We start from the raw sequence: 57,671 nt of genomic DNA on the forward strand, positions 1-57,671 counted from the left end.
ATAATAAAAAACTATATAGAAAGACCGCATTTTGTATAAAAATATACCTTAAGTTGATGGATGTGTGGTGCTACCCCATGCCCATCAACTTAAGAATGTAGAACTCCCCAAAAAAATTATGAGTTTTTTGTTACAAGTTATCACAAAATTTCGTTTTTGGGTAGTTTTATTTTCTTAGCTTGATGGCGATGAGCGGTACCCCATAAAGGCCCCTGATACATAATTGATGTTCTGCCATTTGTAGAAAACAATCCACTTATACCATTTTAACAAGAAGAAATATCTCGTCCATGTTGTAATATTGGCTTACGTTAAGCTTGTGAAAAAAACATATTCATGTATAATACAATTGATGTATGATGCATTAGTTGTAGGAGGGTGACCTATTTGAAAAGAGAAGATGCCTTAAAACTAAGAACGGATATTAAGAAAATGATTATAATAACTGGGGTTTTTGAATCTCAAAATTTGCCCAATGGACCATTTGAAAAACCTTTACCAACTTCTCAAATGATGGCGTTAGAGGAACTAGAGGTGGAAAAATTAACTGTTTGGCAACTATCCAATAAACTTAGATTAGAGACTTCAACTGTAAGTAGATTGGTAGATAAGTTAGTAAAAAAGGGGCTTGTTTATCGTGAAGTAAATGAAAAAAATAGAAGAGAACTTTTTCTGCACCTCACAGAAAAAGGTCACATAACTGTTAATTGCTTAAGAGAGCAATCCATTACATTTTATCAAAGTATTCTCAATAATTTATCAGAATCAGAACAAAAAATAGTTGTGGATGGTTTTGAATTATTTATTGATTCTATTTCTAAGTCTTTTGATTAGAGTGAGGTAAGTCATAACATTTGGAGGATAAAATGAGTTTGCATTTTGAACGTCCTATTATTGAATTAAAAGAGAAATTTGATGAATTAAAGAAAATTATGAAAGAAAATAATGTAGATTTATCGTCAGAAATTCATGAATTAGAAAAACGTTTAAATAAAATGCAAGATAAAATTTATTCTAATATTACACCTTTTCAACGAGTTCAAATTGCAAGGCTACGTAACCGACCCACGACATTGGACTATATACCTTTATTGTTTACAAACTTTCTCGAACTTCATGGTGATCGATTATATGGTGATGATAAAGCAATGATAGGTGGTATTGCAAAATTTAAAGGAATGCCCGTTACGGTTATTGGTCATCAAAGAGGTAGAAATACAAAGGAAAGTATAGAAAGAAATTTTGGAATGGCACATCCAGAAGGTTATAGAAAAGCGCTAAGACTTATGAAACAAGCTGATAAATTTAATCGCCCTATTATTACATTTATTGATACAATAGGCGCCTATCCAGGGATAGGGTCTGAAGAACGTGGAATTTCTGAAGCGATAGCTCGAAATCTATTTGAAATGACTACACTTAAAGTGCCAATTGTTTGTATTGTAATTGGAGAGGCATCAAGTGGTGGAGCTCTTGGCATTAGTGTCGGTAACCATATCCATATGTTAGAGTATTCATGGTACTCGGTGATTTCGCCAGAAGGAGCAGCATCTATCCTATGGAAGGACGCTAAGTATGCTCCAGAAGCTGCTGAACATATGAAAATTTCAGCAAAAGATTTAAAACATTTAGGAATTATTGATGAAATCATTCCTGAAATTAAAGGTGGAGCACAAAATGATATAAAATCACAGGCAAAAATGATTGAATCTGTAATCGAATTATCTCTAAAAAAATTGATACTATTATCCTCAGAAGAGCTTATACAACAGCGGTATGAAAAGTATAGACAAATAAAGAATTATAAATGAAAATATTTAAAGTCCGTATTACATTTCGGAGGATTCTCGCGGAAAAATTTTAAATATTTTGTAAGTAACCTCTTAAACTGGGATATGCTGATACTATTACTCTACAAAAGATGTGTGATCGGTATGGAAAAGGAAAATTTGTTCAAATGGAAGCATTATCACATACCCATCAACTTAAGAAATTGATTGTTCCCCAAAACGAAAAAATGAGCTGAATTCTCATAAATAATTGTAAAAAGGTGAAAATTTCGTTATGAGGGGGATCACAAAAGCTTAGGTTGATGGCAATGGGGTACCGCCACATCGCTATCAAGCTAAACTTCTGAAATATCCCCAAAACGAAAATTTCATCCTTTCATAGTTGTCCATAGGATCTTAGGGTGATTTTCATTTTTGAGAAGAATACATTTCTCGAATTGATGGCAATTATGGAGGGGTAAAAATAATGTTACGATGTTTATAAAAAATATGCGAAGAAATATGTTAATAGATTTTTTAATAATATTCATATAAAATACTATTTTGACTTAGATTAAACTTTGTTTCAAACAAACATTAAAATTTATTTTAAAGAAAGGGAAATATGGTAGAAAATGAAAGCAAATATTAAAATTATTGAAAAGCTTAAAGAAGAATCTTGTACCTTCTACATTCACAAAGTAACATCTTTTATTCTAGATATGGTATCAACACTAGAGAATAGTTCTGATAACTATTTAATAGTTAATTCAACTCACAAAGGTGAACAAGAAAAAATTTCTTGCTCAACTGTTATTTATTTAGAATATCTTGAAAGGAAGATTTTTGTTTATACAAAAGAAAATATATTTGAGATAAAAAGTCCTTTATATAAATTACAATCTGAACTTCCAGATAATTTCACTAGAATTTCAAAAACTATAATTATCAATATTCATTTTTTAAACAAATTCTCCGCTAAAGCAAACGGAAATTTGGAAGCACTGCTTTCAAACAGAGAAAAAGTAATTGTATCAAGAAAATATGTTTCTTCATTAAAAAACAGCTAAAAAACCATTCCCGATAACCACTTATGTATTGATTTTTACCACTTATGTTTAAAAGCATTTCTTTATATCTCCTTTGATGTAAATATTAATAAAAACAAAGGAGGATATACAATGTATACTATGATTAAAGAAGTATTTATAAGAACTCCATTATGGGTATGGATATTATTATTCATTTTAATAAAAAGGGGTATTGCTATTTCTCAAGAAAGACCAATTAATTTATCTAAAATGTTCCTTGTTCCCATGATTTTTATGATATGGGGGTTAGATAAAATTATCACTAAATTTTCTTACTTAGGATATTGTTTAATAAGCTATACGATTTTCATTCTTCCAGGTATTATGATTGGATATTTGTTATATGTAAAATATCAAATTTTCTTCAAACAAGAGACGGTTACTTTCAGGAAGAAATGTTACCTTCCATTAATAATTATATTGATTAATTTCTTTGTAAAATATCTCTTAAATGTAACTTTAGGAATGTATGCATCATTTTATGATGATATTTCGTTTAATATAATTTATTCTGCCATAAGTGGACTATCTGTAGGTTTATTTTTTGGCGGAATATTCTACACATTTTATATACAATCAAAATTAAATAACCTTATCTTAAAATCATAAAAAAAGAAGGGAAAGACTTTATTGAAACTAAAAAAACGACTGTATACAGGTTTAGGAACTGGTTCATTTATATACATGATAGTTTTACTATCAAGAAACTATAACATATCTATTACACGAGCTGAGATAATAAGTGTTCTTATAATCTCAGCTTGTGCAGGCATTTTTACATTCATTTTTGATATTGAAAAAATCAGCTATTTGTTCGCCTTGGTAATCCATTTTTTCATGATGATTATAGTTGTCTTTCTTATATCTACATATAACCATTGGATAGAAATATTCCCAACTGCTGATTTTCTTGAAAGTATAGTTTTAATATATGTATTTTCTTGGTTAATATCATTTTTAAATACAAAAAAAGATGCTAAAGAATTAAATATGTTACTAAAAAATAAGAAAAACATTTAAAGTGTCCTTCTTATAAGAAGGATTATGGTAATTAATCAGGTCGCTTGTTTAACAAAAACAACCCTTTTTACGTATGTAAACTTTGGTTAGTTTACGTTGTCTTCCGTTTTCGAACCTCATGTCATCTACGTTTACAATAGGATAGCTACATGAAAATAAAAAATAAGTAAAAAAGTGGAGGATGATTTGTCTAAAAATATAGAATTTTTAACAAAAATTCATAAATATGTTATATAATGATGTTAACAAACTATATTTTAGGCATTACCCCCGATTGTGTAGAATAAATAATTTTTCGATGAGCTAAAGTATTTGGCTAAAAGAACTTGTAGCGGGGCCTTGCTACAAGTTCTTTTATTTTTTCAGTAAAGGAAAATAAGAAAAAAGAAGGGGACACGAGTATGATCGGAAACTTAAAGAAAGCAGCATTGAATTCGTTAGATGGGAAATGGGGGGTAGGTATAGGAGTATCAGCTTTATTCTATTTTGTACCAACCTTAAGTGCATCAGCAATCGCCTTTTTTATGTATTTAATATTTGTACTGTTTATCGGGATAATTGGTCCTGATGCATTATTTATTTATTCAATAGGTGGGCAACCACAAGTAGATCCGGTAGCACTTGCTGCACTTATTCTAAGTTATATTGGTTTATGGGGGGTATGTTTCCTAATTTACAGTGTCATTCAAGGTATCTTTAATTATGGATATTCTGTTTTTACTTTACACTTAGGGAAACAAGAAGAAGTTAAGGTAGACGATGTATTTTCAGGATTTAAAAAGAAGAATTTGTTTAAATCAATGAAGTTAGGTTTAATGCAAGCTATCTTTATTTTTTTATGGAGCCTATTATTTATTGTTCCAGGTATTATTAAATATTTTTCTTATTCCATGTCGTATTACATATTAGTTGAGAATCCTGATTATACAGCAAGTGAAGCATTGAGAGAAAGTAAAAGAATAATGAAAGGACAAAAGCTAAAGTTATTTGTTCTTTGGTTATCATTTATAGGTTGGTTTTTATTAGCAGCATTTATCGGAATGTTTACATTTAATCTATCATTTATTTTTATTTCTCCTTATTACAACACAACTGTCTCACATTTTTACTTAGATTTAGTTAAAAAGCAGGATATTGGAGAAGCGAAGGTAAGTATATAAATAGGAAAAAAGTATGTTTAAGGTGAAAAATATTCGTAGTTGAAAGTGGATATGTGTTTAAGCATATCCACTTTTTAATATTATATTAAAAGTCTTAAGCTACTGGTTATTGTGATTTGGATAAGGATACCGCAAACGTGTTGCAAGTTAGATGGAATAGGTGTAGCACTACATCACTTGTAAGCTACGGTTATAAAATCCTCCTGAACAAAGAATATCCCTTTACAATTACTTATGAGTATTTAGTTCAGCTTTATCAAGCATATACTTACCTACTGTTTGCTTTTTATATATTATAGTAAAGACAGAAATCGGTTATGGCTATAATTCTATATAGGCTTTTTCTCCACCTGGAATCTTGAATGTATTTACATCAAATTCTTTAATTATATATATCTTTATCGCTTCAAAATCCTTACCAAAAGCGAGAGATGGATTTTTTAAGAAATATATTATTTTTTCCTTGTCATAGATTCGGGCTGTAATTATTTCTTTGTCCGAGTGAAACGATAAATTGACTCCTTTGTAAAAATATTCGTAATATCCCTCTTCATCCTGCTCACTCTTATCTTCAAAAGGAACAGATTCAATATAATATATAGTGCTATTTACATTTATTGATTTCATATAGCGTTACTCCCTTTTCAAGAATATCCATAAGAAATTATATAGTCTCTGTGTATTATACCAAAAATAGGGAATCTACTTTTGGAATTGTAAATAATATATAGGATCAAATTAAAATCTTTATATTATTTTTCATATTAGGGGTCGCCATATGTGCCCATCACTTAAGAATTTAAACCCTCAAGATGAAAATTTTGTGTATTTTTTACAGAAAACAACTAATTTTTCATCTTGGGGGTATTTGCTTTTCTTATCTTGATGGCAATGGGGTCCCGCCAACAAGATAAGAATTTTGCACGCTAAGCAAAAATACAATAAGCTGTCCATATGGGCAGCTTATATACATAATTCTCGTTATTGGAAGTTATTCTATATTGTTCTTAAATAAACTTAATATTTGTTGAGCATCTGTATCCCTTATTATATAATGTTCGAGATTTTTTTGTTCTTCATTGTCTTGACGAGCAATTACAACTTTTTTATTCTCTAGCCAAATTAAATATGTTTCACTGGAACTATCTTGGTAATTTACATTCATTTGATAATCAATATTTGCTTTGGCCTCATCATCTAGCAAAAGAGGAATAACTCTTTCTCGATCCTTATCTATTCCTGCATGTTCCATAGATTTAATAATTTGATCAAACTCTAGATTTATAGCTGTTTTTTTATTTTTTACCTTAGTTGATATAAGCTCAATTTTCTTTATTTCCTTTCCTTGAAAGAAAATTTGTTTGCGATTTTCCTCTTGTTGTATTGAGGCAGTTTTTACTTTTGGTTGTTCAGTAGTAGATGTACTACCAGTGTTTGTCTCAGTCGAACAAGCGGATAAATATAGGAATAATGATAAGGTCAGAAATGATATATTTTTATTCATAAATTAACTCCTTTTTTTATGGATAATATTCTCTTTCGCCATGTAATAAACCTTTTTAAAGGGGAGAAGCTATCTACTCTTCGTATGAATACCTTATACACTTGAAGTTAACATAACGTCTCATTGTCGGTAGCAAGTTTTTCATAGAATCCTTGTTTTTACTAAATTTTTTGTCTCTATGTCTATCTATCACTTATACAAGATTTTATACATCATTGATATAGCGGAGATTCTAGGGATCTTCGCTATTCTTTTTCGCATAAAATCTTGTATAAAAAAGTAGTTAGACTAGTGTGTTTTACTCCAATTCATTTCAAAATATAATTGGAAATTCATCTTTAAATTAAAAAAAGAAGGGGTTACCTATATATATTAATAACTTCGAAATATTGTATAACAGATAATTTTTATTGTGCTAACGAATCAGGATAGTGTGGCGACCGACCAACTAAATAGTTGCTTCTCCTCAATTATTAGAAGGGAAGTTCTATCATTTCGCGAATTTATTAGACATAGATGAGTGCTATAATTTTCTATATTTACATAAAGAGGTGACTACGCATGAATCAAAGACCGTCAGAAGAAGAATACGCCGGGAACTCCGGTGAATATATCCGTTTGGTGCCGGACGGTAACATCATCAACATTCTGCTCGCCCAGGAAAAGCAAATGACTGAGCTCCTGGCATCGTTGACCGAAAGCCAGGCCGCATATCGGTATGCGGAAGGAAAATGGACGCTGAAAGAAGTCGTGGGCCACATTGCAGACGCGGAACGCGTCATGACCTACCGCCTGCTCCGGTTCGCAAGAGGGGACCAGACGCCTCTGACCGGTTTCGATCAGGAATTGTTCCTACCTCCTTTCGGAAGCTGGACAACCGCGCAATTGGCCGAAGACTACCGGGCCGTAAGGCAATCAACGATCACATTGCTGCGCGGGCTACCGGCTGAGGCATGGAATCGTAAGGGCACAGCCAACAACCTAAGCATTACGGCACGCGCCCTCGCGTACGGCATCGCAGGACACGAACTTCATCACATGGGAATCATCCGAAACCGGTACTTGAGTTAATCGTCGGCTGAGATCTTTGAAATGGAACAAACACCTCTCATACAATCTTAGATACCGTTCTTATTGGGGTCCCGCCCCACAACCATCAACTTAAGGATTTAGACTATTTTTGAGATTAAAAGCACGTTACTATTCTCTTATGTTAATGAGAAAGGGTGACGTGCTTTTTATGAATATGCACCAAAAACAAGAGTTATCTTTATTTGCCGAAGAGTTATATCGATTTTTCTCATTTGGGGGTATTTGTTTTTCTTAGATTGATGGTAATGGGGCACTACTTTATAATAATCAAATTAAAAGTTAAATAGTTATAGAGACTCCATTACTAGGAAATATTGTAACTATTAAGTTGTAAAAAGAACCGTAGTTTTTCATTTTTGAAAAGGAGATGGTCCTTTTTAGTTGTAGCAAAGATATAATGCGAGGAAGTTTTTTCTAAATCAAAAAAAATTGATGAATTAGTTGCATAAAGAACTAAACAGCATATATACTATAAACATCAAAAAAAGTTGATGAAGGGAAGTGAACTACAGTGGCACAAGATTTCCAGCTCTATGAGAAAAAGTTTAAAGCGTTGGCGGATCAGAAACGTTTAGAAATCATGTATGAGCTTTGCCAGCGGGGTCAGACGTGTGTATGTGATTTAACAGAAGTTTTTGAAATGACACAATCTAAGTTGTCCTATCATTTAAAGATTTTATTAGATGCAGGTTTAATTGTAAAAGAAACAAAGGGTACGTGGAGTTATTATGATTTAAATGATGCGGAAGTGAATAATTTATTATCAGAAGAATTGTGCTGTATCTTTAGAAAAACAGGCAAAGGTAGCTGCTGTTAAAATTTTGCGTTATTAATCAAAAAAAATTGATTAATGATATATAAAGAGGAGGAATAATGTATGAGATATGTTCACGTCGGTATAAACGTTACGAATTTAGAAAAGTCTATTGAATTTTATGAAAAGGTATTTGGTGTATCACCAGTTAAGGTGAAAACGGATTATGCAAAATTTTTATTAGAAAATCCAGGTCTTAATTTCACGCTGAACGTACGAGATGAAGTGAATGGAAATCAGGTAAATCACTTTGGTTTCCAAGTGGATACAACTGAAGAAATTACATTACATAAAGAACGATTAGAAAAAGAAGGTTTCTTTGCGCGTGATGAGATGGATACGACTTGTTGCTATGCAGTACAAGATAAGTTTTGGGTAACGGATCCCGATGGTAATGAGTGGGAGTTCTTTTATACAAAAGCAGATAGTGATGTTCACAAAATAGAAGATTCATCTTGTTGCACGACTTCAAATGAGGTAGCTAAAAATTCTTGTTGTTAATAGGAGATGGAAAATAAAATGAAACGTTTATCTTTTCTAGACCGATATTTAACACTATGGATCTTTCTAGCGATGGCTGTTGGGATTGGTTTAGGGTTTGTGTTTCCTAGTGTAGTAGATGGACTAAATACATTACAGGTTGGAACGACGTCTATTCCGCTGGCTGTTGGTTTAATTATAATGATGTATCCACCGTTAGCGAAAGTTCGCTATGAGGAAATGGGCCGAGTATTTAAAGATGTAAAAGTGTTAGTTCTATCTTTAGTACAAAATTGGATTATTGGTCCGGTACTTATGTTTGTTTTAGCAATTATTTTTCTTCCTGATAAACCAGAATACATGGTTGGTCTCATTATAATTGGGTTAGCACGTTGTATTGCAATGGTCATTGTTTGGAACGATCTTGCCGATGGAGATAAAGAGTATGCGGCAGGTTTAGTTGCTTTTAATTCGGTATTCCAAATGCTCTTTTTCTCAGTTTATGCATACGTATTTGTAACTGTAATTCCAGAATGGTTAGGGATTGAAGGTGCTATTGTCGATATTACAATGATAGAAGTAGCAAAATCAGTATTTATCTATTTAGGAATTCCTTTTATAGCAGGTATGTTAACACGCTTTGTACTCGTTAAGTTAAAAGGAAGACAGTGGTATGAAAAGGTGTTTATACCGAAAATTAGTCCACTTACATTACTTGCATTGCTATTTACGATCATCATTATGTTCTCTTTAAAAGGGGAGATGATTGTTAGCGTGCCACTAGATGTAGTAAGAATAGCGATTCCGTTATTAATCTATTTTATTGTAATGTTTTTTGTTTCTTTCTTTATGGGAAGAAAAATTGGTGCAAACTATCCGGTAACAACAACGCTAGCATTTACAGCAGGTAGTAATAACTTTGAATTAGCGATTGCTGTAGCAGTTGGTGTGTTTGGTATTCATTCAGGCGCAGCATTCGCAGCTGTTATCGGACCGTTAGTTGAAGTCCCTGTCATGATTGCACTTGTAAACGTCGCTTTTTGGTTTAAGCGTAAATATTTTAAAGATCAACCAGTATAATTTAAAAACAAAGGCGGAAAACAACATGGAAAATAAAAAGACAATCTATTTCTTATGTACAGGAAATTCATGCAGAAGCCAAATGGCAGAAGCGTGGGGCAAACAATATTTAGGAGATAAGTGGAATGTATATTCTGCAGGAATCGAAGCACATGGAGTAAATCCAAATGCATTTAAAGCAATGAACGAAGTAAATATCGACATAACAAATCAAACATCAGATATAATTGATGCAAACATTTTAAATAGTGCTGATTTAGTCGTTACGCTGTGTAGTCATGCGGATTCTGTTTGTCCATCTACTCCGCCGCATGTAAATCGTGTTCATTGGGGATTTGATGATCCAGCAGGAAAAGAGTGGTCCGAATTTCAACGTGTTCGTGATGAAATTGGTGAACGTATAAAGCGATTTTCTGAAACAGGGGAGTAAATAAAGGAAAGAGTCAATCTTCTATCTTATAGGGGAGTGACTCTTTTTTATTATGTATTTCATTTACTTATCGCATCGCTTTAAAACCACTCTTAGAAATAATACAGAATATTATGTGAAGATGGTAAAGTTTCATTTTATAATTTTTACTTTATTAAAAGTTGATTTGTTAGAAAGGATAATCATTTATTGATATAATGAATGGATGCGTGGCAGGGAATAGATAGAAAGATACTGCTAGTAATTTATACTTCAAATGTTGGGAGATTGGACAGAGTTATGGGGACAGAAAAAGAAATTAGTTCCGCTAAATTAATATGGAAGATGACGCGCCCGCATACATTAACGGCGACGTTTTCTCCTGTAATTTTAGGGACAGTGGCATCACTTTATGTTGCCAAAATTGATTGGCTTTTATTTATTGCGATGATGCTTGCATGTTTAGCGCTGCAAATAGCAACGAACTTATTTAATGAGTACTATGATTTCAAACGTGGATTAGATACCGCTGAATCCGTTGGCATCGGTGGCGGAATTGTCCGTCATGGATTGAAGCCAAAAAATGTGTTAACAGTTGCGCTTTTATTGTATGTCGTAGCAGCATTTATTGGCATTTATATTTGTATGAATAGCAGCTGGTGGTTAGTTGTCATTGGTTTAATTGGGATGGCAGTTGGCTATTTATATACAGGCGGTCCATTACCAATTGCGTACACTCCGTTTGGAGAATTAGTTTCTGGGTTGTTAATGGGGACATGTTTTGTAATCATTGCTTTCTTTATTCAAACGAATACTGTAACGATTGAAAGTGTATTGATTTCCATTCCAATTGGAATTTTAGTAGGTGCAATCAATATGTCAAATAACATCCGAGATATCGAAGAAGATATTAAAGGTGGAAGAAAGACATTAGTAATCCTCCTTGGGAGAGAAAAAGCTGTGGTAACACTAGCGGTAGCCTTTTTCATTGCGTATTTATGGATTGCCGTAATTGTATTAATGGGTTATATAAGCCCTTGGGCATTAGTTATGTTCCTAGGTTTGAGAAAGCCAATTTCTGCGATTCAAAGTTTCCAAAAAGGGGCAAAGGATCCTGGATATATGCGCATCGCAATGAAATCAACAGCGATGACAAATACGATTTTCGGCTTCTTGTTGTCAGCAGGATTATTAATTAGTTATTTGTTTTAAATAACTTAACCCCAATTTCTCGATTTTAGTATAGAGAAATTGGGGTTTTATTTTGAGTTTTTTACGTTATAAACTATTATCATTTGAAATGTATATACCAATAAATTGCAACTTCATCACTTGTCTTATCCAAACCTTTATAAACAAGAAAATCAAACCCACCAATTACAAATCCACATTTTTCATAAAATTTACATGCTGCGACATTATTATTTTGCGTTTCAAGCATGATACCTGGCATATTTCCTTTTTTTGCCCACTGCTTTGCTTGATCAACTAATCTTTTACCAACTCCGAGTGTACGATATTTTTTATCTACCGTTATATCTTCTATGTAAGCATAGTGGTTCCAATTCTTTTTCAATACCATTAATCCAATGATTTGGTTATGTAACAGTGCTATGTAAATGACTTGATTAGGTTTATTTATATATTCATTGTAAGCCAGTTCTTCATTATCATCTTGATTTTGTAAATAACTTTTTTCATAACTTGGAACGTCTTCTACTGTATATTCTATACGTTTATTTCCTTTGGAAAGAGAAAGAATTAACCGAGCATTCACTATAAAACTGTCATCAATCTCCGGGAGATTATCTAAATCATTTGTTTCTAACTCTCTAATTACAAGGTTCATCGGGGCACCTCCACATAATAATATTTCTTCTAGTTCTTCATTTGGTTCAAATGAATTCCAATTACAAAATTATAATAGAATTTCAATAGTACGGCTATCTTTGTATTTTATCTTTATACCAGTATGTTGTTATCTTGATATAAAAATATTGTTTAGAAAGAGTAGTATCTTTTATTTTGGGTGTATATCCAGTTTTCAAATTTAACTGTAGTAGAGAAACAAATATTTTTTTAAAGAGTGGATGCCATACGTTATTCTTTAACTAAATTCGACATTATCTGCATTTTATCTTCACCTTCCTCTATTAATCTATTTATTGTAAACATCAGCTGGAGTTAATGCTCAGCTGTATAAATAATGAATATAAAAATTAATAGGGAAAGGATCGAAAAATAATGAAAGAATCACAAAGTAAGAAAAAAACAAGTCGACTAACTAAGGTAATAATATCTCTAGGAGTTGTTTTAGCAACGACCTTTTTCACCTTCTTTTTAATTGGAAAATGGAACTCTATCCCAGCGAAGGGAATAGCTAACGAAAGTAGTAATCAAGTTAACACGCAACAACAAGAAAAGAAAAAAGAAACACCACCGGCAAAACAGAAAAGACCTGATGGAAAACCGGTAGGAAAGGTTGTTTATTTAACATTCGATGACGGTCCTAGCGAATTAACTGGGAAGTTTTTAGATGTACTAAAAGAGCAAAATGTTGCGTCGACATTTTTTATGCAAGGTAGCAATTTACAAAATACAGGTTTTCAGGAAAACGTAAAACGAGCGGTAAAAGAAGGACATTATATTGGTGCTCATAGTATGACACATAATAGTGATAAGCTATACAAAAAAGGACAATTTGTAACGGAGATGAAAGAAACGTTAGCTCTTATTCATAATATTACGGGTACAATTCCTAAACTAGTCCGTCCCCCATATGGATCTGCACCAGGATTAAAGGGCGAGGACATTCGTAACAAAATTGTAGAAGCAGGAATAAAAGTTTGGGATTGGACGATAGATTCAAATGATTGGAAATTAAAAGATAATCCCATTCAGATTATCGAAAATGTAAAGAAACAGACAACAGAAGAAGTTGAAGTTGTATTAATGCATGAAAAGGCGCAAACATTACAAGCTCTTCCTGAAATTATTAAATTTTATAAAGAGCAAGGGTATGAATTTGGGGTATATAATGACGAGGATCATTTTCGTCTAAACTTCCAAAAAGATCAACGTCTATAGTATAAACATAGTTATTTTAAAAAGGTGTTTTTATTACTAAATCAATAATTAAGCCAAAAGACGATTTCCTATACAATAAAGAAATCGTCTTTTTTTATAAAGTTGACTTTTGGATCAAAAAGGTTTATTCTACTTGTGCAAGTGAATACTTACATTCGGGTTTGGATAAAGATTATGTGAAAGTTGGATGAAACGTGAATGAAATGACAAATACATCAGAACGTATTATTGAGGCTTTTTTAGAATTATTCCGCACTCATGGCTATAAGGGAACGACGACACGCTCGATTTCGGAACTAGCGGGCGTAAACGAAGTAACGATCTTTCGGAATTTTGGAAGCAAAAAGAATATTATGGAAAAAGCTGTCGAATCTTTATCGCGTGATATGGAATTGAATAAATTAATGCCTGGAGAGATGACTTGGAATCTTGAAGATGACTTGCTATCTATTGCAGAAGGATATCTTGCATATATAGAAAAGTTAAAGGATTTAATTTTGATTAGTTTTCAGGAAGCTGAAATGTTCCCAGAGCTCAAAGAAAAAATTGCATTAATTCCTAAACAATTAAAAGATAATTTGGTTTCATATTTCATTGAGATGAGAGAAAAGGGAAAGCTTATTGAAACTGATATGGAAGCTCAGGCGATGAACTTTATTTGGATGAATTTCGGTTACTTTCTTTCTAACTCACGCTTTGGTGACAATTTATTTTCCAATTCAAAAGAGATTTTTTTAAAACATAGTGTCCAACTATTTTCTAGGGGGCTAACTCCCTAGGTCTTTTTTTGTACCTAATGCAAGTAAGTACTTGCTATAATAAAACAACAAGGAGTACGACAATGAAAACTTTAAAAAATTTCTTTAAATTCCCTCCAACATTCATTGGAATTGCAACAGCATTTGCCTTTCTGTTAATTTTCTTTTGTGTGTGGATGACTGCATACGATGGTGTTACGGATCGGGTAAACCAATTAAAAGTCGGATTAGTTAATGAAGATAATCAAATGGGAACCGATATTGAAAAAAGCTTGAAGGAAAATCTACCCTTTAAAGTTAAAAGCTATATCTCGGTAACGCACGCCCAAAAAGATATGGATAACAGGAACTTAGATATGGTTATTCAAATTCCTGCAAATTTCTCAAGCCTATTGAAAGAAAATAATACTACAGAGATTAACTATTTCATCAATCAAGCAAACTCATCTTTGGCAAAACAGATTATGGAAGGCGCGGCAAAGGATATTACGCAAACAGTTAATAAAAATGTATATGCGTATAAACAAAAGCTTATTTCATCTAACCTATCTAACGAATTAAGTACAGTGATGCCGTCAGAAGAATTGGTCCAAAAGTTATCAGAAAACATTACGAAAGCTATGAGTTCATTAAACATTGATTCTGTGCAATCATCTGTCGAAAAAACAAACAATACAGATGGCTTTGCAGCAACCATGATTCCATTTTTAATTGTTCTTGCTTCATGGGTTGGAGCGATGCTTATGAGTTTAAATCTTAATATTGTTGCAACAATATTAAAAAACACGCACGGAAAATGGTCTATATTTTTATCAAGACAAGTTATTAACATTGTCGTATCTGTTATTTTAGCTATTATCACGTTATTATTAATGACCTTATTTAATGTTAAATTGAATACAAGCTTGTTTGAAACATGGATATTCCAAACTCTTGTCTTTTTCTCTTTTTTAAGCGTAACGCAAATGTTTATCGTTCTATTTGGTCCTGCTGGTATGATGTTTAATATCATATCGCTGTCAGTACAATTAGTTACTTGTGGAGTAATTGTTCCAAAAGTGTTACTATCCAATTTTTACCAAATTGTCGGTTCTCTTTTCCCTGGAACTTATGTAGCTGACGGATATCAAACAATAATTTTTGGTGGGGGAAATCTATCACACGATATGAATATTCTTCTTTGCACTTCAATTATTACCATTCTTATAGCGGTGGGGAGAATTATGCTGCAAAGAGATAGTAAAAGTGAATTGATCAAACAAACTGCCAACAGATAAAAAGCTTATATTACATGTGAAGTGCACCCTGATTGCTAAACAAAGTCTAACAATCGAGGGGCACTTTTTTTAGTCAAATTCTCTTAGCGTACGAAATTCGCGTTTTTCTCCGTAGCGAAATAGGGCTCATATGCTCTAACCTCATTCTATTAGTAAATAGCCTGCAATCATTGTCCTCTGTACATGAAATAAATTTGGTTTGTAATATAATCTGAACTAAAATGAAGTCCGTTTTTTATCCACCACATAATGATTCCTACCAATGAAGCGGTTTTAATCTCAATGGCAACATAATCTTCGGGTAGCTCTGTCTCACTATTATTTCTGCGCGTTTCTACTAATTTCTTTATTAATAGAAATAATTGTTCCTCAAAATGATTCATATTAAATAAAACAGATAAATAATTTCGATGAATATATAAATAATCAAGCAATTGTGTTAGCTGTTGTTTTTCTGATAAATTGCTTACGTGTATTAAAGCGGTAATTTTATTAGAAAGTTCGTTTGAAATTTCATCAGTGAGTTGCATGAGTAAATCCTGAATATCTTGATAGTGTAAGTAAAATGTTGTCCGATTTAATCCAGCTTCGTTTGCAATTTTCTGGACTGTTAAATTTGAAATAGTGGATTCCTCTTGTAAAAGGGAATAGACGGCATTTTTAAACATTTCTCTTGAACGAAGTGTACGAGGATCCTCTTTTTTAGATGTAGACATTTTGAAACTCCTTTATAGATTTTTCTTTGACTTTCTCGACATAGCATATTTTCAATGTCGATTAATGAACATTTTTAACAAAATTGTTCATGGTCAGGAATATGTATCTTTGTTACTATGAATTTTATCGACACTGTGTCGATAATGCAACTATAGAAAAAGGGAGTTTACAAATGGAGAAGGGAATAACAGAAAAAAATAAGAAAATTTTATTACTTGTACTAATTGCTGGATGTTTTTTATCAACATTAAACCAGACGTTACTTAATGTGGCAATGAGTAACTTAATGGAAGTATTTGATGTTACAGCTACAACTGTACAATGGTTAGCAACAGGTTTTATGCTCGTAAACGGTGTTTTAGTGCCAATTACGGCATTTTTAATGAAACGTTTTACAACGAGGCAATTATTTATTAGCTCAATGATTTTTTTATTAATCGGAACATTACTATGTGCCGGTGCCATCAATTTTGGCATGTTATTAACAGGAAGAATGATTCAAGCAATTGGGGCAGGAATTATTATGCCGCTCATGATGACAGTTATTTTATATTTATATCCTAGTGAAAAGCGCGGGAGTGTTATGGGAACTATCGGCTTTGCTATGATTTTTGCGCCAGCCATTGCTCCAACGTTATCTGGTTTTATCATTGAATATGTATCATGGAGATGGTTATTTATTGGATTAGCTCCATTTGTATTCATCGTCATTATTCTTGCGCTAAAATATTTAATGAACGTTGCAGATACGACAAAAGCAAGATTGGATATTGTAAGTGTCATTTTATCAACGATTGGCTTTGGTTGTGTTTTATTTGGATTCAGTAGTGCAGGAAGTAAGGGATGGGATCACCCGATTGTTATTACGACAATTATTACCGGGGTACTTGTTACAACGCTATTTTGCTTACGTCAAATAAAGTCTAACGATCCATTATTAAATTTATCCGTATTTAAGTATAAAATTTTTACTCTTACATCAGTGATCAATGTACTTATCACGATGATTATGTATGCTGATTTAATTCTTTTACCGATTTACTTACAAAACGGAAGAGGCTTTACCGCATTTGAATCAGGTTTACTTCTATTACCTGGAGCGGTCATTAATGCATTCTTATCACCAATTACAGGTAAAATGTATGATAAATACGGAGCAAAACCACTCTTTATTACAGGGTTAGTATTTATCATTATTTCGATGTGGGGGGTAATTGATTTAACTGAATCCACAACGTATATGTATGTAATGGTGCGTACTATTCTTTTACGGATTGGGTTAAGTTTCATTTCAATGCCTTTAAATACAGCAGGACTAAATGCTTTACCTAGAGAATTAGGTTCACATGGTTCAGCCGTAAATAATACGGTTCGTCAATTAGCCGGTGCTATTGGAACAGCTGTTGTTATTACTATATATACAACTCAAGCAACTTCACACGCTTCAGAGTTATCTTTAGAAAATGGAAACATTACAGCTATTCAACTAGCTAAATTATCCTCTATTTTCGGCTCAAGTGATGCGTATCTATTCATGTTATTTTTATCTTTCGTAGCATTAATCTTTGCATGTTTCATGCCTAAAAAAGTGGCAACTCAAAAACTTGAAAGTAAGGCAAGTAATTAGAATCGTTTATAGAGTAGTTTAGAAAGTATATGATGGAAGAAAAGCAAGGGATCTAATAATTAAGGTCATTTGCTTTTCTTTTTGTTTATGAACTTAACTGTATTTTGTAAAGATATTAAAGGAGACATGAAAAAATCCACCTACAACAATTAAAAGATTGATTGACCGAAACAATATAAAAAGGACTCGTAAATTTATCCCACTTTAATGGGCAGTAAGACCCCTACCTCAAAATTCAGCGAAAGCAAAGAAGTTAGGTAGGGGAGGATCAACTGCCCATAAAAGTCCGATTGGTGAGGGCTGATAATCAGTGGGGGATGAAGAAAACCTCCACTGATTAAAGTTTCACTTTATAAGAGTTCTTTTTTGCAATCCCAATAAATTCTTCTCAATAATTGAAAATAAAATCAATCCGGATTATTATATTGTTATTGTAAATTTATTTTATTGAAGGAGGATACATAGATGAAAAGCTCAAAAGGCGCTATTGAATCAGAGATAAGCAAAGCAATTACTCACTGGGAAAAGGACTACCTAGGACGCGGGTCTATATCCGTTAAGACAGATATATTACGGGATATGATTATCGTAAATTTACAAGGTGTTTTAACGCCGGCTGAATATAGTGTTTGCGAAACAAAAGAAGGTATGCTAACGATAAAGAAGAATCGTTCGGAGCTAGTTGAATCTGGAATTGATGATCTGAAAGAGATTATACTAGAATTAACTGGAGAGAAAGTGAAAAGCTTTCATACGGATATAAGCTCCCGTACAGGCGAACGAGTAATGATTTTTAAATTGCTTCATAATCTTGAGGAGAAATTTTAAAAATACCTTAAGGTTAGTGGAAGGATTAAGAAACCTACAAGTTTTGCACTTTATTAACAGGCTAATAATTAAAAACTTGAAGTTATTTAGGTATAATAAATCTTAATTCTAATAACTCTTAAAAAACGGATAAAGAAATTGACAAACTGCTTAATATGGTTTATCTTATAATTGTTTTAAAAAATTGATAGATGCTCATTTTAACAGCTTGCTATAATTAAGGCTTTAGCATTTTTTTAATATGTAATATTGACTAAATGAAAAAGTTTCTTAATTAAAAGATAGCGTATAACATAAATTGATATATTGATTGCATAATCTAGGAGATCAGAAATATACATTTCTTTTTAACAGGAGTAATACATACATTATTATCCTCTATAAAATGGGAGCTCTTCAAAAAACTTTATTGAAGTTAGTTGAAGTGAAACCGACAATCTCCATAATTCAATGATGATATAAAATCATTGAATTATGGAAGTTGTCGGTTTTTTTTATGGGAAAAAACGATGCACTAAAAAGAGTGAATGAAAATTGAAATTTAAAAAACTATCGTAATTAAAAGGAATTTTTATAGGCTATTTTCGCTTAGAAGGGAGTATTTAACATGTTAATTTCGCTGAGTTCATCAACACTGTTAACTTTATTTTTTATGGCGCTTAGTGCTTCTTGGCTAAGTGGATTATTGTTTTTAAATGCAAGGATGCCTTTACGTTTTGTTCATATCCATATTGGTATCGCTGCTTTGCCTTCATTGGTTTCTTTACTCGCACTTGTTAATAACAATGGAGATAGAGTTGTGGGGCCTTGGCATCTAGATACTTTAGCTTGGTTAATGGCTTTCTTTGTTCTTACAATTGGTTTAATCATTCAGCGTTTCTCTGTACGTTATTTAATGGGAGATCGCTCATATCGAAAATACTTTGCACTTTTTACATTTACTACAGGTGTATCTTCGGTTGCATGGTTAAGTGATGATCTTCGCTTAATGATCATTTGTTGGGGAGCAACGCTTATAGGATTGGTTCTACTCATAGGACTAAATAAAGGGTGGAAAGTAGTTAGTGAAGCAACTAAAATCTCTGGCTATTTATTTACAATAAGTTGGATTGCGTTGCTATCAGCTATCATTTGGCTTTTTCAAGTAACTGGACAGTGGCAGTTAACGTCAGTTTTAACGAATGAAGATGTAGCGCTACATGGAACATTGGAGAGAACAGGAATTAACTTATTAATTATATTAGCTGTGATGATTCCAGCAGCACAATGGCCTTTTCAAAGATGGTTAATTGAGTCTGCTGTTGCTCCAACTCCTGTTTCTGCTATTATGCATGCGGGTTTAGTAAATGCTGGCGGTATCATGTTAACTAGATTTTCACCTCTTTTTCATGATGATATTGCACAAATAATTTTACTAATTTTCTCTAGTATTTCTGTCTTAATAGGTACAGGAATTAGTTTAGTCCAAGTTGATTATAAACGTCAGCTAGTAGGTTCAACTATTGCACAAATGGGATTTATGCTTATTCAATGTGCATTAGGCGCTTATTTAGCAGCTGTTATTCATTTAATTTTACATGGTTTGTTTAAAGCTACACTATTTTTACAAGCTGGTTCTTCAGTGCAACGTTTTGGGGTAGTGAATCAGTCTAATGAAAAGATGGCCAATTTATGGATTATAGTCGGGCGTGTTTTAGGATTATTTATAGCAATTACTTTCTGGTTTATGACTTCTGGAGAGGGGTATCAACTAGTTAGTGCGTTAATCTTAGGCTGGTCACTATACTTTTCATGGAAACAGCTTGTTGTTTTTGGAGAGGGAAGAATGGGACGAATTGCTGGCGTAATTGTTTTGATTGGATGTTCTCTCATTTACTTTACTGTTCATAATTCTCTTTATAAATGGTTGCATACTGATATTTATCAAAGTGTTCAACCTTCAGCTCCAGCCGTTATCTTTGTTATATGTATTTTACTATTTAGTAGTGTTATTAGTACTTTCGTTACTCGTCATCAATCTTCTACTTTATTCGCTGTACTTTATCTTTGGTTAGTTCGAGTAGGTGAGGCGAGACGAAAGTCAGTAGAAAGTCACCCAGGCTATCTGAAACATTATGTATCAAAGGGAGGTAATTCGTGATGAGCATATCGTCAATATTAAAGAAAGATACAAACATTGATATGCAAGAAAATAATATAAATGATTTAGTTGCATCTGCTAGCCGAGTTATTGCACCACTTTGGCCTATCTCTACGTTTGCAGCTCATCACCCTTGGATGGGACTTGAAAAGCAATCATTTGAACAAGTCGCAAATTGGTTAAAAGAAGCTCGTAATGTGGATATTTATCCTAGTGCCTCCATGATTCATTCGGCAAAAGCGAAAGGTGAGATTGAGGAATCATTTTTACAAAGTAGTTTGTCTCGTTGGCTGGATTCACAATCTTTTCATATTCCGCGAGACAAAGTAGAGCGATTTTGCCAAGCAGCTTTAAAGTTAGAAAAATTACCTTCTAGTCTATTATTATCGCCAGAAGTAAATAAATTGGCAGAAGAAATGAGTTATATAAATACAGCAAGTATGAAAGCCTCTGTTATGCAGCCAATAAGTTCGCTTATAGAGAATCAAAATGGTGAAAACCTATCTGATATTCTTAATTATCATATTATTAAATGGTGTAAATTATATCTTGATGACTCCGGATCAAGTTGGACGATGCCAAATCGAGAGAAAGGTTTTTATCGTGCATGGCACCACCTTATTAAATTTGATCCAGCGCTCAGTAAAAATGAGCGTAAAGTTTTAAAAGATTGGCCACAAGATGCCGAAGTAGCTTTAGCGAGAGCGTTATTTGAACTAGGAATTTCTGAATCTAACATACAAGCTTATCTTGAAGGGCACTTACTTTCTTTACCTGGGTGGGCAGGAATGATACGATGGCGCTCACAACAATCAATTCAGGAACAGCAACTTCTCATAGAATATTTAGCAGTTCGAATTTCTATGGAGCTGGCTATTGCAAAACCTTATTTACCTTTAAAAAATCAAAAGGTTGAGAAAAAATTTCCGATCGTCCCACTTATAGCTTCTTGGATCTATTGGGGGAATATTTCAACACGGGAATGGTTACAAATGCCTGCTGCTGAACAAAGTGAATTATTAGCATTCGCTTATCGTTTTGATGAAAATATTCGCAGGAAACTTTGGCTGGAAGCTTGGGAACAAACGCATGCAGAGCAATTAAGAGAGAAAATTGCTTCTAAACAACGTGTAACCAATGATAAAAAGCGTGTATTAGCTCAATTAGCATTTTGTATTGATGTACGTTCAGAACCGTTTCGTCGCCACCTTGAAAAATTAGGTCCGTTTGAAACATTTGGAATAGCTGGTTTCTTTGGATTACCAATTGCAACTAGTGAACTAGGTAGTAATAACAACCATCCTTCTTTGCCAGTTATACTCAAACCGAAACATCAAATAAAAGAGCTCACAAATGAAAATGAACTTAAATCTTATGAGCAGCGTAAGAGGGTAGGCAGTTCGGTACGTTATACATTTAAAACGATGAAACAGAACGTAATGACAAGTATGGCGCTACCTGAGTTAAGTGGTCCTTTACTTGGTCTACAGATGGTGACAAGAAGCTTTGTCCCAAGAGGAGTTGGTGGTTTCATTCGTAAACTTCGTAAAACTATGTTACAAAAACCTGATACAACATTCTCGCTTAATCATGTTCATGACACAAAGGGTGAGATACCTATCGGTTTTACGAAAGAAGAAAAAGTGAACTATGTGCGTCAAGCTTTGAAAATGGTGGGACTGACAGGGAAATTTGCTCCTTTAGTTGTAATGTGTGGACATAGTAGTCAAAGTACGAACAATCCTTATGCTGCAGCACTTGAGTGTGGTGCTTGTGGCGGAGCAGCAGGAGGATTCAATGCAAGAGTTTTTGCTACTTTATGTAATCTTCCAGAAGTGAGAGAGGCGTTGTTTGCTGAAGGTATTAAAATTCCTGAGGATACCATTTTTGCAGCAGCTGAACATAAAACAACAGTGGATGAATTGGAATGGATTTACGTCCCAGAACTTTCGGAAACTGCGCAAGAAGCATTTGATTGTATCAAGTCGATTATGCCAAATGTGAGCCAACATGCAAATAGAGAGCGTTTAACGCAATTACCAAATTTAAAAACGAAAATAAAAAATGCGAGTAAAGAGGCACATCGATTTGCAGAAGATTGGAGTGAAATACGTCCAGAATGGGGATTAGCTCGTAATGCATCTTTTATTATCGGGCAACGGGAATTAACTCAGGATTGTGACTTAGAAGGTAGGGCTTTCCTCCATAATTATGATTGGAAACAGGATGAAAGTGGCGATATATTAGCTAACATTATTGCAGGACCAGGAACAGTAGCTCAGTGGATAAATCTACAATATTACGCTTCAACTGTAGCTCCTCATTATTATGGTAGTGGAAATAAAACAACCCAAACCGTAACGGCGGGTCTTGGTGTTATGCAGGGAAATGCAAGTGATTTGTTGCCAGGCTTACCTTGGCAATCCGTTATGCAGTCAGATAGTGAGACGTATCATTCACCACTTCGTTTACTAATTGTAATTCAAGCACCTATTCAATATATAGAACGTTTACTAAATAATGATTTCACATTTCGAGAAAAAGTTCAAAATGGATGGGTTAGACTTGCAAGTGTTGATCCCGAGGGACGCTGGAAAAACTGGTAACAATTATTATTGTTACTAGCTTAAAAGTTTCATAAATACAATAATGAAGAAGGAGTGCTCCATATGAATTCAAAGAATAAAAAAGTTTTATTATTAACAGACATTGAACACGGAATAGAGCCTAGTATCCAACAAGTAACTAACATTCAACAAGAAAACATGTTGACTATACACAGCTATGATTCTGTAATTGTACATCCTTATGGAGATATAATGAGATCTATTATTATTGCTATTTATCAAGAAAATGTTAAAGAAATTTTTGTTGTCGGAATAGAGGATAAAGAAACTTCTTCAGTTAATCTACAAACTCAACGTGATTTCATAAAAGATAATATAGAATTAGACTATCTCTTTAAAAATTGCATGCCTGAATTTTTAAGTGGTAGCCTTGATGAATGGCTAAGTGGAAAAGAAAATGTTAGTGAAAATATTGAGAAGAGTATAGATATGATTTGTCATCATCCATTAGTGCCTTCTGATGTTAAAGTTCATGGTTTCATAATTGATAGAACGGGTGAAAAAGAAACGGTTGTTAAAATTTCTGCTAATAAAGTACTGAAACAAATGCATTTTTATGTGTAAGTTATCGATAGATAAGCAACTTTTATTTGGACTTGTGTCCTTTACAAAGAGCAAAAGAAATCTTCTATAAATGGGGATCTTTTGCTCTTTTTGTTTGAATTTTTAATGTGTTTTATAGGAGATATCTAATATGTACATAATAAAAATATATAACCTTTTGCATGAAATTTTAAGGACGGATTAGCAGGTGATAATAAAGTTAATCGTAAAATAGAAGTGTATATTGTGATTTATCCCGCATTAACGGGTAGCCCTATTGGTGAGGGCTGATTAAATTTTTACTTTATTTTAAGATTATTGCTAAACAGAATGGAGATTCTTTAATTATGAGAATAAAACAGTTAAAACCTAAAATGATATGGAAAAAAAGAATGTTGCTAACTCTTTTTATTGTTTTCGGATTGATTATTGCGGGGGGGATTTTCTGGAATGTTTCACCTATTCCGAAAGCGTTTCTCATAAAAAAAGCATTTGAAGGTGGAATGTTTGTTCAATCTAATAATTATAAAAACGCTCTAAAAGAGACACGAATTGTTAAAGATATCAATTATAATTCTAAATTTCCTGATGGTACATTAGACATTATTTATCCCAAAAATTTTATAGGGAAAACACCTGTTATTTTTTGGGTGCACGGGGGTGGATTTGTAGGTGGAGATAAATCAGACATTACTGGTTATGCAGTAGAATTAGCTGCTCGTGGTTATACAGTGATAAATATAAATTACGCTCTTGCTCCTAAAAGAAAGTATCCTACACCAGTACTACAACTTGGTGAGGCTTATGAATATATAAAAGCAAATGCAAAGAAATATAATGTAAAACTAGATGACCTATATTTTGCAGGAGATTCTGCGGGAGCGCAAATATCTGGACAATTTGTTACTATTCAAACATCTCCAGATTATGCGAAATTAACCGGAATTGACGCTATTGTTACTCCTTCTACAATTAAAGGTATACTGCTATTTTGCGGCCCGTATAATATGCCTGCATTAGCTAAAATGGAAACATCCAAAGAAGTGCAAGACTTTATGCGTACTACTGGCTGGGCTTACTTTGGGAAAAAGAAGTTTGAAACATTACCTGAAATGGAAATCGCCTCTATTTATAAACACGTTACAAAAGATTACCCACCAACGTTCATCACAGATGGAAATACTGCATCATTCGAAGATCAAGGTAAAGCATTAGCTTCTACTTTACAAAATAAAGGAGTATCTGTAGATACACTTTTCTTTGATAAAAATATCTCTGGCGAGTTAGCACATGAATTTCAATTTAAAATGAACACTCCAGCAGGTGAAGAAGCTTTTAACCAAGTTCTTAAATTTCTAAATGAAAATAAATAATATATATACTATTAACTTTTTATAAGCCTAGTTTAATACCATATATGGGTGAACAAAATATTGCATTAATAATCTAATGGTAGCAAAAATAAATTTGATAAGAAGTATATAGTAAGAATGATTTGGAAATACAGATGGGGATATAACTATTTTATTTAGGACGGTGCACTTTAAATGGATTTACAGAAAGGGAAATTATATTGGAACACAACTTTTTCTAATACACCTTCTTATCCTCGGTTGGAAGAAGATATAAAATGTGACGTACTAATAATAGGAGCAGGAAGTTCAGGTGCTCAATCAGCATATTATTTGAGTGAATCAGATTTAAATATTGTTGTCGTTGATAAAAGAAAGGTAGGACATGGAAGTAACCTTACAAATACAGCACTTATTCAATATTTAGGAGATAAGATGTTTTTTGAACTTGTAAATACATTTGGAGAAGAGTATGCAGTTAAGCATATGAAATTATGTGAACAAGCTATTAATGATATTGAATATGCTGATCAAAACTTGCCTTATTGCTCTGACTTTAAACGACGTGACAGTTTATATTATGCAAGCTATGAAGAGGATATAAAGAAATTAGAAAAAGAACTGTATTATTTACATAAGCATGATTTTAAAGCGACTTGGCTATCAGAGGAACAAATTGGACAGAGATATCCATTTAAAAAACGTGCAGCTATTTATACGTATAATGATGGTGAAATAAATCCTTATAAATTTACACATAGTTTATTAGAACAAGCTTCTAATAAAGGAGTTCAAATTTATGAAGATACAGAGATTGTTGGCAAAAAGTTAGAGAAAGAATGTGCTATCTTTTATACAAAGGGGGGCAATTCTATTACTGCCAATAAAGTAATTGTGGCTGCAGGATATGAAGGATTGGAATTTAAAAAGGAAAAGAACGCTACACTGATTAGCTCATATGCAGTTGTTACTAATCCTGTAGAAGATTTATCTTCTTGGTATAAACGTACTCTCATTTGGGAAACTGCGAGACCATATATTTATATGAGAACTACTGCAGATAACAGGATTATTATAGGTGGGCTAGATGAAGATACAAACATTGCTCAAGAAAGAGATTCAAAATTAATCCATAAAAAAGAGAAATTAGTAAATGAATTTAATAAGCTCTTTCCCAATATAACAGTTGAACCTGAATTTTATTTAAGTGCTTTTTATGGTGGTACTCATGATGGTTTACCTATAATTGGAATGTATGAAGAGTTTCCAAATTGTCACTTTATCTATGCGTATGGAGATAATGGATTAGTATATAGTATGGTACTTTCTAAAATTGTTCGAGATATAATTATTAAAGGTTCAAGTCCGGATTTGAATTTATATTTACAAACTAGACCAAAACTAAATGAGTAAGTTGCATGTATGCAAAATCAAGGTAGTTTAAAAAAGTAATAGTTTTTACGGTTTTAATTACTTTATATAGGAAGCAATTCTACAATTATAATCTCTCCAATATATTTGGGGGGATTTATTTTTTTTTTATGATTTATTGAAAAATAGTCTAATTAGACTATAATGAATATATAGTTTAATTAGACTATATATTTTATTGAGTGTGAAAAAAGGAGGAAAGAGGCATGGTTGCAAAAGAGAGCAACTTACGCTTAGTGATAGCTGGGTTAATGCTAGGCATTTTAATGGCTGCAATGGATAATACAATTGTTGCCACTTCAATTGGTACAATTGTCTCAGATTTGGGTGGATTGGATAAATTCATATGGGTTACTTCTGCTTATATGGTTGCAGTTATGGCGGGTATGCCTATTTTCGGGAAATTATCTGATATGTATGGTAGAAAGAGGTTTTATATTTTTGGTTTATTAATCTTCTTAATTGGTTCTGCATTATGTGGTACTGCGCAAAGTATTGTTCAGCTAAGTATTTATCGTGCAATTCAAGGTATAGGTGGGGGGGCACTGATGCCAATCGCCTTTACCATTGTATTTGATATTTTTCCTATTGAAAAAAGAGGGAAAATGACTGGATTATTAGGGGCCGTATTTGGTTCTTCAAGTGTATTAGGACCTTTATTAGGTGCGTATATAACAGAAAATATTAGTTGGCATTGGATTTTTTACGTCAATATTCCAATTGGTCTAATGTCATTAATTTTTATTTTAAAAGCTTATAAAGAAAATAATCCACCTACTAAGCAAAATATTGATTGGTGGGGGGCGATAACACTCGTCATAGCAGTAATTAGCTTAATGTTCGCTTTAGAATTGGGAGGAAAAGAATTTAAGTGGGATTCGATACAAATCATTGGGTTATTTGCATCGTTTATTGTATTTTTTGTTGGCTTCTTATTGGTAGAAAGAAAAGTGAAAGATCCGATAATATCATTTTGGATGTTTAAGCGTAAGGAGTTTGCAATATCACAAATTATTACGTTTTTCTATGGAGCAACATTTGTTATTTTAACAGTATTTATTCCTATTTTTGTTCAGGCTGTATATGGTGGAACAGCAACTAATGCTGGATTAATTTTAACCCCAATGATGTTAGGTTCTGTAGTAGGTAGTGCAATTGGTGGAATATTTCAAACGAAAATTAGTTACCGCAACTTGATGTTATTATCTATAATATCCTTTGGGATAGGTATGTATTTGTTAGGAACGATGGATCCGCAAACAAGCCGTGTACTTTTAACGATATACATGATTATAACGGGATTTGGAGTTGGATTTTCGTTCTCTTTGCTTCCCACAGTTTCTATTCATAATATGGAACCGAGATTCCGTGGTTCAGCTACTTCGACAAATTCATTCTTTCGTTCACTAGGTATGACAATTGGAGTAACGATTTTTGGCTCCATTCAAAATAGTACCTTTACAGCTAACTTAAAGGATGCTTTTAAGGGAATAGAACATGGTTCCAGCATGTTAAATAATCTAGGTGATCCAAGTGCAATATTTCGCTCAGATGTAAGATCCAGTATCCCTACGTTTATTCTTGAAAAAATTATAGCTGCTATGTCATCTTCAATTACTACTGTTTTTCTATTAGCTTTAATTCCAATTATCGTTTCGTTTATAGCAATATTATTTATGGGAAATTCCAAAGCTGGTACAAAGGATAATAAAGTGAATTTGAAGTCATAAATTTTATAAAACAAAAAGATTCTTTACTTATTTTTAGCTTATACTATTGGTATAGGTTATTAAGGAGTGGAGAGTTATGAATACAAAGCTTTTTATGCTGGGTCTTCTTATGGAGAAAAATAGGCATCCGTATGAAGTCCAGCAACTTTTAAAAAATAGTGAAATGAAATATTATATAAAAATTACTAAAGGCTCTTTATATTATACATTTGAGCAACTTGAAAAGAAGGGCTTTATAGAGGTTGTTGATATTATTCGTAATGAACAACGCCCTGAAAGGACTATTTACGGTATTACTAAAAGTGGTAAACAAGAATTTGAGCATTTATTATTAGAGCAAATGATAAAGAAAGAGGATATGCATCGTCCTATATATGAAGCGCTACTTTTTGCACAATATGGGGAGGAAGAATTAATTCTAGAACAGCTAAAAACTAAAATTTCTCAACTGACGTTATATCTTACTACCCTTCAAAAAGTATATGAAGAAAAGTGTGGAAAAGAGAGTGTAGCTAAGTTATATATATTATCTAGTGTCATTTTACATTTAAGAACAGAGTTAAAAGTTTTACAGAGTTTATATAACACCATAAAAAATGAAAAGATAGATAATATAGGAAATGATGTACTTAGAGAGATAGAAAATCAATGTTTATAGTGAAGAAGATTATAAAATAAAAAGGATGATTCTTATAGTATTTTAAAAATAACAGAAGTACTTGTTCTCATAAAGAATGAATTGTGCTTTAAGAATTAGAAGGGATAGCCATGCAAAATAAAATTATTGTTATGTTTCAAAAAGATTTTCGTTTATATGATAACCCAGCGCTATTTGAAGCTGTTCAGTCTGGTGAGGTTCTTCCGGTATATATACAAGATGAAACTTTTTCAATAGGAAGTGCGGCAAAGTGGTGGTTACACCATGCTGTAAAAGATGTAAAGAAGCAACTTGAGGCATTGGGCTCTACTTTAATAATTCGTAAAGGACGTACGGAGGAAGAAATACTTTCTCTCATAGAACAATTAGATATAACGGCTGTATATTGGAATATTTGTTATGATCCTGACAGATTACAATCTAATCAAAAAATGAAAATGATGTTAGAGGATAAAGGTATTATCTGTAAGGAATTTAATTCGCATTTATTATTAGAACCGTGGATTATAAAAAAGAAGGATAACACTGAATATAAGGTGTTTACGCCTTTTTACAATGCATTTCAAAAGCAGGTAATACCTAAACCTATTAGCAGAGTGCAGAGTATAAAGTGGGGAAACTCTTTACCAGCAAGCTTATCTGTTTCAGAATTACACTTGTTGCCGACTATACCGTGGACATCTCATATGGAAGCAATATGGGATCCGACAGAAGAAGGGGCATATAAAACATTCAAGAAATTTTTCTCTAGCAAATTAGCCTTTTATAGTGAAGGAAGAGATTTTCCAGATCAAAATGTCCATTCGATGTTGGCACCGTATCTTTCATTTGGTCAAATATCAGTAAAGCTAATGTTTCATTACTTAATAAATAAAAGTACCGAAAGACAATGTAGTCTTTTTGAAAAACAAGTTAATAGCTTTATACGTCAATTAATTTGGCGAGAGTTTTCTTATTATTTACTATATCATTATCCATTTACAGTATCTAAACCTCTTAATAAGAGCTTTGAAAATTTCCCGTGGGATAAGGAAGAGGAGTTATTAAGCGTATGGCAGAAGGGTGAAACTGGTTATCCGTTTATTGATGCGGGAATGCGGGAGCTTTGGCAAACAGGTTTTATGCATAATCGGGCAAGAATGGCTGTAGCCTCTTTTCTTGTAAAGCATTTGTTAATTCCATGGCAAGAAGGAGCAAAATGGTTTATGGATACACTACTAGATGCTGATATTGCAAATAATACAATGGGATGGCAATGGGTTGCTGGAAGTGGGGCAGATGCATCACCGTACTTTCGTATTTTTAACCCCATCACACAAGGAGAAAAGTTTGATAAAAATGGAGAGTATATAAGAAGATGGGTACCAGAATTAAGCGATATACCGAATAAATATATACATAAACCATGGGAAGCGCCTGCGCATATTTTACAAAAGGCCAATATAAAGCTTGGGGATACATATCCTTATCCGATTGTTGATCATAAGGCAGCACGAGAGAGAGCCCTTTGTGCATATAAAAGTATGAAAGAATTTGTATAAAATAGGTTAAACAATATGTATTTGGAATTTAAATATTAGAATTTTATCCATTACAAGGGCATACTAATCATATAAAGTTTCTATAATCTTCTAGTAAAAAGGAGAATGTTTATGAAAAAATCTAGTATTATAGTATTTTTACTAACATATGGTTTGTTTTATGTTTCTAGTGTTTTATTCCCTATTGATCGTACTTGGTATGATGCGTTAGAAAAGCCGTCTTGGACACCTCCTGGTATGACAATCGGAATGATATGGGCTGTATTATTTGGACTTATTGCATTATCAGTTGCAATTATTTACAACAACTATGGATTCAAGCCAAAAACATTTTGGTTTTTATTCCTTTTAAATTATATATTCAATCAAGCGTTCAGCTATTTTCAATTTAGCCAAAAGAATTTGTTTTTAGCAACAGTAGATTGTTTACTTGTCGCTATTACTACGTTACTTCTCATAGCGGTTTCTTCCAAATTATCTAAAGTATCGACATGGTTGCTAATACCATATTTTTTATGGTCTGCATTTGCTACATATTTATCTTGGACAATTTATAGTATAAATTAAAGACGGAACTAAAAACTTGAGCACAATAAAAATGCTCGAGTTTTTATGTGTGTTAATGATAATCCGAAATATGGAATATATACATCTTATGGAGGTCATCTTTGTGAAGAAATGGATAAAAATTACGCTGTACTCTTTACTAGCTATTTTAATTATAGGAAGTTTTACTTTTTTGACTTGGTCTCAGTTTACTTATAAACCGACGAAAGAGGCTTTGTCGTTAGTAGATGATAAAAAAGATGAAGATAATATCGTTTTTGGAGCGAAAGATGCGAAAGTAGGGGTTATTTTTTATCAAGGAGCTAAAGTAGAAGCTGAGGCTTATAGTTACTTAGGAGAAGCGCTTGCAAAAGATGGGCACTTTGTAGTAATGCCTAAGTTACCATTAAATTTAGCGATACTTGGAATAAATGAGGTAGACAGTGTAATTGAAAAGTATCCGGAAGTTCAAAAATGGTATGTTGCAGGGCATTCAATGGGAGGAGCTATGATTTCTAAGTATGCCTTCCAACATGAAGACAAGGTAGACGGGATTATTTTCTTAGGTTCGTATCCTGCAGATGACTTTTCTACAAAATCGATTCCGATGTTATCAATTTATGGGGAAGTAGATGCTTTAGCAACTGTAGAAAAAATAGAGAACAATAAAAAGTTCATGTCAAAGAATACAACTATGCACATGATAAAAGGGGGAAATCATGCTCATTTTGGCATGTATGGTGAGCAAAAAGGTGATAATGCGAGTTTAATTACGGCAAAAGCACAACGAGATGAAACAGTAAAAGTAATTGAACAATGGTTATTGGAACAATGATAACGAATTTAATAAATCTACCGAAAGAATTATCCAAACGGTAGATGGGAGAGAGAATAAAGAGCCAAATCGTATGAATTGGCTCTTTTATTTATTTGCTATCTCCAATTGTCCCCTTATTTTCTCCGGAATATCCTCTTTAGAAATAATATCGTAAGAATACACATATTTTCCTTTCACATGAATTTTTAAGTAAGTTTTTCTTATAAAATCATTAGGCGTGTTCGTTCCAACTGTATATTCTTTTTCATTACTTAATTCGTCAACAGCTTTTAGTGAGTACATAGCTTTTCCTTTATGATGATAATCTGGAACACCATATCCTTTCGCAACGGCATATACATTTTTTTCTTCAGCAATCGGATTAAATCTGTCTAAATCTCCACGTAATATGAAAGGTAGTAAGTATATAGGGAGGCCTATTCCTAGTATGCAAATTACAAATTTCTTCATGATTGTTTCTCCTTTTGTCTATTTACATTTTTGAGTATAGAAAAAAGTTCTTATGAATATAGAGGGAAATTCTTTAAGTTTTTCTTAATAAAGTTTAACTTTGTGAAAAAAACTAATTTGAGCATTAAGTTTACGAAATGAATAGCCAAATAACCTGTTTTCTTTATTTTTTGATGGTAGGTTATTAGGCTTTATATTGGTATGAGTGAATTAAGAAATAAGTGAGATTTAGGAAATAGAATGAATTTATCTTACAGTAATAAGAGAATTACCTAAATAAATGATAGTGAGAACAATTAAAGACAGCATCTAGTGGGGTGCTTTTTTCTTTTGAAACAGAGAATCTCATGGGTAGGTTACATGTAATTTCGTGCTGTGCTTCTAGGTCATTGGAAAATCCAACAATAAAAAAAGAGGGGGAAGGCGTTTTTTATTGAAGTTTGTTAATGATAGATTTTTAACTTGAGAGGGGGATCGTAAAATAGATTATTAATCTCTTTGGTAATTTTTATTTTCCTTATAGTTGGCATATTGTATTAGAAATTTTAAATTTTGAAGGGAGAATCAATAAGTATGGGTAAGAAAAGAAGAATAAGTAATAAGTTATTACTTATCAGTGCAATTTTTACAATAGCAATTCCCTCAGTCTCATATGCGGAGGAAGTAATTTCACCTGAAAAGTTTACGAGTTCTTCAAGTTTGTATGAGGGACGGAATACGGAAATTTTGAAAACAAATTTATATCCTAATACATATAATAATCCATTTAACCACCAATTTATTTCAAAATTAAAGGAAGTAAACACAAATATAAAAAAAATAGACAATAGTGATGATGAAAATCCTATTATATCTACTACTCTTTCATTTATTCGCCATATGAATAGTGAAGATTATAAATCTGCATTTGATTTAACCTCAAGGTCATTACAGAAAATAATATCCGAAGAATGGCTGAAGAGCTATTGGGAGGGACTCCCAGTTCAATTACAAGCAGGTTCTTTTATAGAAATTGGAGAGGTTACACAAAAAGAGACAAATCCTGTTCATACAAATGTGGAGATTCAATTAGTTTTTGAAAAAATGACTGTACCTTTACTAATTAAACTAGATCCATCTGGAAAAATAGACGATTTTCAACTCAGCATGTCGTTTAGTCCTGTTGCTGAGCGTCCGTCATATAGTAAGCCTGAATCATTTGTTGATAAAGAAGTAGTAGTTGGAAGTGGTGCATTTCCATTACCAGGAACATTGTCGGTTCCAAAAGGAAATGGTCCTTTTCCAGCGGTTATTCTTGTTCAAGGATCAGGAGCAACTGATCAGGATGAAACAGCGTTTGCTTTAAAACCGTTTCGCGATTTAGCTGAAGGTCTTGCATCGAAGGGAATTGCTGTCCTTCGCTATAATAAAAGAACTTATGAACATGGGTTGAAAACACAATTTAGTCCCTTTTATACAGTTGATAAAGAGACAACAGATGATGCTCTTCTTGTAACTCAATTTCTTAAAAATGAGCCTCTAATAAATAAAAATCAAATTTATATTTTGGGTCATAGTCAAGGTGGAATGATGCTTCCGAAAATGATTGAAAAAGACCAAAATAAAAATATTGCTGGAGCAATTGTAATGGGAGGGCCAGCTCGTACGATCCAAGACGTTGTTTTAGATCAATTTGAGTACCTTTTCTCTATTGGAGCAATGAACCAGGAGCAATATAAATTCTACAAATCGCAATTTGAATTATTAAATGATCCAAATTTCTCTGGTCAGAATCCTCCAAAAGATTTTTACTTAGGATCAGCAGTATTTTGGGATTCTATTCGGAAAATTAAAGCAGCAGAAATGTCAAAAGAACAAAAGACACCACTTCTTATTATTCAAGGAGAAAGAGACTATCAAGTTCAATCAAAAATCGAAATTCCTCTTTGGAAAGAACAATTAAAAGAACGAAATAACGTTGATTATCGACTATATCCAAAGTTAAATCATTTCTTTACAGAGGGCGATGGGGAAATAAGTAAGCCGGATGAATATTATAGTCCTGCTAATATACCTGAGTATGTTATAAATGATATTGCTGCTTGGGTGCAAGGCAGATCGCAATTAAATTAGCAACCATATGTTTTAATAAAGACTTTCTTTCTGTAATCAAAATAGAAATATTTTTATTAGGTTATATGTTTTTTTAGCACTCTTTGAAAAGGAGTGCTTTTTTATTTTTCTATGATTTCTATAAAACAATGTGCTTACCTTCCAAACAAATCGTTATTTGGAGCGCTTTTATCAAAGCAAAGTTCTTGTGACATTTCTTTGATATTAAAAACATGAATAACCTATTGTGTAAAATTTTTCGAAAATTTAGGTTTAACATCTTTAAAATAGGTGTATTACATATTACATAACAACTAAATAAAAAAATAAAAAATCTAAAGGAGGAAAGATACCATGCATACGAATGAAAGAAAAACGGTAGTTTATGAATATCAAAATGAACAGGAAGTAGTTATGAAAGTAAAAGAGCTAGAATTGCAAGGGGTTCGCCACGATGACATTTATGTTTTAGCACATGAAAAACATATAACAAAAAGGATTGCGGATGATACAAACACAAATACGATTGGAGTAAAAGAACAAGGATTGGGCACAAGTATTATCAACTTTTTCTCCAAAAAAGGGGACGAGCTCCGAAATCAAATGGAGGAAATGGGGTTGTCGAAGGAGGAAGCTAACTTATATGAAGAAAAACTAGATCAAGGGAGAATTTTACTCCTAGTAACAGATGAAACACTAACGGCGAGTGATAGGCAGCCGCAAAACTATCATTCTCTCTAATAGATTGCAACATCTGATAAATAGGTAAGGTAATTATTTTAGGTTGTAGCATTGAAGAAAATAAAAATAGAAAAGGATGAGAAAAATGAAACATACAATATTTAAATATGCTGTGATTGGAATTACGACCGGAGTCATAGTCTCCCTATTAAAAAAAGAAAATCGGAAAGCTATACAAACAAAAGGAAAAAGCGTAAAAGAAAAACTACAAGAAGGAAACATAAAGGAAACATTGGAGAAGGTAACTGAGACAAGTAAACAATTTTCTGTAACTGCAGCTAATGTTGCAAAACAAACATTACCACAACTGCTTACAGCCACACCAGTTGTCATTTCTACCATTAAAGACTTAACAGAAAACGAAAATAATAAAAAGAAAACAGGTGAAAAGGATTACGAAATAAATGAAAATAGTAAGAACTTAGACGGGGAAAAAACGAAAAATGAAAAGAAATATGTGAAAGAAGGGAAAGAAGAGAGTGCCTAGATTTAACTCTAAAAATAGAAAGTGAGGAAAAAAGTATGAAATCTCTGTATGCAATTGATGTAGGAATTGGCTTTACCAAAAGGGCATATCGACAGGATGTAGATTCTGAGATGACGGTCAAGAGTGAAGCTTCCACACTAGCCCCTGTACCTAATCATGCTGAAAGTGAAGATTTAACAAAGGTAAGTTTTATAGACTTAGACTTTGCATACTACATGGGAAATGAAGCACATCAATCTGACGCTTCATTTCTTCCTCCATTTGACGATGAAATAGAAAATTATTATGAAAGCGAAGAGTTTAAACAACAAATATTTGGTTGCATTGCAAAGGATTATAAAGAAAATGTCGTGTTACCTCTAGTTGTTACCGGGCTTCCCATCACTTGTTTTGGTAGTCAGCATGAGCAATTACAACGTGCACTAAAAAAAGAAACTTCCGTGCAAATTGATGGGAAATTTATTAATATTACGGTGGAAAATGCTTTGATTCTTCAGCAACCGGTCGCTTTACATGCCTATCTCTTAAAAGAGGGAATCATTCAGGAACGAGATCGCATCTTAATTATTGATGGTGGATTTCGTACATTAGAAATGACAGATATGAAACAGAATCTCATTTTAAATCATTATGAGACGGAACTAGGATGTAGCAAGCCTTTGAAAAATATTAAGAATATCGTGCAGAATTATGAGGGTGAAAGTAATCAATTGCATATTAACGACATGCCAAACATATTAGAAAAAGGATATGAATGTCGAGAAGAAAATCATGAGACAAGTCAGGTTCATACTTTGATTCAAAAAGAGTTGGATGCACACTTCCAAGACGTCATACGTGTATTACAAGAACAATTTACGTTAGAACAGTATGATACTATCATTTGGACAGGAGGAATAGTAGATCTCCACAAAAAACGAATTGAAAAAATGCAAAGTGAAATTTCTTCTTTCCGTATGGTAGACGCTTCGAAAGAGGCTGCACTTCATGGATACTACATTATTGGGAGTCAAGTATTTGACGACATCACCAATCAATCTGCATATGAATCCAAATTATAATAACGACTGAAATGGAGTTCGTTGAATAGACGTGCCAAATTATGTAGCTTCTTTTCCACATATAATAAATTCTTTATAAGAAAAGATAAAAAGTGCTTGTATAGAGGAAATGTTTAAAATTGAAAATAAAAATAACTAATATATAGGGGGTCTTCCTTTTAAAAGAATAAGACCTCCTATGTCATTTATTTTATAATTTAGATGATCTAAAAACTTTTCCTTCAAGACATGAATATCTACATACAAATTTCGTATTACGGATATGATTCGATCAAACATAAAACTATTTAGAAAGGAAGAATAGTATGGAATGCATAAAAATGACGAAATGGAGTTGGTATCATGTGAAAACTAGTGAGCTTGAAAAACTTTCTTCTATAATCCCTCGTGATGTAACATCTTATTTCTCTCAATTTGTAAAGAAAATAAGTTCTCCTTGTGAAAATGGATTATATGTTTATACGTTATCACCAAGTCAAACTTGTGTATATGGTTCGTTTTTATATGATCAAGATAAAAAGGACGCCAAAATTCAAAAATTTCTTCATTATTTCGTAGCTCATGGGATACTGATAACAGTTCAGGAAAAGGAGGAAGAAGATTTCCAAAAATTAATACATAATATCCCTATGGGTACAAAAAATTGTAATAGTTCTGCTGAAGGATTATGTGCTATCTTATCAATGTTTATATCTCATTATTTGCGAAAGGTTGACTACTTTGAAAACAATTTCAGAAATGTATTATGGGATTTTTATCATCATAATAACATAGCAGTTTTAGAAAGGATTTATCATATTCGTCATGAATTATTTATGAACACACATGTGTTTCGCTTAATACAAGAAGTGTTACAAGGCCTAAAAGAAGCTTGGTTAGAAAAACTAACAAACACCCTTTGTTATAAACAAACACACGTAAAATTAGAGCGTGGATTACAACTTGTTAAAGAGTACCAAGAAGAATTAGACACGATGATTCATTTGCAAGAAGTTGTTTCTTCTCATCGTGGGAATGAAATTATGAAAGCTCTTACTGTATTAACTGCTGTGAGTACGCCTTTGACAGCCTTAGGAGCATTATGGGGTATGAATTTTAAATACATGCCTGAACTGGAATGGAAATATAGCTATTTAATCGCTCTCTTATTTATTATTTTCACAACAGGGGGGATGTATATGTATATGCGATTCAAAGGATGGACAGGTGACTTATTACGAGTAAAGAAAAAGAAATCTTTTTTTAAATCTAATTAATCCGCTTAATTATTAGACTTGGTACAATTGTAAACGACACCTAATATATCAAAGACTGTTTTCCTCTCATACCAATGAGATTTTCGTCCGTTTTGTTATGGGAGATTGAACAGGCGAATTAACACCTTTGATAGCTATTAGGTGTTTTTCTGTATGGCTTGATAAATAAGAAGAAAATAATCTTTAATCTATATATGACCTTATATTCACTCAGTTCTTGTTTCTTTTCATAAGAAGTAATTGATGCATTTGAACCATAGTAGCCGAACAGAGTAGGATCGCGATCAGTTGCCCATAGAAATAGTAGGATGCTATTCCGATAATTGTAGTTTGCTAATAATTTTACCTTACATAAATGTAATACAAATGAAAGGTAAATGAATATGTAAAATTCCATAAAACAATTATTCTATATAAGGAGCAAATACGAATTAAAGAAACGGTATACGTATAGATGATTTGCAGCAATTATCTTAACTAGTTAAACCACCTTTAAACAATAATTCTAAGGAGATTAGAAATGAGAAAAATCATTAACCTATGTATGATTGGAGCCCTCTTATTTGGTTTATACTTGGCGTTCACGCCTAAAGAACCAAGAAATGGAATTTTGATGTTAGGAGATAAACAAGCTTTACAAGATATACGAAGTGAAAATAAAAGTGAAATTAAGTCTATCGATTTATATAAAGTTAAAACAGCACAATATAATGGAGAATCAGTATTTATTATGGATCAAAAAACAGGTGAAGCCGTAATAAAAAAAGGGATATTACGAGAGGGAGAAGATCATTTTACACCGATTTCAGATCCAATAAAGTCTATGCCTACAATAACAAATGATACTGCTGTGTTATTCGCGGGTGAAAAAAGTGAAAATATAAAAAAATTAGTAATTGCTGACAAGGAAATACCGGTAAAATATGATAGTAATACTTGGTTTGGGCATTATCGTAACTCGAATTATGAACAGTGTATTTTAATTGTCAATAATTCTATGTTTACTCAAATTCCTATACAAGAAACCTATATGGGAATTTTTGAACTTAACAAAGTTTATGGAAATAATCATGGAGTTGTTGATACCGAGGATAAAAAATCAGTACAAGTGGAGAAAGAATTTCAAAAGATTATTGAGAGTAGAAAAGATAATTCACAGTTTTTAGAAGCGTTATCAATTATAAAATAATAAGCCTAAAAAAAGGTGAAAACTAACTAAAAAATAATATAAATATTACGGAGGATTCATATGGCTGGCGTTATAGGACATACAGTAGTTACAGCAACTGTAGGATTAGTATATAAAAAACATTTAAATATCACAACTTTATTTTTCGGTATGGCGATTCCAGATGCTATAAGCATGTTCATTGGAAAGGTACCGCTTATACCAGGAGGAGCGGTAGATGAGAGTTTTATAGGTGGACTAGCTTGCGCTTTAGTTTTGACTTTACTAATTATGATAGGTCTTAAAACAATACCTAGATTAATGAAACTGTTTACTTATAAACAGAGCTCTTCATTAAAAATTATTTTTATTTCTGCTTTAATAGGTACAGAATTACATGTATTGATGGACCTTATTGCCATAAACGGATGGCTGAATGGAACTATATTATAATAGTTTGATTTTAATGAAATATATAATTTAGGAATATCACTTCTTTTATTGTAAGGAGTGGTTTTTTTATATAGAGGCTAAATTCTCACAAATAACTGTAAAGGGAAAAATTTCGTTATGGGGGTGTCTCAAAATCTTAGCTTGATGGCGATGGGGTAGTCCCATATCCCCATCAAGTTAAAGTTTTGATGTCCCCGTAATGATAAAAATGGTGAATATTTATATGAAAGATTAGAGCTCTCCTTCTTGTAGGAGGGCTCTAATCTTTGTTTAAAAACTATATCATATACATGGGCAGACTCAATATGTGAACTTTGTCCGGATTCAATTTAGAATATAAAAAAGGAGAACTTGCGTTAGAATACAAGCTCTCTTTAAAAGAAATAACGTAATTGAGATACTTATATATTAACAATTGTTTTCTTCTAATTCCATATGTCATATGTTGAGAAATAAATTATAAATGGATTGATAAAGCTAAAATGAATGATTGACATAATATTTAGACGATAATATAATAAATCTCGAATTCAAGATAACTTGTAAAGGATTGGTAATTATGAGTGTGATTAATGATGAGAGCTTATCTTTAAAGTTATTTGTTACATTATCAAGGGCAGCACAGGCAATTACTAAGCGTATTGAAGAGGATATAAAAAGTTATGGACTTAATCCAACTGAATTTGCAGTGCTTGAGCTACTATATAGTAAAGGCGATCAGCCTATACAAAAAATTGGAGATAAAATATTACTTGCAAGTAGTAGTATCACGTATGTAGTGGATAAGTTGGAAAAGAAGAGGTTCTTAATACGAAAACCATATCCTAAAGACCGCCGTGTCACGTATGCGTCAATTACTTCAGAAGGTATTGAATTAATGGATATTATTTTTCCTCACCATAAAGAGGCGATTCGGCAAATATTTGGTGGTTTGGACTATATTGAGAAAAAAATGATAATCGAAAAGTTGAAAAAATTAGGGTATTATGCACTAGAACTATAAAAGTTTAGAAATATATCTCGAATTAGTAATGTCCTAATTAAATATAAATTAAATAAATAGGAGGAAAAATTAATAAATGGTAGTAATTTTATTATAATGAAAAATGAATAAAACATGTAATTTCAATTGGTATAGTAGGAAAGATGGTTGTTATGTTAACGTATACATATCGTCCTTTAAATTATAAATCTTTCATAAAGCGGAGAGTGGGTATCAAGAATGGAATTACGTCATTTAGAGTATTTTATTCAAGTTTGTAATAATAATAGTTTCACTAAAGCTGCGGAAGTTCTAGGTATTTCACAGCCGACTTTAAGTCAACAAATACGTGTTTTAGAAGGTGAACTTGATACACCCTTGTTTCATCGAGTTGGAAGAGGTATCAAAATGACAGAAGCGGGTAAGCTGCTATTTGATAAAGGAAAATTTATTATGCAACAATTTGATGACGTTTATAATGAAATTTTTGAATTAAAGGGTGTAAAAAGAGGTGTGATTACTATAGGAGGTCTATTAGAGGATCTCACTTATTTAACACCTTATATTATGAAGTTTCAACAACATTATCCCAACATCGTAGTAAAAATTATAGAATCCGAAGTTGCTGTAAATCAAATCGTTGACAAAAATATTGATTTCGGGATTACACGTAGTGCTCAAATTCCAGACACATTAACAAGCACCCTTTTGTATAGTGAAGAGCTCGTCCTTGTAATTCCAAAAAATCATCCTTTGAATGAAAAATCATTTGTTTCTTTTAGAGAATTAGTAGGGCTGAGTAGAATAATGGTTTCATGTAGTTGTCGTGAATCTATTAAGATATATTGTGAGAGTTTAGGGTTATCTTTATCTGAAGCAAATATAGAAACAAAATCTTCTATTTCTCTATTGAGCCTTGTATACAATGGACATGGGGTTGCCATAATACCTCTTTCACTGGTTAACTTTGTTAATAATGATACTTTGAGCATAGTTCGTATTACTGACCCAACACCAAGCCAAGATATTAATCTTATTCACTTTGATGATAAATTTTTAAGTTTTGCAGCACGTATCTTTATGCAGAAGTTAAATGATTCGCAAAAAGTATCAGTGTAATAGAAATAATAATGATTCTAGTGTAACAATTGAAAAATTAAGATCTATATTAAAGTCAAAGGGCAGTGGATTTATATGTGTGGTGTAGTCGATCAAGAGGGGGATACCATTGACTTTTAATTAAGGAAAAAAGGACAGACTTTGCAAGGAGAGAAGGCTATCAAAAACAAGTTAAGTTAATCAATCAATCAATCAATCAATCAATTCTTCGGTCTTATCGCATAGTAACAGGTTCCATGTAGGGATATACAATGTTATTTCGAATCTACATACCCTTATTGTAGAAAGAAAACCACCGGCATTATACCGGTGGTTTTGACTTAGAAAGCAAAGCAAGTACAACCAATCCCCCATTTAGTTCCATCTTTTCCTATTACGGTATGAGTGTGTTGATGGAGAGGGTTACTACAACTATGTAACTTGTTATCATGGGAATCGTGGGAAAGTATAGTGTTGGCTAGGTTAGCACCACCATAACCGTAAATGCCCGTCGGTGACCAATCAGGTGATGCTGGCGGCAATTCAGGTGATAAATTTTTAAATTCATCATTTCCATAAACAACCTGTCCACCCATAATGGTGAGTAATGATTCAAGGTTTTTGATTTCTTCTTCTGGCACAGTAAAGTAGTCAGCAGACAATACAGCAATATCAGCAAACTGACCTACTGCCAGGGTTCCTTTTTTACCTTCATCACCAGAGAACCACGCACTTCCTTTTGAATATAATTCCAGGGCTACTTTTCTATCAAGTTTATTTTTTTCATCGTATATCGAAAGACCACCAATGGTTTTTCCAGCAACCATCCAGTAAAGAGCAACCCAAGGGTTATAGCTGGAAACCCTAGTTGCATCACTACCGGCGCCAACAGGTATACCAAGTTCTAACATACGATAAATCGGAGGTGTATGCTTTGCAGCTTCCTTTCCGTATAAATCAACAAAGTATTCACCTTGAAAAGCCATGCGGTCTTGGATGGCAATACCGCCATTTAAAGCCTTAACACGTTCCATACTACGATCTGAGATTGTTTCTGCATGATCAAACCACCAGCGTAGACCATTAAAAGGAATTTCTCTGTTAACTTCCTCAAATACATTTAAGAAACGTGTGATTGACTCATCATAAGTTGCATGTAAACGGAAGGGCCAACGGTTTTCCACCAATAGAGAAATTACTTTCTTTAAGTCAGCTTCCATCATCGTAGCTAGTTCAGGCCGTGGCATTTGAAATTTTTCAAAATCGGCTGCTGAGAATACTAACATCTCTCCGGCACCATTCATTTTATACTTATCAGTTCCTTGACCTGGAGAAACAATTTTTGCCCATGAAGCAAAGTCTTCATATTCATGATTTGGATTTTGCGTAAATAGATTATACGCAATACGCAAAGTTAATTGATCTTTCTCAGCTAAATGTTCAACAACTTTATAATCATCCGGATAATTTTGGAATCCACCACCTGCGTCGATGGCACTTGTAATACCTAATCTATTTAATTCACGCATAAAATGGCGAGTTGAGTTAATCTGGTCGTCAAGATTAAGTACTGGAGCTTTACCCAAACTTGAATAAAGAATAGAAGCGTTAGGGTTAGCAATTAAAAGGCCCGTTGGATTACCTCTTTTATCCCGCTGAATTAAACAGCCTGGAGGGTCTGGGGTATCTTTCGTGTATCCCAGTGCACGTAGCCCTGCACGATTTACAAGTGCTCTATCGTAAAGATGTAGCACAAAGACAGGAGTGTCTTCAGAAACGGCATTAATTTCTTCCAAAGTTGGCAACCGTCTCTCTTTAAATTGAAATTCAGACCAACCTCCAACTACTCTTACCCACTGAGGAGCAGGTGTACGCCTTGCCTGTTCTTTGAGCATTTCTAGAGCAATAAAAAGTGATGGCACGCCTTCCCAACGTAATTCCATATTATAATGCAGACCACCACGAATAACGTGTATATGGGAGTCATTCAGGCCTGGAATAGCTCTCTTTCTTTTAAGGTCTATTTTTTTTGTTTTTTCCGTGGCACTATTAAGAAGCTCATCTCCACCTACTGCAGTGACTAAACCATCAGTTATGGCGATAGCAGATACCTCAGGCTGAGATGGATCAAGGGTAGTAATTTTTCCGTTATATAAGATCATATCCGGTAAATTCATGTTCACACCTCGTCTACTTTCTATTATTTTGTAACCATGGATGAAATAATTTACCGAAAATCGGCATGACTACCCATGATAGCAAGGACACTATACATACAGAAACGAAAAAAGCGGACATAATAGGATTCATATGTTTTATAATAGGTCCTATCACTTTAGGAACTAACATGCTAAGAGGCCATACACCCAGAAGGGTAACGATAGACATTTTCCATTTTGGCGGTGGAACTGGCGTTTTCGGAGTAACAAACCAATAAGCCAAACTACTTTCAGTTTTGTAACTTGGATTAGTAGCTTGAAATTGTTCTGCCGTTTTTAACAAATCCCGGCGAATGTCTGATTCTTGCCAAGCACGTAGATGCTCATACGTATCAAATCGAAAAATAACAGTATACTCTCTCGATTCGTTACTTGGAACTATTAGATTTACACCTAAATGCCCTGGGAATTTAGTAGCGGCAGCTTCGATTTCATGTCTCCATGTTTCAAACTGTTTTTCTTTACCTTGTTGAATTTCCCATGTAACAATCGTTGTTACTGGATCAGCAGCATCCATCGTGTTCCCTGTATAAGTCTCTTCGACAGCTACTCCTTCTTGTTTCATATTTTCCTGCTTGGAAGCGCGCCGTGCACCATAGTATATGCGTATTCTACTCCTTGACCATAAGCGCCAGTGTGCTCCTTTACAATTTCCATTACAGCATCATAAGTGTCTTTGTGTGCCCAGTCACGTTGGTATTCAAGTAAAACTTGAATTGCTGTCACTGGAATTGCACCAGCTTGTTCTACACGACGCATAGCAGCGTTATGTGCTGTCAGACTAGTACCACCTGAAGCATCATCAACTGCATACACTTCATAGCCAGCTTTAATTGCTTCAAGCACAGGGAATGCAAGGCAAACTTCAGTCCAAAGTGCTGCAAATATTAATTTCTTTCTACCTGTTGCTTTAACTGCTTCAACAAATTTTGGATCTTCCCAAGAGTTCATTGAACTGCGTTCTATAATTTCATGGTTTGGGAATATGTCAAGAATTTGTGGCCAAAAATAACCAGAAAAGCTGCGTGTCTCAACTGTAGTAAGAATAGTAGGTACGTTAAAAGTTTTTGCTGATTTAGCAAGTAGCATAACGTTATTAATCAATGTTTGTCTATCAATACTTGCAACTCCAAAAGTCATTTGAGGTTGAAAATCAATCAAAATTAATGCACTGTTCTCCGGATTTAACAATTCTAAATTACTCATAATAAAACGCTCCTTTTTTAATTGTTTAAAATAGATAATATTGAAAATAATATATTTTCTGTTAATTTAAAATTGTAATCGTAAAAATAAAATTTTTGCTATACCTTTTAAATTAAAAGAGAGTGCTGATTTAATCAGCACTAAATGTATACTATCCATTTTTTTGAAAGTGATTTAAAGCTATTTCTTTGAAATACATTTATGCATTTTGTTTACTAAGATCTCGCTGAGCTCCCCTATAGCTTCCAATTATATTTTGATAGCCTGGAAGATTGCTAGCAAGCAAATTGCCAAAACCTTCGACATCGTTGCGCCAATCGCGTTGTAATTCGCAAGCTACGCTAAACCAGTTCATAAGTTGTACACCACTATGTGCCATACGAGTATTGGCAGCATCTGCAACTTGTTTACTGAAAGTTCCTGAAGCATCCGTAACAGCAAATACTTCATAGCCAGCTTTTATAGCGGAAAGTGCCGGGAAAGCAACACAAACGTCCGTAACTACGCCTGCGATGATAAGTTGTTTTTTTCCAGTTTCTTCGATTGCTTTTACAAAATCATCATTATCCCATGCGTTAATTTGTCCAGGTCGAGCTATTTTTGGTGCATGAGGAAAGAGATCAACCAATTCTTGCATTAAAGGTCCATTAGGCCCGTTTTCGAAACTTGTTGTTAAAATAACTGGTAAATCAAAAAACTTAGCAGTATGAGCAAGAGCTAAAACATTGTTCTTGAATTCATCAACACCATAGTCACGTACTAGTCCGGACATAAGACCAGTTTGATGATCTACTAAAAGCACGACAGCATCATCTTTGTTAATACGAGAATAGAGATCAGTCATTATGTATTCCTCCTAAAAATTAAGTAATCGAAGAAAGTTTAAATAGTCGAATACTATCATAAGTTTCGTCGTTTATAACTAAGCTGACCAATAATATTGGTTATAGCAGCATTCACAGAACATGAAGTGCTATACAAATTTATAGTATTTGAAAACTGATTCGTTAATCAATTCTAAATTATCTATAATTTGTATAGGTTGTAACTATAGTTGTTTTCACTATAAAATAGATTGGTTTTACCTATACATCCTATAGATAGAATGATATTGATAGTCACCTATTTTTGTTATTACAATTGAATAGGAGTAATGTTCAGTAATTATTTTATGATGAAAAAGGTATTAGAGGGGGGATTGTTCCAAAAGGAGAAAATGAATGCATTGGAACAATAGAGTTTCATACTTAGAGTTCACAATATAAACGTGCATGAATAGGTTATGACATTCATCCGGATTATTGAAAAAAAGGATACATATTAGAATATTTTTGGGAGGTAGAAGCATGGCTAAAATTACTGTAGGAACCGAAAATCAAGAACCAATTGAGATATATTATGAGGATCATGGCACAGGAAAACCAGTTGTACTCATTCATGGTTGGCCGTTAAGTGGTCGATCTTGGGAATACCAAGTTCCCGCTCTTGTTGAGGCTGGATACAGAGTTATAACATATGATCGTCGAGGATTTGGACAATCATCTCAGCCGTGGGAAGGGTATGAATATGATACCTTTACTTCTGATTTACATCAACTATTAGAACATTTAGAGCTTCAAAATGTCACACTTGTTGGTTTTTCTATGGGGGGAGGCGAAGTAGCCCGGTATATTAGTACGTATGGAACAGATCGTATTGAAAAGGCTGTTTTTGCTGGGGCAGTTCCTCCATATTTATACAAATCAGAGGATCATCCTGAAGGGGCCTTAGATGATGCAACAATTGAAGCATTCAAAAGTGGTGTGATAAATGACCGCCTTGCATTTCTTGATGAATTTACTAAGGGATTTTTCGCGGCTGGTAATCGAACAGATTTAGTTAGTGAGCCATTCCGTTTATATAATTGGGATATTGCAGCCAGTGCATCACCTAAAGGAACACTTGATTGTATTACCGCCTTTAGTAAGACAGATTTTAGAAAAGACTTGGAGAAGTTTAATATACCTACTCTTATTATTCACGGTGATTCTGATGCAACTGTACCATATGAATATAGTGGGAAATTAACACATGAAGCAATTCCTAATTCTAAAGTAGCCTTAATAAAGGGTGGTCCACATGGGCTAAATGCAACGCATGCTAAAGAATTTAATGAAGCACTCCTATTATTTTTAAAGGACTGATTACAACTATATAATTGTTAATTGATAAATTATAAACAAGTAAAAATAAATCTAAAAAAAGATGCTCTTGGATAAAGCCAGGAGCATCTTTTTTTAATGCGGAGTAGTGCACCACCGTAATCAATTCAAAGGATAGAAATCTTTCATAACGAAATTTCTATTCTTTTTTTAATGGTGGTAATGATATGTTAGGTTGATAAATATTCATTAGTTTCGAATTGAATATTCTTCTTAACAGCAAAAATTTATTGATTAGAGTTTTTTTAGGTCTTTTAGATGTATTGCTATATTACGATCAAGATAATATTTTGAATAATCCTCCAAACAAAGAAACGCACATTTTCTTGTTTTGGGTAGTGAAGTTTCTTAAGTTGAGTGGGGCCCTTTACATCCTAATAAAAAAGTGTAGGCTTAAGCTTACAAATATTCATCCTCCACTTAAAATTGACGTTTTACACCTTCACATTTTTGAGGAAGGAGTTATTTGTCAGAAAAAAATAAAATCTTATTAATTTTTATAATTAGTAGAATTTTTGTAGAAATAATTCTCTTAATATATTAAAATAACATCGTATTATGTCAGATTTTAATTAGGGGAGAGAAATTTTATGTTGAAAAAAATCATTCCAGTTGCTTTAGCATTAAGTACAGTTACTTTTACTAGTGTATTTGCTGCGCCTTCAATCCAAGCAAGTACAGAACAAAACCGCTACATAGATGTACAAATGCTCGGTATTAACGATTTTCATGGGCAACTAGACACTGTAAAAAAAATTAACAATAAAGATGCAGGGGGAATTGAGTACTTAGGGGCTTATTTACGTGATCGTGAAAAACAAAATCCAAATACATTAAAGGTACATGCCGGCGATGTTGTTGGAGCAAGTACTCCTGTTTCAGCATTATTACAAGACGAACCTACAATTGAATTTCTAAATGATTTGAAATTCGATGTTGGAACGATAGGAAATCATGAATTTGATGAAGGTGTTGAAGAAATGAACCGCCTTATTTATGGTGGATACCATGAGAAAACAGGGAATTTTAAAGGAGCAAAATTCCCATATGTTGCTGCAAATTTCTATAATAAATCCACCGGTCGTTTATTTTTACCACCATTCACTATAAAAAAGGTACAAGGAGTTCCTGTTGGATTTATCGGAGTCGTAACAACGGATGTTCCTAATCTTGTTATGCCTACTATGCTAAAGAATGTAGAAATTACAGATGAAGTTGAAGCTATTAACAAATCCGTAAAGCAATTAAAAAAACTAGGCGTTAAATCTATCGTTGTTCTTGCACATAACGGAGGTATAACAGATGGGAACGGCGTAACAAATGGTGATATCGTCCGATTAGCAAATGAGACTGATCCAGAAGTCGATGTTATTTTTGGTGGGCATAGCCACACCTATGTAAATGGAACTGTTAATAATAAACTTGTCGTACAAGCAAATTCATATGGTATGGCTTTTGCTGATGTTGATGTAAAGATTGATCGTAAAACACAAGATATTGTTGAGAAAAAAGCAGAAATTGTTACAACTTACCATGAAGGCATAGAGCCTGATAAAAAAATCAAGAAGAAGATGGAGAAATATCAAGCAAAAATCGCACCTCTTGTTAATGAAGTTGTAGGTAAGTCTATTGCGCCACTAGATCGCAAACTCAATACGGCTGGTGAATCTACTCTTGGAAATTTAGTTGCTGATGCCCAGCGTACAACAATGCAATCTCAAATTGCACTTATGAATCCTGGTGGTATTCGTAATGACTTAGATGCTGGTGATATTACATGGGGAGAGATATATGGTATTCAACCATTCGGAAATCAATTAATAAAAGTAAATTTAACAGGTCAAGACATTCGTGATATTTTAAATCAACAATGGCAAAAAGACATAACAAGAATGCTTCAAATTTCAGGAATCCAATACACTTGGGATGCGAACAAGCCTAATGGAGAAAAAGTAACAAGTATTCGCTTAACAAATGGAGAAGAAATCATTCCTTCTAAAACTTACAGCGTCGTTGCGAACGCATTTCTAGCTTCAGGTGGAGATGGATTTGTATCCTTTAAAAACGGTAAAGATGCTGAAACAGGACCAACTGATTTTGAAGCATTAGTAGATTATATAAAAAAATCAAAAGAACCAATTCAGTCTATTATTGATGGAAGAATTCAAAAAATAAATTAGTTTTTTATTAATCTCAAAAACAACTAGATTACCTGTGCACTATACTTTTTAGTGTGCAGGTAATCTATTTTTTTGATTTGAAATAGTCTAACTGTGGCCAATGGGTATACTGTCTAGATGCAGAGTGCCGAAAAAAATGAAGTGAACAAAAAATAACCCCTAAATTAACTCTATGATAAAGAGGCTACAAACAATCAAAATTTGGAACTTCATATTAACCATATATTAACTACGTTAATAATACATACTGAAATTGAATACTTTAGATAACATCATTTATAACAAATATCTGTACATTATAATGTTATGCAATGAGGAATTTACAATACAATGAATTGAAGCTTATTTAGTTTTATATTCGTATAAGTGAATTAAGAATTTCTTAAGAACCTATTAAGAAATAAGTGAGTTTTAGGAACTAGAATAAATGTATCTTAACAGTAATAAGAAAATGAATGTTTTAAACGGAAGTTGGCAGAGTATGTCAAAAAGCTATAAGTAAATATTTCAGGAGGTTTTTTATGAAAAAGAAAATAATTATTGCAATTGTTGCTTCTGCTATAACAATGACTCATTTTGTAGGAAATACTTATGCAGATTCGAAAACAGAGGTTTCTGTTACAGCTCCCTATAATACAAATCAAATAGCGAAATGGTTAGAAGCACATGCAAAGCCTTTAAAAACAACTAATCCAACTGCATCTCTTAATGATTTGAAACCACTTAAGGATATGGTAGGTTCAGCTTCAATTGTAGGTTTAGGTGAAGCTACGCATGGGGCTCATGAAGTTTTTACGATGAAACACCGCATTGTTAAGTATTTAGTATCTGAAAAGGGCTTTACCAATCTAGTTTTAGAAGAGGGATGGGACAGGGCCTTGGAACTTGATCGATATGTTCTTACTGGTAAGGGAAACCCAAGCCAACATCTAACACCTGTATTTAAGACGAAAGAAATGCTAGATTTACTTGATTGGATTCGGCAATATAATGCTAATCCAAAACATAAATCTAAAGTACGTATCATCGGGATGGACATTCAATCAGTAAACGAGAATGTTTATAATAATATAACAGAATATATTAAAGCGAACAATTCAAAACTATTGCCTAGAGTAGAAGAGCAGATAAAAGGTCTTATTCCTGTAACAAAGGATATGAATACTTTTGGAAGTCTTACGAAAGAAGAAAAAGAAAAGTATGTTTTAGATGCTAAACAAATTAGTGCTTTATTAGAGGAAAATAAAAGCTATTTAAATGGAAAATCTAAAGAGTTTGCATGGATAAAGCAAAATGCTCGTATTATTGAACAGTTTACTACAATGTTAGCGACACCTCCTGATAAACCAGCGGATTTTTATTTGAAACATGATATTGCAATGTATGAAAATGCGAAGTGGACTGAAGAACATTTAGGAAAAACCATTGTATGGGGACATAATGGACACATTTCGAAAACAAATATGCTTCCTTTTATATATCCTAAAGTAGCTGGGCAGCATTTAGCAGAATATTACGGAAAACGGTACGTATCTATTGGAACGTCAGTTTATGAAGGACAATACAATGTCAAGAATAGCAATGGTGAATTCGGCCCATATGGAACATTAAAATTAGATGATCTAAACAGTTATAACTACATTTTTGGACAGGTGAAAAAAGATCAATTTTTTATTGATTTACGTAAGGCGAACGGCGTGACAAAAACTTGGTTAAACGAACAACATCCAATTTTCGCTGGAATAACTACCGAAGGGCCTGATATACCAAAAACTGTTGATATATCATTAGGTAAAGCGTTTGATATACTTGTTCAAATTCAAAAAGTGAGTCCATCTCAACTACATCAATAAATTTAGAATAATGTGCCTTAATGACAAATTTCATAGTGTTTCATATAACACTATGAAATTTGTTTTATATAGCAAGAAGAATAATCGCATTAGAAAAAATCAGCAATTTAAGCTGTTAAGAGTAAAACGAATCTTCAATATGTAAAGCGCAAAAAACACTGAAGCGAAAAGCATCGGTGTTTTTTGCGCTTTCGGGCACAGATGCTACTTCAACCCTATTGTACAAGTGATTTTGTATGTAAGGAATTTGTAAGGAATAGGTAAGAAAAAAGAGATTTTCATTGTGTAGGATAAAAATATAAGGAGGCGTGAAGGGGGGAACAATTACGGCCTACATATAAAACAAACAATCAGTAACAAGAGTGTTTTGTGAAAATAATGAGTACAATGATTGCAAATGCATTGTTGCCTTTTCATCATTTGGAGAATGGATAGCTGTGTGGTTCGTATATGACACTTCTATCAACTATCTATACAATTTTAATAGAAGAGAGGAATTTTTTATGAAAACACGCAGTAAAATTACATGTGCAAGTCTAGCACTTTTAATAGGTGGAAGTTCCCTGTTATACATAACACCAACATCAGTTGTAAAAGCAGAACCTACGCAAAATGTATCTAGTTCGTTACAAACAAGTACGCAAAGCGATCGTAATTCCGTTAAGAAAGCAATACGAGATGAACTGCAACTTGGATACCCGGGAATACTCGCTCAAATTTCTAAGGGTGGTAAAACTTGGAGTTATACCGCTGGGATAGCGGATCTGAGAACTAAGAAACCAATGAAAGCAGATTTTCGCTTTCGCATTGGTAGTGTGACGAAAACGTTCATTGCAACAGTTCTACTTCAATTATCTGGAGAGAACCGTTTGAATCTAGACGACTCCATTGAAAAATGGTTACCTGGTGTTATTCAAGGAAACGGATATGATGGTAACCAGATTACTATCCGGCAAATATTGAATCATACAAGTGGTATTGCTGATTATATAAATTCAAAAGACTTCGATATTATGGATACAAAAAAATCGTATACGGCTGAAGAATTCGTCAAAATGGGGATTTCTCTTCCCCCAGATTTTGCACCAGGAAAGGGTTGGTCTTATTCAAACACAGGTTACGTATTACTGGGGATCCTTATTGAAAAAGTAACTGGCAACAGTTATGCGGAAGAGGTTGAAAACCGAATTATTGAACCGCTTGATTTGTCAAATACATTTCTACCTGGTAATTCAAGCGTGATTCCAGGCACCAAGCATGCCCGTGGCTATTTGCAACTAGACGGAGCGAGTGAGCTAAAAGACGTTACTTATATTAACCCAGGTAGCTCGGATGGAGATATGATTTCTACTGCTGACGATTTAAACAAATTCTTCTCTTACTTACTCAGTGGTAAATTACTGAAGGAACAGCAGTTAAAACAAATGCTTACTACAGTTCCTACAAATAGAGAGGGAACCGGATATGGTCTTGGAATCCTTGAAATTAAGCTTCCGAATGGTGTCTCGGTATGGGGACACAGAGGTGGCGTTCTAGGGTTTTCCACTTTTGCTGGTGGAACACTTGGAGGCAAACATACATTGGCCGTCAATTCGAACAGTTTTAAGATTAATAATCCAGAGTCTTTTAAAAACGTTTTAATTGCTGAATTTAGCAAGTAGGCAAAAAGGAAAAACAGAAAAATTTTGTCATTTGTAATTTCAATCGGAATGGATTAACGCTTGAAATGAGTATAGAAGGCGTTAAGTATCTAGGAATAATCAAACTAATCATGAGAGATGGCTAAGTAAAAGGATTGGTTTATATATTGTATTCTCTCCAGCCGATTAAAGAAGTAACAGATATAATGAGTGATTATTATGTATATATTATTGTAGTTGTGTTTGTATCGTCACTGATTATAAATTTGTATAAGGTGCGAAGTCTAATTTAGGACTTCGCACCTTTGCTGTTTAACAGCTTTTATTACTAAGCTATTAATAATAGCAAAAAGGAGAATGTAACTAGTTATGCAGATGAATCTTGGCACAGGTGCTATGTAGGAGATTTTGCTGAAAATAAATTTAGAAGAATATATGAATTAGAGACATGAAAGCTGAAATGAATTTTAGTAGTTTTTATGTTCATCAGTTACTTAAAATTCTAGCTGTTTTGTATACAGAGTTTTTCCCACCGTGATTGATAGCGCGTAAATATCATTCTTAATTATATGTAGTGTGCATTGAGTGAGATTTTTTAGAACTAAATACAGTGTCATCTCCTAATGGTGAAAACAGTATTTGAATATTGTAGGGATCTTAAGTGTTTTTAGATTTTTAAAGCCCGGTCATTTTAACCAAAATTTTCATAGAAATACCTTTAAAAAGAACATGAGTTCGTATATAATAAGAACGAATGTTCTTTTTGTTAGGAGTGATAACCTTGTATGATTATTCTCTTTTACCGAATCGTATTATTCTTTGTGTAGACCTTCGTAGCTTTTATGCAAGCGTATCATGTATTAAAAAAGGACTTGATCCAAGATATACAAAATTGGCTGTCGTAGGGGATGTGAATCAGAGCGGATCAATTGTATTAGCAGCAACACCGCCATTAAAAGCGTTAGGAATAAAGAAGATGGCTCGTTTGTACGAAATACCGAAGCGACCAGATATTATTATTGTGAATCCAATTATGCATACGTATATGAAGTGTTCAACTTTCATAACGGGTTTGGCTTTGCAGTATGTCGCACCGGAAGATTTTCATCAATATAGTATCGATGAATTTTTTATGGATATGACCGCAAGTATTCATTTGTTTGCCAGTGATCCGCGCGATTTTGCATTAAAGTTCAAGCGAGAAATATATGAACGTACAAGGATTGAAAGTACGATTGGTATTGGGCCTAATTTATTATTAAGTAAAGTAGCGATGGATGTGGAAGCGAAAAAGAATAGGGATGGAATAGCGCAGTGGACGTATGACGATATACCCGAGAAGTTATGGAGTATTAGACCACTCAGTAAATTTTGGGGTATATCGTATAAAACAGAAATGAAATTGAATCGAAAAGGTATACATACCATTGGAGAGTTAGCTCAGTATCCTTTGAAATATTTAAAGCAATCATTTGGTGTAATAGGAGAAGAATTACATCTACATAGTAACGGAATTGATTTTAGTAGAATAGCAGAAAAATACGTTCCAGTGACAACATCTATAGCGAAAAGCCAAATATTATTGCGTGATTATTCGGTAGAAGAGTTCATAGTTATTTTATTAGAGCATATAGAAGAGGTTTGTTATAGATTGAGACGAGAAAAGAAATGCGCGCAAACAATTCATTTTTCAGTTGGATATAGCAGGGAATACGGTGGGGGAATAAAAAAGGCACATACGTTAAATAGAGCAACAAATTTAACGATGGATATTTATAATGTTTGTACATATTTTTTATATGAGCGCCATACAGGAGAGACGATTCGATCAGTAAGTGTTTCATTAACAAACCTTATTAATGAAGGGGAAGAGCAAATTTCGCTTTTCGATAACATTGTACAAAGAGAAAAAGAAATGAGATTAACGAAAGTTATGGACGAAATTCGAACACGATTTGGTAAGAACAGTATTTTACGAGGTATTTCCTACACAAGCGTCGCAACAGCAAGATATAGAAACACATTATTAGGAGGGCACAAATCGTGAAGAATGCTAATATGCCAAAAGGAAGAGGTATGGTAAAGTGGCAACCGTTTGCCAGTATGCCGGAGCAGTTCGTAGTTATTAAAGAAATGATAAAGGAGCAAACGAAAGCCTCGCGTCCAATTGTAACGCAAGATGAAAAAGAAATGATTGAAAATAAGCTATTAACTTCATTTTTAGGTGAGGAAGAGGTTTTACTTACATATTATAAAGATGGTTATTTATATAAAAATTACATAACAGTAGTGGATATTAATCCATTAATAGAGACGATTACTTGTACGGATGCTTTTCATAATCAAAGAATGTTTAAGTTTTGTGATGTAATTGAGGTTGATTAGAATAATTTTCTATGCAGTAGGTTTATTTTTAGCAGTCTACTGCATAGAAAAATAAAAGGTTCAGTCACATAACAATTTTCAAGGTTTTAAAATAACTTTAATACAATCATCTTCACGATTATTAAAAATTTGATAACCGTAGCTTGCTTCTTCAAGGGGGATTTTGTGTGTAATAATCTCTTTTGGATCAAATTCTTTATTTGTTATTTTTTCAAATAGTTCCGGCATAAAATGAATAACAGGTGCTTGTCCCATTTTAAGATTAATATTTCTAACCCAAAATGCTCCGAGTGGAAATGCATTATAATTGCCACCATAAACGCCAGTCATTTGAACCGTTCCATATTTTCTTACGGCTTTCGTAGCGATTTGAATAGGACCGAGAGTTCCGCCTTGTAATTTTAACTTTTGTTCTAGAAATTCTAGTGGCGATTTTTTTCCATCCATGCCCACGCAATCAATGACTACATCGGCACCGCCATGTGTGATTTCCTTTAAATGTTCTCCCATATCGGGGAATTTTGTAAACTCAAATACCTCAACATTGTTAATCTTTTTTGCATAATTTATACGATAATCTAAGTAATCGACTGCGATTACGCGCTTAGCACCTTGCATCCAAGCAAATTTTTGTGTCATTAATCCAACAGGTCCACAACCTAGGACGATAACAGTATCACCTGGCTTAACACCTGCGTTTATTACACTCCAATAGGCTGTTGGCAAAACATCGGATAAAAACAGTAAAGATTCATCTTCAAGTTCGCATGATTCCGGTATAACAAATGGAGTGAAATTTCCAAAAGGAACTTTTAAATATTCTGCTTGTCCGCCTGGATGGTTACCAAATTTCTCTGTATAACCAAAGTATCCACCAGAATCATAATGAGGATTGGAGTTATCACATTGGCTTTCCATTTCATGTTGGCAATAGAAACAATGTCCACAAGAAACGTTGAAGGGGATGACAACACGATCTCCTTTTTTCACTTTAGTAACATCTGGACCAACTTCTTCAACAATGCCCATTGGTTCATGACCAATAATGTACCCTTGCGGTAAAGGCATGTTCCCTTGATATAAATGTAAATCAGAACCGCAAATAGCGGTTGAAGTAATTTTTACAATAATATCGTCTTTTTTCTCTAACTTCGCATCATCAACTTGTTTAACTTGTACTTGGTTTGGTCCTTGATAGGTTACAGCTTTCATCTCATATCTCCTTATAAATTATTTTTCATAATTTATATGTATCTCTTGGCAAAACAGAAATCTTTAGTAAAGAGAAATTTATACATATTGTTGTTATGAAAGTACGTTATAGTAGCTCTTCTTTCTTATGTCTTTGCCCTATTTTAAGAAGAAACTCAATATTTATACATAATTTAATTCCCATAAAAAGGATAATTATTATTTCATAATTTGTAGCATATTAAAAACATTGGAGGTGAAACGATATGGCAAATAATAATAGTGGAAGTCGTAATGAATTATTAGTTCGAGGCGCTGAACAAGCTCTTGATCAAATGAAATATGAAATTGCACAAGAGTTTGGTGTACAACTTGGTGCAGATACAACAGCTCGTTCAAACGGATCTGTTGGTGGTGAAATTACAAAGCGTTTAGTAGCAATGGCAGAACAACAACTTGGTGGTAGAGCTAACCGCTAAGTAAATTGGCATAAAATATAGCAAATATGTAAATCAATTTCTTTTGTGTATTCATAAAAATAAAAAACCTTATATTAAACAGATTCTCACTCAAAGATTATTGATAATCTTCTTTCATAATCTTTGAGTATTTTATTTGTAAACGACTTTCCTAAACAATAAACACGCAGTGTTGGAAAGGTGTTTTCCATGCATAGTAGAAAATCTTTTGCAGGAAAAAGCATACTTAAAAATTTGATTTCAATATTGAAATCAATATTTATTATGATATTTTCGAAAGGGAGGAATTTAAAAATGGGTATTTTAAGTGGAAATCCTCAAAATGAACCGTTACATTACGGAGAAGTATTTGATATTTGGAGTTATCTTTTAGCAGCACAAGGTGCAATTGCAAGCCATCAAGTATTTATG

54 protein-coding genes and 1 pseudogene (1 of these 55 running past the window's edge) are annotated in these 57,671 nt (G+C 33.2%); 44 read left to right on the top strand and 11 right to left on the bottom strand.

Features of this window, described 5'->3' with window-relative positions; genetic code table 11:
• The first annotated feature begins 387 nt into the window (after positions 1-387).
• The 6 genes from BM089_RS18140 (at position 388) to BM089_RS18165 (ending at position 5,040) form a co-directional block, all read left to right on the top strand.
• Positions 388-834, top strand: a complete 447-nt coding sequence (locus BM089_RS18140; protein WP_002094076.1) for a MarR family winged helix-turn-helix transcriptional regulator — start codon at positions 388-390, stop codon at positions 832-834.
• A gap of 32 nt (positions 835-866) precedes the next feature.
• Positions 867-1,811, top strand: coding sequence for an acetyl-CoA carboxylase carboxyltransferase subunit alpha (locus tag BM089_RS18145; RefSeq protein ID WP_000052084.1), 945 nt, complete (start codon positions 867-869; stop codon positions 1,809-1,811).
• A gap of 593 nt (positions 1,812-2,404) precedes the next feature.
• Positions 2,405-2,839, top strand: a complete 435-nt coding sequence (locus tag BM089_RS18150; protein WP_090977669.1) for a LytTR family DNA-binding domain-containing protein — start codon at positions 2,405-2,407, stop codon at positions 2,837-2,839.
• A gap of 111 nt (positions 2,840-2,950) precedes the next feature.
• Positions 2,951-3,469, top strand: a complete 519-nt coding sequence (locus tag BM089_RS18155) for a hypothetical protein (RefSeq protein WP_061660781.1) — start codon at positions 2,951-2,953, stop codon at positions 3,467-3,469.
• A gap of 21 nt (positions 3,470-3,490) precedes the next feature.
• Complete coding sequence (locus tag BM089_RS18160; RefSeq protein ID WP_061660780.1) at positions 3,491-3,880, top strand: DUF3021 domain-containing protein; 390 nt, start codon at positions 3,491-3,493, stop codon at positions 3,878-3,880.
• Between the two features lie 401 nt (positions 3,881-4,281).
• Complete coding sequence (locus BM089_RS18165) at positions 4,282-5,040, top strand: DUF975 family protein (RefSeq protein WP_061660779.1); 759 nt, start codon at positions 4,282-4,284, stop codon at positions 5,038-5,040.
• A gap of 321 nt (positions 5,041-5,361) precedes the next feature.
• Here the strand turns inward: BM089_RS18165 and BM089_RS18170 are convergent, their stop codons facing one another.
• Positions 5,362-5,667: a hypothetical protein gene (locus BM089_RS18170; protein WP_072938929.1), complete on the bottom strand. Its 306-nt coding sequence runs from the start codon at positions 5,665-5,667 to the stop codon at positions 5,362-5,364.
• Positions 5,668-6,031: 364 nt separating this feature from the next.
• Positions 6,032-6,544, bottom strand: coding sequence for a hypothetical protein (locus tag BM089_RS18175; protein WP_061660777.1), 513 nt, complete (start codon positions 6,542-6,544; stop codon positions 6,032-6,034).
• Positions 6,545-7,105: 561 nt separating this feature from the next.
• Here BM089_RS18175 and BM089_RS18180 point away from each other — a divergent pair.
• From BM089_RS18180 to menA, 6 genes are all read left to right on the top strand, one after another.
• The gene (locus BM089_RS18180; protein ID WP_001076303.1) at positions 7,106-7,615 is read left to right on the top strand and encodes a DinB family protein; all 510 of its coding nucleotides are present in this window, start codon (positions 7,106-7,108) and stop codon (positions 7,613-7,615) included.
• 532 nt (positions 7,616-8,147) lie between these two features.
• Positions 8,148-8,453: an arsenical resistance operon transcriptional regulator ArsR gene (gene arsR, locus BM089_RS18190; protein ID WP_000046018.1), complete on the top strand. Its 306-nt coding sequence runs from the start codon at positions 8,148-8,150 to the stop codon at positions 8,451-8,453.
• Between the two features lie 60 nt (positions 8,454-8,513).
• Positions 8,514-8,951, top strand: a complete 438-nt coding sequence (locus BM089_RS18195; RefSeq protein ID WP_001271008.1) for an ArsI/CadI family heavy metal resistance metalloenzyme — start codon at positions 8,514-8,516, stop codon at positions 8,949-8,951.
• A gap of 18 nt (positions 8,952-8,969) precedes the next feature.
• Positions 8,970-10,010: an ACR3 family arsenite efflux transporter gene (gene arsB, locus BM089_RS18200; RefSeq protein ID WP_000826546.1), complete on the top strand. Its 1,041-nt coding sequence runs from the start codon at positions 8,970-8,972 to the stop codon at positions 10,008-10,010.
• A 25-nt stretch (positions 10,011-10,035) separates the two neighbouring features.
• Positions 10,036-10,440: an arsenate reductase (thioredoxin) gene (arsC, locus tag BM089_RS18205; protein WP_016512602.1), complete on the top strand. Its 405-nt coding sequence runs from the start codon at positions 10,036-10,038 to the stop codon at positions 10,438-10,440.
• Positions 10,441-10,719: 279 nt separating this feature from the next.
• Complete coding sequence (gene menA / locus BM089_RS18210; RefSeq protein ID WP_000536367.1) at positions 10,720-11,631, top strand: 1,4-dihydroxy-2-naphthoate polyprenyltransferase; 912 nt, start codon at positions 10,720-10,722, stop codon at positions 11,629-11,631.
• 79 nt (positions 11,632-11,710) lie between these two features.
• Here menA and satA read toward each other — a convergent pair whose 3' ends face one another.
• On the bottom strand, positions 11,711-12,268 hold the full coding sequence (gene satA, locus BM089_RS18215) for a streptothricin N-acetyltransferase SatA (RefSeq protein WP_001054993.1): 558 nt from the start codon (positions 12,266-12,268) through the stop codon (positions 11,711-11,713).
• A 395-nt stretch (positions 12,269-12,663) separates the two neighbouring features.
• On the opposite strand from satA, the gene BM089_RS18220 reads away from it, so the two are divergent.
• The 3 genes from BM089_RS18220 (at position 12,664) to BM089_RS18230 (ending at position 15,541) form a co-directional block, all read left to right on the top strand.
• Entirely contained in the window at positions 12,664-13,506 is an 843-nt protein-coding gene (locus tag BM089_RS18220; protein ID WP_061660773.1) for a polysaccharide deacetylase family protein, read from the top strand.
• Positions 13,507-13,700: 194 nt separating this feature from the next.
• Positions 13,701-14,285, top strand: a complete 585-nt coding sequence (locus tag BM089_RS18225; RefSeq protein ID WP_001004645.1) for a TetR/AcrR family transcriptional regulator — start codon at positions 13,701-13,703, stop codon at positions 14,283-14,285.
• Between the two features lie 62 nt (positions 14,286-14,347).
• The gene (locus BM089_RS18230) at positions 14,348-15,541 is read left to right on the top strand and encodes a YhgE/Pip domain-containing protein (protein WP_072938926.1); all 1,194 of its coding nucleotides are present in this window, start codon (positions 14,348-14,350) and stop codon (positions 15,539-15,541) included.
• A 167-nt stretch (positions 15,542-15,708) separates the two neighbouring features.
• Here BM089_RS18230 and BM089_RS18235 read toward each other — a convergent pair whose 3' ends face one another.
• Positions 15,709-16,257, bottom strand: coding sequence for a TetR/AcrR family transcriptional regulator (locus BM089_RS18235; protein WP_072938923.1), 549 nt, complete (start codon positions 16,255-16,257; stop codon positions 15,709-15,711).
• A 173-nt stretch (positions 16,258-16,430) separates the two neighbouring features.
• Between BM089_RS18235 and BM089_RS18240 the strand changes: the two genes are divergently transcribed.
• From BM089_RS18240 to BM089_RS18295, 12 genes are all read left to right on the top strand, one after another.
• On the top strand, positions 16,431-17,885 hold the full coding sequence (locus tag BM089_RS18240; RefSeq protein ID WP_000410730.1) for a DHA2 family efflux MFS transporter permease subunit: 1,455 nt from the start codon (positions 16,431-16,433) through the stop codon (positions 17,883-17,885).
• Positions 17,886-18,350: 465 nt separating this feature from the next.
• Entirely contained in the window at positions 18,351-18,713 is a 363-nt protein-coding gene (locus BM089_RS18245; protein ID WP_072938919.1) for a Na-translocating system protein MpsC family protein, read from the top strand.
• Between the two features lie 607 nt (positions 18,714-19,320).
• Positions 19,321-20,853: an NADH dehydrogenase subunit 5 gene (locus tag BM089_RS18250; protein WP_090977670.1), complete on the top strand. Its 1,533-nt coding sequence runs from the start codon at positions 19,321-19,323 to the stop codon at positions 20,851-20,853.
• Complete coding sequence (locus BM089_RS18255) at positions 20,853-23,459, top strand: DUF2309 domain-containing protein (RefSeq protein WP_090977673.1); 2,607 nt, start codon at positions 20,853-20,855, stop codon at positions 23,457-23,459. Before BM089_RS18250 ends, BM089_RS18255 begins: the two co-directional genes overlap by 1 nt.
• Before the next feature lie 63 nt (positions 23,460-23,522).
• Positions 23,523-24,044, top strand: coding sequence for a carbonic anhydrase (locus tag BM089_RS18260; protein ID WP_001086247.1), 522 nt, complete (start codon positions 23,523-23,525; stop codon positions 24,042-24,044).
• A 326-nt stretch (positions 24,045-24,370) separates the two neighbouring features.
• Positions 24,371-25,396 (top strand): alpha/beta hydrolase, encoded by a 1,026-nt coding sequence (locus BM089_RS18265; RefSeq protein ID WP_072938907.1) that lies wholly within the window; start codon positions 24,371-24,373, stop codon positions 25,394-25,396.
• Between the two features lie 174 nt (positions 25,397-25,570).
• Positions 25,571-26,788: an NAD(P)/FAD-dependent oxidoreductase gene (locus BM089_RS18270; protein WP_061660766.1), complete on the top strand. Its 1,218-nt coding sequence runs from the start codon at positions 25,571-25,573 to the stop codon at positions 26,786-26,788.
• A 224-nt stretch (positions 26,789-27,012) separates the two neighbouring features.
• Positions 27,013-28,536 carry an MDR family MFS transporter gene (locus BM089_RS18275; RefSeq protein ID WP_000225812.1) on the top strand — a complete coding sequence of 508 codons (1,524 nt, stop codon included), beginning with the start codon at positions 27,013-27,015 and terminating at the stop codon, positions 28,534-28,536.
• Between the two features lie 76 nt (positions 28,537-28,612).
• The gene (locus tag BM089_RS18280) at positions 28,613-29,194 is read left to right on the top strand and encodes a PadR family transcriptional regulator (protein WP_001093176.1); all 582 of its coding nucleotides are present in this window, start codon (positions 28,613-28,615) and stop codon (positions 29,192-29,194) included.
• Between the two features lie 110 nt (positions 29,195-29,304).
• Positions 29,305-30,735 (top strand): cryptochrome/photolyase family protein, encoded by a 1,431-nt coding sequence (locus BM089_RS18285; protein WP_090977675.1) that lies wholly within the window; start codon positions 29,305-29,307, stop codon positions 30,733-30,735.
• A 111-nt stretch (positions 30,736-30,846) separates the two neighbouring features.
• Positions 30,847-31,302, top strand: coding sequence for a TspO/MBR family protein (locus BM089_RS18290; RefSeq protein ID WP_000749743.1), 456 nt, complete (start codon positions 30,847-30,849; stop codon positions 31,300-31,302).
• Between the two features lie 103 nt (positions 31,303-31,405).
• On the top strand, positions 31,406-32,116 hold the full coding sequence (locus tag BM089_RS18295; RefSeq protein ID WP_000758821.1) for an alpha/beta hydrolase: 711 nt from the start codon (positions 31,406-31,408) through the stop codon (positions 32,114-32,116).
• An 87-nt stretch (positions 32,117-32,203) separates the two neighbouring features.
• On the opposite strand, the gene BM089_RS18300 is transcribed toward BM089_RS18295, so the two are convergent.
• Complete coding sequence (locus BM089_RS18300) at positions 32,204-32,569, bottom strand: YxeA family protein (RefSeq protein WP_000714887.1); 366 nt, start codon at positions 32,567-32,569, stop codon at positions 32,204-32,206.
• A gap of 573 nt (positions 32,570-33,142) precedes the next feature.
• Here BM089_RS18300 and BM089_RS18305 point away from each other — a divergent pair.
• The 5 genes from BM089_RS18305 (at position 33,143) to BM089_RS18325 (ending at position 38,205) form a co-directional block, all read left to right on the top strand.
• On the top strand, positions 33,143-34,681 hold the full coding sequence (locus BM089_RS18305) for an alpha/beta hydrolase (RefSeq protein ID WP_000516847.1): 1,539 nt from the start codon (positions 33,143-33,145) through the stop codon (positions 34,679-34,681).
• Between the two features lie 333 nt (positions 34,682-35,014).
• Positions 35,015-35,401, top strand: a complete 387-nt coding sequence (locus BM089_RS18310; RefSeq protein ID WP_000557322.1) for a YflT domain-containing protein — start codon at positions 35,015-35,017, stop codon at positions 35,399-35,401.
• 85 nt (positions 35,402-35,486) lie between these two features.
• Positions 35,487-35,888, top strand: coding sequence for a hypothetical protein (locus tag BM089_RS18315; RefSeq protein WP_000683216.1), 402 nt, complete (start codon positions 35,487-35,489; stop codon positions 35,886-35,888).
• A 35-nt stretch (positions 35,889-35,923) separates the two neighbouring features.
• Entirely contained in the window at positions 35,924-36,949 is a 1,026-nt protein-coding gene (locus BM089_RS18320; RefSeq protein WP_072938901.1) for a ParM/StbA family protein, read from the top strand.
• Positions 36,950-37,254: 305 nt separating this feature from the next.
• Positions 37,255-38,205, top strand: a complete 951-nt coding sequence (locus tag BM089_RS18325) for a magnesium transporter CorA family protein (protein ID WP_000388935.1) — start codon at positions 37,255-37,257, stop codon at positions 38,203-38,205.
• Positions 38,206-38,210: 5 nt separating this feature from the next.
• Here BM089_RS18325 and BM089_RS18330 read toward each other — a convergent pair.
• Positions 38,211-38,508 (bottom strand): annotated as a pseudogene (locus tag BM089_RS18330) (IS4 family transposase); the annotation flags it as partial.
• Positions 38,509-38,725: 217 nt separating this feature from the next.
• On the opposite strand from BM089_RS18330, the gene BM089_RS18335 reads away from it, so the two are divergent.
• The 4 genes from BM089_RS18335 to BM089_RS18350 all read left to right on the top strand — a co-directional run bounded on the left by BM089_RS18335 (position 38,726) and on the right by BM089_RS18350 (position 41,927).
• Entirely contained in the window at positions 38,726-39,394 is a 669-nt protein-coding gene (locus BM089_RS18335; protein ID WP_072938898.1) for a lipoprotein BA_5634 family protein, read from the top strand.
• 60 nt (positions 39,395-39,454) lie between these two features.
• Complete coding sequence (locus BM089_RS18340) at positions 39,455-39,826, top strand: hypothetical protein (RefSeq protein WP_000929330.1); 372 nt, start codon at positions 39,455-39,457, stop codon at positions 39,824-39,826.
• 559 nt (positions 39,827-40,385) lie between these two features.
• Entirely contained in the window at positions 40,386-40,829 is a 444-nt protein-coding gene (locus BM089_RS18345; protein WP_090977677.1) for a MarR family winged helix-turn-helix transcriptional regulator, read from the top strand.
• Between the two features lie 219 nt (positions 40,830-41,048).
• Positions 41,049-41,927, top strand: a complete 879-nt coding sequence (locus BM089_RS18350) for a LysR family transcriptional regulator (RefSeq protein ID WP_061660758.1) — start codon at positions 41,049-41,051, stop codon at positions 41,925-41,927.
• Positions 41,928-42,247: 320 nt separating this feature from the next.
• On the opposite strand, the gene BM089_RS18355 is transcribed toward BM089_RS18350, so the two are convergent.
• The 4 genes from BM089_RS18355 to ycaC all read right to left on the bottom strand — a co-directional run bounded on the left by BM089_RS18355 (position 42,248) and on the right by ycaC (position 46,175).
• Positions 42,248-44,083, bottom strand: a complete 1,836-nt coding sequence (locus tag BM089_RS18355) for an amidohydrolase (RefSeq protein WP_001052853.1) — start codon at positions 44,081-44,083, stop codon at positions 42,248-42,250.
• 13 nt (positions 44,084-44,096) lie between these two features.
• On the bottom strand, positions 44,097-44,690 hold the full coding sequence (locus BM089_RS18360) for an antibiotic biosynthesis monooxygenase (protein ID WP_000806852.1): 594 nt from the start codon (positions 44,688-44,690) through the stop codon (positions 44,097-44,099).
• The gene (locus tag BM089_RS18365) at positions 44,687-45,331 is read right to left on the bottom strand and encodes a hydrolase (protein WP_000067162.1); all 645 of its coding nucleotides are present in this window, start codon (positions 45,329-45,331) and stop codon (positions 44,687-44,689) included. The genes BM089_RS18360 and BM089_RS18365 overlap by 4 nt, the downstream gene beginning before the upstream one ends.
• A gap of 199 nt (positions 45,332-45,530) precedes the next feature.
• On the bottom strand, positions 45,531-46,175 hold the full coding sequence (gene ycaC, locus BM089_RS18370) for an isochorismate family cysteine hydrolase YcaC (protein WP_000131214.1): 645 nt from the start codon (positions 46,173-46,175) through the stop codon (positions 45,531-45,533).
• Positions 46,176-46,677: 502 nt separating this feature from the next.
• On the opposite strand from ycaC, the gene BM089_RS18375 reads away from it, so the two are divergent.
• From BM089_RS18375 to BM089_RS18400, 6 genes are all read left to right on the top strand, one after another.
• Positions 46,678-47,514: a bromoperoxidase gene (locus BM089_RS18375; protein WP_001074328.1), complete on the top strand. Its 837-nt coding sequence runs from the start codon at positions 46,678-46,680 to the stop codon at positions 47,512-47,514.
• A gap of 608 nt (positions 47,515-48,122) precedes the next feature.
• On the top strand, positions 48,123-49,712 hold the full coding sequence (locus BM089_RS18380; protein WP_016512618.1) for a bifunctional metallophosphatase/5'-nucleotidase: 1,590 nt from the start codon (positions 48,123-48,125) through the stop codon (positions 49,710-49,712).
• Positions 49,713-50,233: 521 nt separating this feature from the next.
• Positions 50,234-51,565, top strand: coding sequence for an erythromycin esterase family protein (locus BM089_RS18385; protein ID WP_072938895.1), 1,332 nt, complete (start codon positions 50,234-50,236; stop codon positions 51,563-51,565).
• Positions 51,566-52,068: 503 nt separating this feature from the next.
• Complete coding sequence (locus tag BM089_RS18390) at positions 52,069-53,226, top strand: serine hydrolase domain-containing protein (RefSeq protein ID WP_000857802.1); 1,158 nt, start codon at positions 52,069-52,071, stop codon at positions 53,224-53,226.
• 760 nt (positions 53,227-53,986) lie between these two features.
• Positions 53,987-55,252 carry a Y-family DNA polymerase gene (locus tag BM089_RS18395; protein WP_090977679.1) on the top strand — a complete coding sequence of 422 codons (1,266 nt, stop codon included), beginning with the start codon at positions 53,987-53,989 and terminating at the stop codon, positions 55,250-55,252.
• Positions 55,249-55,590: a YolD-like family protein gene (locus tag BM089_RS18400; protein ID WP_072938887.1), complete on the top strand. Its 342-nt coding sequence runs from the start codon at positions 55,249-55,251 to the stop codon at positions 55,588-55,590. The genes BM089_RS18395 and BM089_RS18400 overlap by 4 nt, the downstream gene beginning before the upstream one ends.
• Before the next feature lie 78 nt (positions 55,591-55,668).
• Here BM089_RS18400 and BM089_RS18405 read toward each other — a convergent pair whose 3' ends face one another.
• Positions 55,669-56,802 carry a zinc-dependent alcohol dehydrogenase gene (locus tag BM089_RS18405; RefSeq protein WP_000649083.1) on the bottom strand — a complete coding sequence of 378 codons (1,134 nt, stop codon included), beginning with the start codon at positions 56,800-56,802 and terminating at the stop codon, positions 55,669-55,671.
• Positions 56,803-57,047: 245 nt separating this feature from the next.
• On the opposite strand from BM089_RS18405, the gene sasP reads away from it, so the two are divergent.
• Together sasP and BM089_RS18415 are read left to right on the top strand one after the other, a co-directional pair.
• Complete coding sequence (gene sasP / locus BM089_RS18410) at positions 57,048-57,260, top strand: small acid-soluble spore protein, SasP family (RefSeq protein ID WP_000002841.1); 213 nt, start codon at positions 57,048-57,050, stop codon at positions 57,258-57,260.
• Between the two features lie 294 nt (positions 57,261-57,554).
• Positions 57,555-57,671, top strand: partial view of a DUF3231 family protein gene (locus BM089_RS18415; protein WP_000512135.1) — the start only. 399 nt of this gene lie beyond the right edge of the window; 117 of the gene's 516 nt are visible here — the first part of the coding sequence; it begins with the start codon at positions 57,555-57,557; the stop codon falls past the right edge of the window.

This window comes from Bacillus sp. 5mfcol3.1, from assembly GCF_900114335.1.
Classification (GTDB): domain Bacteria; phylum Bacillota; class Bacilli; order Bacillales; family Bacillaceae_G; genus Bacillus_A; species Bacillus_A thuringiensis_S.

Coding starts and splice junctions, on each gene's coding strand:
- BM089_RS18310 (WP_000557322.1), top strand. CDS start 35,015: ATGCATACGAATGAAAGAAAAACGGTAGTTTATGAATATCAAAATGAA.
- BM089_RS18265 (WP_072938907.1), top strand. CDS start 24,371: ATGAGAATAAAACAGTTAAAACCTAAAATGATATGGAAAAAAAGAATG.
- BM089_RS18230 (WP_072938926.1), top strand. CDS start 14,348: ATGAAAACTTTAAAAAATTTCTTTAAATTCCCTCCAACATTCATTGGA.
- BM089_RS18285 (WP_090977675.1), top strand. CDS start 29,305: ATGCAAAATAAAATTATTGTTATGTTTCAAAAAGATTTTCGTTTATAT.
- BM089_RS18255 (WP_090977673.1), top strand. CDS start 20,853: ATGAGCATATCGTCAATATTAAAGAAAGATACAAACATTGATATGCAA.
- BM089_RS18390 (WP_000857802.1), top strand. CDS start 52,069: ATGAAAACACGCAGTAAAATTACATGTGCAAGTCTAGCACTTTTAATA.
- BM089_RS18240 (WP_000410730.1), top strand. CDS start 16,431: ATGGAGAAGGGAATAACAGAAAAAAATAAGAAAATTTTATTACTTGTA.
- arsC (WP_016512602.1), top strand. CDS start 10,036: ATGGAAAATAAAAAGACAATCTATTTCTTATGTACAGGAAATTCATGC.
- menA (WP_000536367.1), top strand. CDS start 10,720: ATGGGGACAGAAAAAGAAATTAGTTCCGCTAAATTAATATGGAAGATG.
- BM089_RS18385 (WP_072938895.1), top strand. CDS start 50,234: ATGAAAAAGAAAATAATTATTGCAATTGTTGCTTCTGCTATAACAATG.
- ycaC (WP_000131214.1), bottom strand. CDS start 46,175: ATGACTGATCTCTATTCTCGTATTAACAAAGATGATGCTGTCGTGCTT.
- BM089_RS18155 (WP_061660781.1), top strand. CDS start 2,951: ATGTATACTATGATTAAAGAAGTATTTATAAGAACTCCATTATGGGTA.
- BM089_RS18325 (WP_000388935.1), top strand. CDS start 37,255: ATGGAATGCATAAAAATGACGAAATGGAGTTGGTATCATGTGAAAACT.
- BM089_RS18335 (WP_072938898.1), top strand. CDS start 38,726: ATGAGAAAAATCATTAACCTATGTATGATTGGAGCCCTCTTATTTGGT.
- sasP (WP_000002841.1), top strand. CDS start 57,048: ATGGCAAATAATAATAGTGGAAGTCGTAATGAATTATTAGTTCGAGGC.
- BM089_RS18220 (WP_061660773.1), top strand. CDS start 12,664: ATGAAAGAATCACAAAGTAAGAAAAAAACAAGTCGACTAACTAAGGTA.
- BM089_RS18270 (WP_061660766.1), top strand. CDS start 25,571: ATGGATTTACAGAAAGGGAAATTATATTGGAACACAACTTTTTCTAAT.
- BM089_RS18150 (WP_090977669.1), top strand. CDS start 2,405: ATGAAAGCAAATATTAAAATTATTGAAAAGCTTAAAGAAGAATCTTGT.
- BM089_RS18300 (WP_000714887.1), bottom strand. CDS start 32,569: ATGAAGAAATTTGTAATTTGCATACTAGGAATAGGCCTCCCTATATAC.
- BM089_RS18235 (WP_072938923.1), bottom strand. CDS start 16,257: ATGTCTACATCTAAAAAAGAGGATCCTCGTACACTTCGTTCAAGAGAA.
- BM089_RS18195 (WP_001271008.1), top strand. CDS start 8,514: ATGAGATATGTTCACGTCGGTATAAACGTTACGAATTTAGAAAAGTCT.
- BM089_RS18250 (WP_090977670.1), top strand. CDS start 19,321: ATGTTAATTTCGCTGAGTTCATCAACACTGTTAACTTTATTTTTTATG.
- BM089_RS18355 (WP_001052853.1), bottom strand. CDS start 44,083: ATGAATTTACCGGATATGATCTTATATAACGGAAAAATTACTACCCTT.
- BM089_RS18360 (WP_000806852.1), bottom strand. CDS start 44,690: ATGAAACAAGAAGGAGTAGCTGTCGAAGAGACTTATACAGGGAACACG.
- BM089_RS18180 (WP_001076303.1), top strand. CDS start 7,106: ATGAATCAAAGACCGTCAGAAGAAGAATACGCCGGGAACTCCGGTGAA.
- BM089_RS18170 (WP_072938929.1), bottom strand. CDS start 5,667: ATGAAATCAATAAATGTAAATAGCACTATATATTATATTGAATCTGTT.
- BM089_RS18145 (WP_000052084.1), top strand. CDS start 867: ATGAGTTTGCATTTTGAACGTCCTATTATTGAATTAAAAGAGAAATTT.
- BM089_RS18280 (WP_001093176.1), top strand. CDS start 28,613: ATGAATACAAAGCTTTTTATGCTGGGTCTTCTTATGGAGAAAAATAGG.
- BM089_RS18405 (WP_000649083.1), bottom strand. CDS start 56,802: ATGAAAGCTGTAACCTATCAAGGACCAAACCAAGTACAAGTTAAACAA.
- BM089_RS18165 (WP_061660779.1), top strand. CDS start 4,282: ATGATCGGAAACTTAAAGAAAGCAGCATTGAATTCGTTAGATGGGAAA.
- arsB (WP_000826546.1), top strand. CDS start 8,970: ATGAAACGTTTATCTTTTCTAGACCGATATTTAACACTATGGATCTTT.
- BM089_RS18345 (WP_090977677.1), top strand. CDS start 40,386: ATGAGTGTGATTAATGATGAGAGCTTATCTTTAAAGTTATTTGTTACA.
- BM089_RS18380 (WP_016512618.1), top strand. CDS start 48,123: ATGTTGAAAAAAATCATTCCAGTTGCTTTAGCATTAAGTACAGTTACT.
- BM089_RS18375 (WP_001074328.1), top strand. CDS start 46,678: ATGGCTAAAATTACTGTAGGAACCGAAAATCAAGAACCAATTGAGATA.
- BM089_RS18275 (WP_000225812.1), top strand. CDS start 27,013: ATGGTTGCAAAAGAGAGCAACTTACGCTTAGTGATAGCTGGGTTAATG.
- BM089_RS18365 (WP_000067162.1), bottom strand. CDS start 45,331: ATGAGTAATTTAGAATTGTTAAATCCGGAGAACAGTGCATTAATTTTG.
- BM089_RS18315 (WP_000683216.1), top strand. CDS start 35,487: ATGAAACATACAATATTTAAATATGCTGTGATTGGAATTACGACCGGA.
- BM089_RS18175 (WP_061660777.1), bottom strand. CDS start 6,544: ATGAATAAAAATATATCATTTCTGACCTTATCATTATTCCTATATTTA.
- satA (WP_001054993.1), bottom strand. CDS start 12,268: ATGAACCTTGTAATTAGAGAGTTAGAAACAAATGATTTAGATAATCTC.
- BM089_RS18260 (WP_001086247.1), top strand. CDS start 23,523: ATGAATTCAAAGAATAAAAAAGTTTTATTATTAACAGACATTGAACAC.
- BM089_RS18350 (WP_061660758.1), top strand. CDS start 41,049: ATGGAATTACGTCATTTAGAGTATTTTATTCAAGTTTGTAATAATAAT.
- BM089_RS18305 (WP_000516847.1), top strand. CDS start 33,143: ATGGGTAAGAAAAGAAGAATAAGTAATAAGTTATTACTTATCAGTGCA.
- BM089_RS18245 (WP_072938919.1), top strand. CDS start 18,351: ATGAAAAGCTCAAAAGGCGCTATTGAATCAGAGATAAGCAAAGCAATT.
- BM089_RS18320 (WP_072938901.1), top strand. CDS start 35,924: ATGAAATCTCTGTATGCAATTGATGTAGGAATTGGCTTTACCAAAAGG.
- BM089_RS18340 (WP_000929330.1), top strand. CDS start 39,455: ATGGCTGGCGTTATAGGACATACAGTAGTTACAGCAACTGTAGGATTA.
- BM089_RS18290 (WP_000749743.1), top strand. CDS start 30,847: ATGAAAAAATCTAGTATTATAGTATTTTTACTAACATATGGTTTGTTT.